This is a genomic window from Clostridium sp. AF27-2AA, from assembly GCF_003478505.1.
In the GTDB taxonomy this organism is placed as follows: Bacteria; Bacillota; Clostridia; order Lachnospirales; family Lachnospiraceae; genus Brotaphodocola.
This window is the reverse complement of record NZ_QUFI01000013.1, coordinates 3,191-60,861: the sequence shown is the minus strand read 5'-3', so window position 1 is coordinate 60,861 and position 57,671 is coordinate 3,191. Positions and strand designations below refer to the sequence as shown.

Genomic DNA, 57,671 nt, shown 5'->3' with positions numbered 1-57,671 from the left:
CGGAAGTGGAAACTCCGGCAGCACCAATGTCCTGCGTGTGATGGGCAAAAAGGCCGGACTGATCGTATTCCTGGGTGACGCAGGCAAGATGATCGCTGCATGCCTGATCACAAGAGTATTGTTTCGCAGCCAGCCCGAGCTTCTGTATGTATACCTGCTCTACACCGGCTTTGGCGTGATCCTGGGACATAATTTCCCGTTTTATATGGAATTTAAGGGTGGCAAGGGCATTGCGGCCTCCGCCGGGCTTCTGGCCTCTACAGACTGGCGTGTGATGCTGGTCTGTCTGGTGGTGTTTGTGGCTGCAGTAGCCATTACCCGCTATGTATCCCTGGGATCCATCCTGGTGATGATCTGCTTCTTTATCGGTATGGTGTTTTTCGGTGCCCGTGGGGATTTCGGCATTGGGGCGGCACATCTGACGGAATTCTATGTGCTGGCAGGCCTGATCTCCGCCATGGGGATCTGGCGCCATCACACCAACATCAAACGACTGTTAAGCGGCACGGAAAACAAGCTGGGTGCCAGAAAGGAATAGACCTATGGCAAATGTGAGTATAATCGGTGCAGGAAGCTGGGGCACCGCCCTTGCATTTCTGCTTCACGAGAACGGCCATCAGGTGACGGAATGGTCTGCCTTTGAAAAGGAGGCAGAGAGTCTGCGGACAGAGCACCGCTTAAAGACGCTTCCGGATCTGGTGCTTCCGGACGATATGGAATTTACCTCTGACCTGGAACGTGCCATGAAGGAGAAAGACCTTCTGGTGGTGGCGGTTCCTTCCATCTATGTGCGGGAGACTGCCCGGAAGATGAAGCCTTTCTTAAAAGAAGGACAGCTGGTGGTTAATGTGGCCAAGGGCATTGAGGAGGCAACCCTCATGACACTGACGGATATTCTGGAGGAGGAGCTTCCGGGTGCTGATGTTACTGTTCTTTCCGGACCGAGTCATGCGGAGGAAGTGAGCCGCGGCCTTCCGACTACCTGTGTCGCCGGAGCGAAGACACGGAAAACAGCAGAGAAGATCCAGAACATCTTCATGAGTCCGGTATTCCGCGTGTATATCAGCCCGGATATCCTGGGGATTGAGATTGGCGGGGCGCTGAAAAATGTCATCGCCCTGGCAGCGGGAATCGCAGACGGACTTGGGTATGGTGACAACACCAAGGCAGCCCTCATTACCCGGGGCGTGGCGGAGATCAGCCGGCTTGGCATGGCCATGGGCGGAAAGCTGGAAACCTTTGCCGGTCTTACCGGGATCGGAGACCTGATCGTAACCTGTGCTAGCATGCACAGCCGCAACCGCCGTGCCGGAATCCTGATCGGAAAAGGTTATTCCATGAAGGAGGCCATGGACGAGGTTCAGATGGTGGTAGAGGGCGTCTATTCTGCCAAGGCCGGTCTGGCTCTTGCCAAAAAGTATCAGGTGTCCATGCCGATCATCGAGGCAGTCAATGAAGTACTGTTCGACGGAAAGTCCGCGAAAGAGGCAGTTGCTGATCTGATGCTGCGGGACAAAACAGTAGAAAGCGCAAATTTACCGTGGTAGGAATTTTCAGAACTGAAAATTCCGTATGACTTTGCTTCAACTTCGCTTTAACGCAAGAAAGTTCTTGACAAGCGTTTTTTGGGCTACTATAATTAGTTCAGCTTTAAGGATACGGCTTCCTGAAGGTTCAGGAAGCCTGTTTTCATTTAAGAGGAGGAAACAATTATGAAGAAAAAACTGGTTAGTTTTGGTATGGCAGCTATGATGGCAGCATCCTTAGCAGCATGTGGCGGCAGCAAGCCGGCAGAGACTACCGCAGCAGCAGATAATGCTGAGACCACTGCAGCAGAGGGCGCAGAGACTGAGGCAGCAGCAGAAGGCGGCACATTAAAGGTAGGCATAATCGGACCGTTAACCGGTGCAGGCGCAGCTTATGGTAACGCAGTCGCAAACGGCGCAGAGCTGGCAGCAAAGGAGATCAACGAGGCTGGCGGTATCAACGGCATGATGATCGAGACCAAGGCTGAGGATGATGAGAATGATCCAGAGAAATCCATCAACGCATACAACACCTTAAAAGACTGGGGTATGCAGGTATTAGACGGTCCGACCACTTCCAAACCGTGTATCGCTGTAGGAGCAGAGGCTGAGTCTGATAACATGTTCCTGATCACTCCGTCCGGTTCCGCAGTTGAGTGCGTAGCAACTGACAACGCATTCCGCGTATGCTTCGCAGACCCGGATCAGGGTACCGCTTCCGCTAAGTATATTGGCGAGAACAAGCTGGCTACCAAGATCGCTATCATCTATGACAGCTCTACCGAGTATTCTTCTGGTATTCGTGAGGCATTTGTTGCTGAGGCAGCAAACCAGGGTCTGGAGATCGTAGCTGACGAGGCATTTACCGCAGACAGCAACACCGACTTCTCCGTACAGCTTGACAAGGCAAAAGACGCAGGCGCAGAGCTGGTATTCCTTCCGATCTACTATCAGGAGGCTTCCATCATCTTAAAGCAGGCAAGCGACAAAGAATTCGCACCGGTCTTCTTCGGCTGTGATGGTATGGATGGCATCCTTTCCGTAGAGAACTTTGATACTTCCCTGGCAGAGGGTCTGATGCTCTTAACTCCGTTCTCCACCACTGAGGAGAGCAGTAAGGCATTTACTGAGGCTTATGTAGCAGCTTACGGCATCGAGCCGAACCAGTTTGCTGCAGATTCCTACGATGCGATCTACGCAATCAAGGCAGCTGTTGAGAAGGCAGGCGTTACCGCTGATATGAGCGCTTCCGATATCTGTGACGCATTAAAGCCGGCTATGACCGAGATCTCTATTGATGGCCTGACTGGTTCTGACATGGTTTGGAACGCAAATGGTGAGCCGAACAAGGCACCGAAGGCTGTTAAGATCGTAAACGGCGCATACGAGATGCAGTAATTTTTCTGTGTACACAATGTGTGAACAGCAATGAAACATCCGAAAGGGGATCGTCCAATGGACGGTTCCCTTTTTTCCATGTATGAAGCAATTTTGCACAACGCTGTTCGGAAAAAAGCTTCCTCCGGAGGTGCAGGAGTGTGGCTCTGATTCATTTTGAAAGACATGTCCCCAGTGCACGGACAAATGGTGCGCATTCACGAACTTTTGCTTGAACTTCAAATATGTCTATGCTATAATTCCAGTTATGTTTTATTTCCTATAGAAAAAATAAAGAGGTGGTAGGTACATGAGTTTTCTGTCTTATTTGATTAACGGAATCAGCCTGGGCAGTGTATACGCGATCATTGCACTGGGCTACACCATGGTTTATGGCATCGCGAGAATGCTGAACTTTGCTCATGGTGATATCATTATGGTGGGTGGCTTCGTCATCTTTACCATGGTAAGTACCCTGGGACTCCCGCCAATGGTGGGCGTTCTGGTGGCAGTCATCGCCTGTACGGTGCTTGGTGTTGTGATCGAGCGTGTGGCTTATAAGCCGCTGCGTGGCGCGTCTTCTCTAGCCGTTCTGATCACGGCTATCGGTGTCAGCTATCTGCTGCAGAACGTAGCACTGCTGATCTTTGGCTCCAACGCACGTCAGTTCACATCTGTTGTGAACGTGCCGAGCTTAAAGCTGGCCGGCGGCGCGCTGTCCATTTCCGGTGTTACACTGGTTACGATCATTACCTGTATTGTGATCATGGTGGCCCTGACTACTTTCATCAACAAGACCAGGGTTGGTCAGGCTATGCTGGCTGTATCGGAAGATACCGGCGCGGCAACCCTGATGGGCATTAATGTTAACAGCACCATCGCTATTACCTTCGCGATCGGTTCTGCCCTGGCGGCAATTGCAGGCGCGCTGTTGTGTTCCGCTTATCCGTCCCTGACTCCGTATACCGGTTCCATGCCGGGTATCAAGGCTTTTGTGGCAGCCGTATTCGGCGGCATCGGCTCCATTCCGGGTGCCCTCATCGGCGGCGTACTCCTTGGAGTGATCGAGAACCTTTCCAAGGCATATATTTCTTCCCAGCTTTCTGACGCCATCGTATTCGCAGTGCTGATCGTCGTACTTCTGGTACGTCCGACCGGAATCCTGGGCAAAAAGATTACGGAGAAAGTGTAGGTGAATGGAATGAAGAAGAACAAAGTATTAGTCCAGAACAGCATCACTTACGCCATCGTAATTGCCTGCTGGATCCTGGTTCAGATTCTTGGAGCAACAGGACACATGACCAGCCTGTTAAAGGGACTTTTAGTTCCGCTGTGTATCTATGTGATCCTGGCTGTATCCTTAAACTTAACTGTTGGTATCCTGGGTGAGTTAAGCCTGGGCCATGCCGGTTTCATGTGTGTGGGCGCGTTTACCGGCGCGTTTTTCACCAAGTGCATGGAGAACGCGATCCCATCTGTCGGTATGCGTTTTTTCCTGGCTCTGATCATCGGAGCAGCAGTAGCAGGTGTGTTCGGCATCATCATCGGTATTCCGGTACTGCGCTTAAAAGGTGACTACCTAGCTATCGTTACCCTGGCCTTCGGTGAGATCATCAAGAACCTCATCAATGTTATGTATGTGGGCCTGGATTCCAACGGATTCCATTTTTCCATCAAGGATACCACATCCCTTGGCATGGGCGCGGACGGCGTTGTCATCATCAAGGGTGCACAGGGTATTACCGGTACTCCGAAGGCGGCAACCTTTACGGTGGGTATCATCCTGGTGCTGATCACCCTGTTTATCGTGTTAAACCTGATCAATTCCCGTACCGGACGCGCTATCATGTCCATCCGTGACAACCGCATTGCGGCAGAGTCTGTGGGAATTAATATTACCAAATACAAACTGATGGCATTTGCGATTTCCGCAGCCCTGGCAGGCGTTGCAGGTGTTCTGTATGCCCACAACTTATCCTCCCTGGCGGCAACCCCGAAGAACTTCGGCTATAATATGTCCATTATGATCCTGGTATTCGTGGTACTGGGCGGCCTGGGAAATATCCGCGGTTCCATGATCGCGGCCATCATCCTGACCATGCTTCCGGAGCTTTTACGCGGCCTGAACGATTACCGTATGCTGATCTACGCAGTGGTCCTGATCGTTATGATGATCTTCAATTCCAGCCCGAAGGCAATTGAGATGAGATCTGTCTTCATGGACCGCATCAAGAAGAATAAGAAATCTGCAAAGGAGGCTGCATAATATGGCTATGCTGGAAGTAAAAAATATCGGCATCTCATTCGGCGGCTTAAAGGCAGTTGACAACTTCAGCCTGACCATCGAAAAGGGACAGCTTTACGGCCTCATTGGACCAAACGGCGCAGGTAAGACTACCATTTTCAATCTGCTGACCGGTGTCTACAAGGCAGATCACGGCGCTATTTTCCTGGATGGCAAGGAACTGACCGGAAAGAGCACCATCGAGATCAACCAGGCAGGCATTGCAAGAACCTTTCAGAATATCCGTCTGTTCAAGGACTTAAGTGTTCTGGACAACGTGAAAGTAGGCCTGCATAACCATCATCCGTATTCCACCATTGAGGGTATTTTCCGCCTTCCGCGTTATTATAAAGTAGAGAAGGAAATGAACGCCCGCGCCATGGAGCTGTTAAAGGTCTTTGATCTGGATAAGGAGTGTGATTACAAGGCATCCAACCTGCCTTATGGCAAGCAGAGAAAGCTGGAAATCGCCCGCGCCCTTGCTACGGACCCGAAGCTTCTTCTCCTGGACGAGCCGGCAGCCGGCATGAACCCGAACGAGACCGCAGAGCTGATGGATACCATCCGCTTCGTGCGCGATCACTTCGATATGACTGTGCTTCTGATCGAGCATGATATGAAGCTGGTTTCCGGTATCTGTGAGAAATTGACTGTCTTAAACTTCGGTCAGGTACTGACCCAGGGTGAGACATCGGAAGTACTGAATGATAAGCGTGTTATTACGGCTTATCTTGGAGAGTAGGAGGTTAGAGCAATGGCAATACTTGAGGTAAAAGACCTGGAAGTCTGCTACGGTGTCATCCAGGCAATCAAGGGAATCTCATTTGAGGTAAACCAGGGTGAGATCATTGCCCTGATCGGAGCAAACGGCGCAGGGAAAACCACAACATTGCAGACCATTACCGGTCTGATCCCGTCCAAGGCGGGCACCATTACCTATGAGGGAAAAGATATCACAAAGATTCCGGGTTACAAGCTGGTCGGCATGGGAATTGCCCACGTGCCGGAGGGACGCCGCGTGTTCGCGGAGCTGTCCGTTCTGCAGAACTTAAAGCTGGGCGCTTACACCCGTAATGATAAAAATGAGATGGAAGAGACCCTGAAGGAAATTTATGAGCGTTTCCCACGTCTGGAAGAGCGTAAGAACCAGATGGCTGGTACACTTTCCGGCGGTGAGCAGCAGATGCTGGCTATGGGCCGTGCGCTGATGTCCCATCCGAAGCTGATCGTTATGGATGAGCCGTCCATGGGTCTGTCCCCGCTGTACGTAAACGAGATCTTTGACATCATTCAGAAGATTAATGCAGACGGAGTAACCGTGCTTCTGGTTGAGCAGAACGCAAAGAAAGCTCTTTCCATCGCGAACCGTGCTTATGTTCTGGAGACTGGTAAGATTGCCCTGAGCGGTGACGCAAAAAAACTCATGAACGATGATTCCGTCAAGAAAGCATACCTGAGTGAATAAACGAACAGGGTGTTGCTCACATTGTGCGAAACGCCGGGAAAAGCAAAACAGATGCCGTAATTTGACAAAAAGCGAGAATTTGTTTCAAAACTTTAAAGTGTCTGAAAATAATAGAAAAAGGAGCGAAAAGTCCTAGACTTTTCGCTCCTTTTTGTGGTATTATTTAGGCAAAGTAACCGGGTGTGGGGACCCGTTACGTTAAGACTATATGAAGGAGGGTTTACTATGAAGGGCAATGTAATCGTTGGACAATCCGGAGGGCCGACGGCCGTCATCAATTCCAGTCTTGCAGGTGTGTACCGTACGGCGGTTGACCGCGGAGCGAAAAAGGTATACGGCATGCTGTATGGAATTCAGGGACTTCTGGATGAACAGTATGTGGATCTTTCCAAGTACATCCGGAGTGATCTGGATGTGGAAATACTGAAACGCACACCGTCTGCATTCCTTGGCACCTGCCGCTACAAACTGCCGGACATCCATGAGAATCAGGAAATCTATGTGAAGATTTTTGAAATCTTAAATAAGCTGAATATTGAATGCTTTATTTACATCGGCGGAAATGATTCTATGGACACGATCAAAAAACTGTCCGATTACGCAATCCTGACAGGGCAGTCCCAGAAGTTTGTCGGCGTCCCGAAGACCATAGACAACGACCTGGCCCTGACTGATCATACACCGGGCTACGGCAGCGCTGCCAAATATATTGCGACCTCTACCAAGGAAGTAATCCGGGATGGCATCGGCTTCTCATATAAAAAGCAGCAGGTGATCATCATTGAGATCATGGGCCGCAATGCCGGATGGCTGACCGGCGCGGCTGCATTGTCCCGGGGCGAGGATTGTGACGGACCAGATCTGATCTATCTGCCGGAACTGACCTTTGACATCGAAAAGTTTACTGCGAAAGTACGGAAGCTTCTGGTCAAGAAGGATGTGGTCGTTGTCGCAGTTTCTGAGGGTATCCGCATTCAGGACGGCCGTTATGTCAGCGAGCTGGGAAGTGCTTCGGATTATGTAGACGCATTCGGTCACAAGCAGCTGACCGGAACCGCGAGCTATCTGGCCAACGTAATCCATCGTGATATCGGCTGCAAGACCCGTGCTGTTGAATTTTCCACTTTACAGCGAAGCGCAGCCCATCTGGCATCCCGTGTCGATGTGAATGAGGCCTTCATGGTAGGCGGTGCCGCTGTCAAGGCAGCGGATGAGGGCGATTCCGGCAAGATGGTGGTCATTGACCGTGTATCCGATGACCCGTACCAGTGCGCGACCGGCATTTACGATGTTCACAAGATCGCAAACGGAGAGAAGATGGTGCCGAGAGAGTGGATTACCAAGGACGGCACCTATGTGACCGAGGAGTTTATCGATTATGTGAGACCACTGATCCAGGGTGATTCTCCGTCTGTCATGGTAGACGGTATTCCGCGCCACCTTTATATGGGAAAAAAATAAAATAGAATGAAGCAGGGACACTCCCGCATATATTGTTAACAGCAGCAAGAAGCAAAGTCTGTTATTGGCAGGGGGAGTGTCCATATGGAGCAGTACAGCGTATACCGGGATATTCAGGCAAGGACCGGAGGCGAAATTTATCTGGGAGTGGTAGGGCCGGTGCGGACCGGAAAGTCCACATTTATCAAACGGTTTATGGAGCAGATGGTACTGCCCGGTATCACCGATGAGCATCAGAAGAACCGGACCCGGGATGAACTGCCACAGAGCGCGGCAGGAAAGACCATCATGACCACGGAGCCCAAATTTGTTCCCAAGGAAGCGGCCCGCATTGATCTGGGAGAAGATACCGCGGTGAAGGTGCGGCTGGTGGACTGTGTGGGATTTATGACCGAAGGGGCCAGCGGACACATGGAGAATGAGAAGGAACGCCTGGTGAAGACACCCTGGTTTGAAGAAAGCATTCCCTTTACCATGGCGGCGGAGATTGGTACCAGAAAGGTGATCCGTGACCATTCCACGATCGGCCTTGTAATCACCACGGATGGCTCCTTTGGGGAACTGGAACGGCAGGCCTACATAAAACCGGAGGAAACGGCAGTCCGGGAGCTTCAGGAGATTGGAAAACCGTTTCTGGTGCTTTTAAACTCCAGCCGCCCGTATTCAGAGGAGACCAGGAATCTGGCCCGGGAACTGGAAACGAAATATGGGGTTTGTGTCATGCCGGTGAATTGTGAACAGCTAAAAACCGGGGATATTTACCAGATTTTAAAGCAGGTGCTGTTCGAATTTCCGGTGACGGAAGTAGACTTTCAGATCCCGAAGTGGCTGGAGATTCTTCCGGCGTCCCACTGGCTCAAACAGCAGGCCGTAAAAGCGGCACGCAATGCCATGAGCCACATCCGCCGGATGAAGGATCTTAAAGATTCCTGGAAGGACGAGGAAGCAGAGGCGGTAAGCAGCATGGAAACTGGCCGGATGAACCTGTCAGATGGAAAAGTCATGGTACGCATGCTGTTTGAGGACGGCTATTATTACCAGATTTTAAGTGATTTTTCCGGGCTTTCCATTGCGGATGAATACCAGCTGATGCAGCAGTTGAAGGATCTGGCGGCAAAAAAGTCCGAGTATGACAAGATTCAGAACGCGGTAGAGCAGGTAAGGGCCAGAGGCTACGGCGTAGTGACACCGGAGCGGTCGGAGATTGTTTTGGATGAGCCGGTGGTGATCCGCCACGGAAACCGCTATGGGGTCAAGATGAAGGCGGAAGCGCCGTCTATCAACCTGATCCGGGCCCAGATCCAGACAGAAATCGCACCCATTGTGGGGAGCGAGCAGCAGGCCCAGGATTTGATCTCCTATATGAAGGACAACGCAAACCGGGAAGAAAATGGAATCTGGGAGACGAATATTTTCGGAAAATCCATAGAACAAATTGTGGAAGATGGGATTCAGGCCAAAGTAAACCAGATGACAGAGGAGTGCCAGGCAAAGCTTCAGGACGCGCTCCAGAAGATCATCAACGACAGCAATGGTGGCCTGATCTGCATCATTATTTAAAATGTGTACCCTCGGACCCCGAGAGCACATACCTACAAAAGGAGGGTGCCATATGAGATTGGTTTTCAGCGGAGCGGCTCATGAGGTAACAGGAAGCTGCCATTATCTGGAAGTCGGGACCAGCAAGTTTCTGGTAGACTGTGGCATGGAGCAGGGTGTCAACATTTACGAGAATGTGGATCCGCCGGTGCCGTGGTCAGACATTCAGTTTGTGCTTGTGACACATTCACACATTGATCATGTGGGCATGCTGCCCTACATTTACGCGAGAGGTTTTAAGGGGCGTGTGATTGCAACTAATGCTACCTGTGACCTCTGCAACATCATGTTAAAGGATTCCGCGCACATCCAGGAGATGGACGCGGAATGGAAAAACAGGAAAGCAAGGCGTGCCGGACGACCGGAAGTACCGCCGTTATACGAGATGAACGACGCGCTGGGCGTACTGGAGCATTTTGAAGGGTATAACTACGACGAGATCGTGGAAGTAAACGATGAGGTTTCCATCCGGTTTACGGATATCGGCCATCTGCTTGGATCAGCCTCCATCGAAATCTGGATGAAGGAAGATGGTGTGGAGAAGAAAATCGTCTTTTCCGGTGATATCGGTAACTTCAATAAGCCGCTGATCCGGGATCCGATCTACACCAAAGAGGCAGACTACGCAGTCATGGAGTCTACTTATGGAGACCGGTTCCATCAGAAGGGTAAGGATCATATTTCCGAGCTGGTCCGGATCGTGCAGGAAACTCTGGACCGGGGCGGCAATGTAGTCATTCCGGCCTTTGCGGTAGGACGTACCCAGGAGCTTCTTTACTACTTCCGCCAGATCAAATCCCAGCATCTGATTCACGGCCATGATAATTTTGAGGTTTATGTGGATAGTCCGCTGGCGGTAGAGGCCACACATGTCTTTAAGGAAAATCAGGCAGAATGCTATGATGAGGAAACCAGGGAACTAGTAGAGGAGGGAATCAACCCGATCTCCTTCCCGGGTCTGAGGCTTTCCGTAACCAGCGACGAATCCATCAATATCAACTTTGATACGAAGCCAAAGGTAATCATTTCCGCGTCCGGCATGTGTGACGCGGGTCGTATCCGCCACCATTTAAAGCATAATCTGTGGCGGAAGGAGTGTACGGTGATTTTTGCCGGATATCAGGCAGTTGGAACCATTGGCCGCGCGCTGGTTGATGGAGCAAAAGAAGTGAAGCTCTTTGGTGAGAGCATAGATGTAGAAGCCCATATTGAGGTGCTTCATGACATCAGCGGTCATGCAGACCAGAATGGTCTTCTGACTTGGGCACTGGCTTTTGAAAAGAAGCCGCAGCAGTTCTTCGTGGTACATGGCAACGATGATGTCTGCGACCGCTTTGCGGAACTTTTAACAGAAAAGACCGGTGTGGCGGCAAAAGCACCCTATTCCGGCGCGGAGTTTGATCTCATCAAGGGAGTCTGGGTACGCGAGACTGCAGGAATTCCGATTCCGGCAAAGAGTGCTCCGGCGAAGAAGGCCAGTGGTGTCTTTGCACGGCTTCTGGTAGCAGGCGAGCGCCTGATGGGTGTCATCCGCAGAAACGAGGGCGGAGCCAACAAGGATCTGGCGAAATTTGCCGATCAGATCAATGCATTATGCGATAAATGGGACAGATAGGAGAATAGCAGATTATGTCAAAAGTACAGATTTACACCGATGGTTCAGCAAGAGGCAATCCGGATGGACCGGGAGGATACGGCGCAGTCCTGCATTTTACGGACAGCAAGGGACAGCTTCACGAAAAGGAGCTGTCTGCCGGATACAAAAAAACCACCAATAACCGGATGGAGCTGATGGCGGCCATCGTAGCGTTAGAGGCTTTAAACCGCCCCTGCGAGGTAGATTTGTACTCGGATTCCAAATACTTGACCGATGCCTTCAACCAGCACTGGATCGACAACTGGGTGAAAAATAACTGGAAGCGCGGTAAGAGCGGTCCGGTGAAAAATATTGACCTGTGGGAGCGTCTTTTGAAAGCAAAGGCCGCCCACCGGGTGAATTTCATCTGGGTAAAGGGCCATGCCGGCCATCCGCAGAATGAGCGGTGCGACCAGCTGGCCACCACGGCGGCAGATGGAAACAACCTTCTTACAGATGACGGCGTGGATGCCTGACCCGCGAATCGAATCTTATTAGCTGCAGAAACTGTTAAGGCTTTCTTACGATTATTTACTTCTTTTGAACTTATATTTTCATTTAGTCCTGTTTATGTTATGGTATGTTCAGTGAATCGGAATACGATCGGAACAATATCAGAATAGGCAGGACTGATTGATTTATGAAGCTAAAAGGAATCTGGGTAGCCATTGCAGTGATCTGTGTGGCAGGAATCGGAATTACAGATTATTCCGCACGACATCTGGCGGCTGGTGAGACACAGTATGTTTCGGAAGAGACTGTGGAAAAAAATGTATCCGGACAGGCTGCCGTGGTATCTGCGGTGACGGAAGCCGGGATGGCAGAGGCAACGAAAGCTGACGAAGGAGCCGGATCAGAGCAAGCCGCCGGGGCCGCTGGGAGTGACGGGATAAAGGAAACCGCCGGAGATGCTGGGGCAGCCGGAGTGCTTCAGAAAGCAGCAGGCGGAGAAGAAGCGGCGGGAGCATATGCGCTTTCGGAGCAGAGAATAGCCGCCGATTCCGGAGCAGAGCCGTTATTGGACAGCTCTGGAATTTTGGTTCAGGACGATATGCCGGAGAATAATGCAGATGCGCCAGGCGGAGCCAGAATCACCGCGGAAAAAGAAGAGACGCAGTCTGGAACAAAGACAGGCATTCTGGCACAGCTTGCCGAACTGGACGCCCAGGCGGAGGAACGCCGGAGTGCATCCGTCGACAACAGTGCCAACGCCATGAAGGCTGTGGCGGAGTCAGAACGGAAAATCTGGGAAAACAAGCTGCAGAGCATTCTGGAGATTTTGGAGCAGCAGCTATCCGGAGATGAAAAGACCGCGTTTTTCACAGAGCAGCGCAGCTGGGTCCGTGACCGGGAGAGTACGGCAGTGGCCAATTCCAAAAAACAGAGCGGAAGCATGCTGGAGGAACTGGAATACATCCGTTCCCTGCGGGATCTCACAAGAGAGCGGGTTTACGCGCTGGCTGAGCAGTATGAAAGCATTTTGGATGAAACAGAATAGAAAACAAAAAATCGGAAGCAGGCGGAAACGAAAATTGGTTTTCTGCCTGCTTTTTCCATTGGCAGAGTCTGTTAAGAACCTGACGTAGGGACTTGATAATTATGGGTTCCTATGGTAAGATACAAAGATGAATTGATTTTATTTCTGAACATAAGGAGGAAGTTATTATGGCAGCAATCGCAACAAGTCTGATTGGATATACCGTAAAAGCCGTTATTTTTGCAGCACTCGCATACGCGGGAATTATCTGTGGCAAGAAGTTCAGAGACAAGAAAGACGCAGAGCGCGCATAAGACGCGGTTCTGCAAAATCCAGCCGCTGCCTGCATATTGTGTGGACAGCGGTGATAATACGGAGGAAGTAGTAAAGTGAAGAAGTATGGAGTAAACGAACTGAGAAGAATGTTCCTGGAATTCTTTGAGAGCAAGGGACATCTGGCAATGAAGAGCTTTTCCCTGGTGCCGCATAACGACAACAGCCTGCTCCTCATCAACTCCGGTATGGCACCGTTAAAGCCTTATTTCACCGGACAGGAGATCCCGCCGAGAAGACGTGTGACCACCTGCCAGAAGTGTATTCGTACCGGTGATATCGAGAACATCGGTAAGACCGCCCGTCACGGCACCTTCTTTGAGATGCTGGGCAACTTCTCATTCGGTGATTATTTTAAGGATGAGGCAATCCACTGGTCCTGGGAGTTCTTAACCGAGGTTGTAGGACTGGAGAAAGACCGTCTGTATCCATCTGTTTACTTAGATGATGATGAAGCATTCAACATCTGGAATAAGGAAATTGGTGTTCCAGCGGAGAAAATCTTCCGCTTCGGCAAAGAGGACAACTTCTGGGAGCATGGCGCAGGTCCGTGCGGTCCATGTTCCGAGATCTACTATGACCGCGGTGAGAAGTACGGCTGCGGCAAGCCGGGCTGTACCGTTGGCTGTGAATGCGACCGTTACATCGAGGTATGGAACAACGTATTCACCCAGTTCGAGAACGATGGCCATGGCAATTACACGGAGTTAAAACAGAAGAACATCGATACCGGTATGGGTCTGGAACGTTTAGCTGTTGTAGTCCAGGATGTGGATTCCCTGTTTACCGTAGATACCAACAAGGCACTTCTGGATGAGGTCTGTGCCATGGCACACACTGAGTACCAGGTGGATCACAAGAAGGATGTTTCCCTGCGTATCATTGCTGATCATGTAAAGTCCTGTACCTTCATGATCTCCGATGGCATCATGCCGTCCAACGAGGGCCGCGGTTATGTTTTGCGCCGTCTGATCCGCCGTGCCGCACGTCATGGACGTCTGCTTGGCATTGAGGGCAGATTCATGCCGGAGCTCTCCAAGACAGTTATCGAGCTTTCCAAGGACGGATATCCGGAGCTGGAAGAGAAGAAGGCTATGATCTTAAAGGTTCTTGCGGAAGAGGAAGAGAAGTTCAACAAGACCATCGACCAGGGTCTTGCGATTCTTGCAGACATGGAGAGCGAGATGTCCGCAAAGAACGAGACTGTACTTTCTGGCGAGAATGCCTTCAAGCTGTACGATACCTACGGATTCCCGTTAGATTTAACCATCGAGATCCTGGAAGAGAAGAACCTGACCGTAGACGAGGAAGGCTTTCAGGCAGCTATGAAAGAGCAGCGTGAGAAGGCAAGAAAAGCACGTAAGACAACCAACTACATGGGTGCGGATGTAACCGTATACCAGTCCATCCCGGCTGAGATTACTTCCAAATTCGTTGGTTATGACAGACTGGAGCATGAGTCAAAGATCACGGTTCTGACTACCGATACTGAGATTGTAGAAGCTCTGACTGACGGCCAGCGCGGAACCATCGTTGTAGAGGAGACCCCATTCTACGGAACCATGGGCGGCCAGTGCGGAGATACAGGTGTCATCACCGGCACAAACAACGGTGTCTTTGTTGTAGAGGATACCATTCACTTACAGGGCGGCAAGATTGGCCATGTAGGACATATGACCAGCGGCATGCTGGCAGCAGGCGAGACAGTTACCTTAAAGGTAGATGAGGCATCCCGCCGTTCCACTGAGAAGAACCACAGCGCAACCCATCTGCTTCAGAAGGCACTGCGCAGCGTCCTCGGTGACCATGTAGAGCAGGCTGGTTCCCTGGTAACTCCGGACAGACTCCGTTTCGACTTTACCCATTTCTCCGCTATGACTCCGGAGGAGATCAAAAAGGTTGAGGAGCTGGTAAACCAGAAGATTCAGGAGAATCTGGATGTTGTAACACAGGAGATGAGTCTGGATGAAGCGAAGAAGACCGGCGCTATGGCGCTGTTTGGCGAAAAGTATGGTGAGAAGGTCCGTGTGGTTAAGATGGGCGATTTCTCTACCGAGCTTTGCGGCGGTACTCATGTCGCTAACACTGGCGCGGTTCATGCATTCAAGATTCTTTCTGAGGCAGGCATCGCAGCAGGTGTCCGCAGAATCGAGGCACTGACCGGCGACGGCCTTATGCGTTACTATGAGAATCTGGAGCAGGAGCTGGAGGATGCAGCAAAAGCAGCAAAGACCACTCCGGCAGACTTAAAGACCAAGATTGAATCCATGCTGGAGGAAATCAAGGCTCTGCACGCTGAGAACGACAAGTTAAAGAGCAAGCTGGCAAACGAGTCCCTTGGAGACGTTATGGACCAGGTTCGTGACGTGAAGGGCGTGAAGGTTCTGGCTGCGAAAGTAGCAGACGTAGACATGAACGGCCTGAGAGGTCTGGGCGACCAGTTAAAGGATAAGCTTGGCGAAGGCGTGATCGTTCTGGCCTCCGTTCAGGGCGACAAGGTCAACCTGATGGTAACCGCAACCGATGAGGCTCAGAAGAAGGGCGCTCATGCGGGCAACCTGGTCAAAGCAATTGCCGGCCTGGTTGGCGGCGGCGGCGGCGGTCGTCCGAACATGGCACAGGCAGGCGGTAAGAACCCGGCCGGTGTCGATGCAGCTCTGGAGAAAGCATACGAGACTGCAGCAGAGCAGATTCAGTAAAAACAAAAAAATACGAAAATCCGCAAAAAATCTTAAAAAAACAGTTGACGAATAGAGATTTTATGCTATAATCATACCAGTGCTATAAAATACCCAAACAGTTGTATTATGCACAAGTACACAACTGGAGGGAGGTTAGGTGTGAGCTATGTCAAACGTTATCGTTAAAGAGAACGAAAGTCTGGACAGCGCATTACGCAGATTTAAAAGAAACTGCGCAAAGGCTGGTATTCAGCAGGAGATTCGTAAGAGAGAGCATTACGAGAAACCAAGCGTAAGACGCAAGAAAAAGTCTGAAGCTGCAAGAAAACGCAAATTTAATTAAGTATTTCTGCAATCCCTGGTCTATGACCAGGGATTTTTTCGTATATTTTTATGTAAAAGGAAACGGGAGCGGTGTCATGCTGGAACACGCGAAACAGTCCGCGACGGAACAGTTAAAGCTTCCGGGCGATGTGATGCTGGGGGAAATTCTGTTATCCTTTTCCGGGAGATACTGTGTGACGGTAGAAAATTACCGGGGAATCCTGCTGTTTGAGGAGAACTGCATCCGGCTTCAGGGGAAAAACTGCAGGCTGCAGATCTGCGGACGCAGACTAAACATCGTGTACTATGACCGCGATTCCATGAAAATCTACGGACAGATTCAGAGCATGGAGTTTTGCTGAGGATCGACGGACAGGAATTTCCTGAATTAAAAATTTGGTATGATGCAGTGGAAACAACGGCGAATTTCGGATGGGCGATGCGTGGAAGCATGAAAAAGAAAACTGAAAGGCGGGAGACAGAGCATGCGGTGGCTGAAACAGCGTTACGCCGGATATGTGAGAGTACGGCTGACCGGCCGCTCGCCGGAACGCTTTTTTAACCTGTGCCGGGGCAGTGGGATTATGTTGTGGAATCTGTCCTGTGGAAACAAGGAGTATTGGTTTTCTATGATGCTGCCTGATTTTTACCGGATCCGTCCCTTTGTGAGGAAAGCAGGAGTGAAGGTCCGTGTGCAAGAAAAGCTGGGGCTGCCCTTTTTTTTATACCGGAACCGGAAACGAAAGCTGTTTGCCGCGGGGATGGCATCTTTTTTTCTGCTTTTGTTTGTTCTTTCCCGGTTTATCTGGAATATCAGCTTCTGCGGGAATCTGTATTTTACGGATGATACGCTGATGAGACAGCTCCGGGAGATTGGAATCTTATATGGAATGCCGAAATCCGGTGTGGATTGTGACCGGATTGAGGAGGAACTCAGGAGCCGCTGCCCCCGGATTGTATGGGTGTCCGCCCATGTTTCCGGGACCCGGCTGCAGATCCGGGTGCGGGAAAATGAGACAGCGGGTGGCATTCCTCTTCGGGAGGAAACACCACGGAATCTGGTGGCGGAAACGGCTGGAACGGTGGTATCTATTCTGGTGCGGGCTGGAAAAGCGGCAGTACAGCCGGGAGATGAGGTGGAAAAGGGGCAGGTTCTGGTAGAAGGGATGGTGCCGGTCACCGATGATTCCGGGGAGGTGGTCCGGACACTGTTTGTGCGGGCAGATGCAGATATCCGTCTGCGGACAACAAAGACTTACCGGGAGCAGGTTTCGCGATTCCAGAGAGTGCGCAGCTATACCGGAAAGAAACGGCAGGGCGTTCGCCTGCGGATTGGAAGTATGGACATTCTGGCAATGCTTCCGTTAACCGGAAAACAAAACTGGGAACTGACTGGAGTTTCCAGGCAGACAGTGTTGTTTGAGGATTTCTTTCTTCCGGTCTGGACGGAAATGATTACGGCCAGGGAGTATGAGAATGTAGAACGGAAGCGCACGAAAACAGAGTTAAATACCCTGACAAAAGCGGTTCATGAAAGAAAATTGCAAAAATTAACCGAAAAAGGGGTACAAATAATCGAAAATGATGTTAAAATATTAGATAACAGTACCGGCTGGACGATTTGCGGAAGCATGATCGTGGAGGAGAGTGCCGGAATCGGCCAAAAGCTAGAATCGTTCACAGGTAGAAATTTTCTGAACTGAAAATTTCGTATGATATAGTAAGGAGTAAACAATATAGAATGAGTGTAATTGAGACAATAATTGATATCCCGGCAGAGCATGAGAAAAATGTATGCGGACAATTTGACAGCTACTTAAAGAAAATCGAGCGGACACTGCACGTGACCATCGTGGCAAGAGACGGTGCCATTAAGCTGATCGGGCCGGAACTGATGATCCGCCGTGCCAAGAGCGTGTTTAACAATCTGGTGGAGCTGTCAAAACGCGGCAACGCCATCACCGAGCAGAATGTGGACTATGCGCTGTCCTTATGCTTTACTGAGTCAGACGATGCGATCCTTGAGATTGACAAAGATATCATCTGCCGTACCATCAACGGAAAACCGGTGAAGCCGAAAACCGTAGGACAGAAGCAGTATGTAGATACCATCCGAAAGAAGATGATCGTCTTCGGCATCGGACCGGCCGGAACCGGCAAGACGTATCTGGCTATGGCCATGGCGATTTCCGCATTCAAGAACGGCGATGTGAACCGCATCATTTTAACCCGTCCGGCTATTGAGGCGGGAGAGAAACTGGGCTTTCTGCCGGGTGACCTGCAGAGCAAGATCGACCCGTACCTGCGTCCGCTCTATGACGCCCTGTATCAGATCATGGGGGCGGAAAGTTTCCTGCACAATCAGGAAAAGGGGCTGATTGAGGTGGCACCGCTTGCGTATATGCGCGGACGTACCCTGGATAACGCCTATATCATTCTGGATGAGGCACAGAATACCACGCCGGCTCAGATGAAGATGTTTCTGACCCGTATTGGATTTGGCTCCAAGGTCATCATCACCGGTGATAAGACCCAGAAGGACCTGCCGGGCGGTGCGGTATCCGGCCTGGATGTGGCTATGAGAGTGCTTGGAAAGATTGATGATATCGGCTTTTGCAACCTGACCAGCAATGATGTGGTACGTCATCCGCTGGTTCAGAAGATCGTGCAGGCGTATGATGACTACGAGAAAAAGAATCCGGCCAAACAGCCGGCGAAGGAAAAAACGCACAGATTAAAAGAGTTCAGATATCACAGATAACGGAAACGATAAGACCATAACGATGCCGGGCCGAAAAAATATTGTCTGGCAGAAAGGCGGAATACACTATGACGATTAACATTGAATATGAGACAGACAAGCCTTTGGATGTGGACTATGAAAAGGTCGCAAACGACATCATCCCGGCAGCGCTGGACTATGAGAAATGTCCTTATGAGGCAGAGGTGAACCTGATCCTCACCGACAATGACGCGATTCAGGAAATCAACCGGGATTACCGCCAGATCGACCGTCCGACGGATGTGCTTTCCTTCCCAATGATTGACTTTGAGAAGGAATCCGATTTCAGCCATGTGGAGGAAGCAGTAGAGGATTATTTCAATCCGGAGACCGGAGAACTGATTCTGGGAGATATCATTGTTTCTGTGGAGAAGGTCATTGAGCAGGCAGAAAAGTATGGCCATTCCAGGGAACGGGAGCTGGCCTTCCTGATTGCCCACAGCATGCTGCATCTGTGCGGCTATGACCATATGGAGGACGCGGAACGCGAGGTAATGGAAACCCGACAGAGAGAGATACTGGCAGGAGAGGGCTATCATAGATGAGAAAAAACAAGGGGAAGAAATATGCGTTTGGGATAATGGCAGCATGGTGTCTTGCAGTGGGGGCTGCGGCACTGACCGGCTGCGGAGCAAAAGAAGCAGACAATAAGATTACGGTAGAATCGGCATCGGAAGCGCCGGAGACAAAGCCGATTGAGATTGAAACCGAGGCGCCGGAGACTGAAGCACCGGAGACAGAGGCTGCAGACCCGGATGAGCAGGAGCCAAGAGTGGAGAAAGACGGCATGATCCGCAGCTATCTCACGGGAGAGATGGTGCCGGTCTCCCAGGGCAACCGCCGTCCGTTGGCCATTATGATGAGCAACGACAAGGCTGCTCTGCCGCAGTACGGCATCAACCGGGCCGGAGTGGTTTATGAGGCACCGGTTGAGGCTACCATGAACCGCTATCTGGCGGTCATGGAGGATTACGATGACTTAACCCGCATTGGCTCCGTGCGCAGCTGCCGTACTTACTATGTGTATTTTGCCCGGGAGTTTGACGCCATCTATGCGCATTTCGGACAGAGTACATTTGCAAAGCCATATCTGAAGTTTGTTGATAACATCAACGGTATTGAGGGAGAGGGAAGCACCGCCTATTTCCGCTCCAAGGATAAAAAATCTCCGCACAACGCCTATGCAAGCTTTGGGGGCATTCAGCGCGCGATTGAGAAACTTGGCTACAGCCAGGAGTATGACGCGGACTATGACGGGCATTTCAAGTTTGCGAAGGAAGGCACCCAGGCGGTTATGCACGGGGCGGATGTGCGTGAGGCTTACAAGGTAACACCAGGTTACAAACTGAACAATCCGTGGTTTGAGTATCATGAGGATGATGGACTGTATTACCGTTTCCAGTACGGCGGACCGCATATGGGAAACGAGGGACAGATTGCGGTGAAGAACATCATCATTCAGTACTGTCCGGCGGCTTACTATGCGTCCACAGAGTACCGGAACATTAACGTACAGGCAGACACCTGGGGCTATTACATTTCCAATGGCCAGGTGGAGGATATCACCTGTGAGAAGGACGGAGAATTTGGCGTAACGCACTACTACGATGCGTCCGGTAACGAAATCACCTTAAATCCGGGGAAGACCTGGATCTGCATCTGCACCACCAACGATATGCAGCCGGCGAAAATTGAAGGAAAGTAAATAGCAGGCCCTGCTATGCGGCTGTGAAGACGGCAGTGATATCAAAACTGGATAAATTAAAAAAATAAGCAGATACTATACCTGGAGGGACTTTCCATGAAAAAGTATAGGATCTGTTTATTTTTGTTTCTGGGAGTCAGCCTGGTCTGTTTTCTGATCGGCTTTTTTGTGCAGCGGAGCAGGGAAAACAGCGGAGCCATGGGAACATCGGAAACCGCAATCGAGAGTGAGGCGGCACCGGAGACAGTGACAGAAGACCAGATGGCATCGAACAAGGATCATGTGCAGGCTGTAACAGAAGGGGGAGAAACGTATTATCTGGTAGCAGAAGATGGTGTACTTCTGGTGTTTTTAAAGGACCGGAAAACCATCTGCCTGTATACTCATGTGCCTCTGATGGATTTTCCACTGGCCGAGCGGACAAAACTGCGGGAAGGAATCTGGTTTTCTTCCATGGCGGAGGTGTTTAATTACCTGGAATCCTACACAAGCTGATCAGGCAGGAAATACAGGACTTATACAGGTTTTGTGCAGGATGTAAATTGTGCTTGAAAAGAAAAGGTAAACTGGATAAAATAGAATCCAAATGACTGAGGAAAATTACGGAGGAGAAACGTGAAGAAAAAAGTACTGATCATCGGAGGCGGGGCTTCCGGCCTGATGGCAGCCATCATGGCGGCCCGGGAAGGCGCAGAGGTGACTATTTTAGAGCATATGGACCGGGTGGGAAAGAAGATTTTATCCACGGGAAACGGACGGTGCAATATGACCAATCTGTCTTTGCGGCCAGAGCATTACCGGAGCAGCCAGAAGCTGTTTCCTATGAAGGTGCTGGACCGTTTTTCTGTCTGGGATACGCTGAACTTTTTTGACAGTATCGGCATTGTGACCAAGAACCGGAATGGCTATATTTACCCGAATTCGGACCAGGCGGCTTCCGTGCTGGACGCTCTGCGCTTTGAGACAGAGCATCTGGGTGTTCAGACGGTGCTTTCCTGCCACATCAAAAAGGCATGGAAGATGAAAAATGGCATGTTTACTGTAGAGAGTGACCAGGGCACGTTTAAAGTGGACAGCCTCATTCTGGCGGCTGGTTCCAAGGCAGCTCCGGTGTCCGGTTCCGACGGCAGCGGCTATGACCTGGCAAAATCCTTCGGGCATACCATCATCAAGCCGCTTCCGGCATTAGTACAGTTAAAATGCAAGGGGACGTTCTTTAAACAGCTGGCCGGCGTGCGCTGTGAGGCAGTGGTGCGGCTGATGAGTGACGGAAAAACTCTGGCAGCCGATGAAGGAGAGGTACAGTTGACGGATTATGGCATCTCTGGAATCCCCACCTTTCAGGTGAGCCGTTATGCGGCCTGTGCCCTGGATGAGGGAAGGCAGGTCAGCGCAGTGCTGGATTTCTTCCCCTCCAAAAGCATGGAGGATACCAGAAGCATGTTAAAACAGAGAAAGGCGGCACTGGGTTACCGGCCGTCCGGAGAGTTTTTAAATGGAGTTTTGAATAAGAAGCTGGCTGCGGTATTGTTAAAACAGGCGGGAATTCCAATGAACCTGACCTGTGACCGGTTAAAGGACGCTCAGCTGGATACATTGACCATGCAGCTGAAAAAATTTGAAGTGCCGGTCACTTCTACAAACAGCTTTGAGCAGGCCCAGGTCTGCTGTGGCGGAGTAGATACCAGGGATATTCGCCCGGATACTCTGGAATCCAAACTGGTGAAGGGGTTGTTCCTGGTGGGAGAGCTGACGGATGTAGATGGCATCTGCGGCGGCTATAACCTTCAGTGGGCCTGGAGTACTGGAGCTGTGGCTGGAAGAACGGCAGGGAGAAACTAAATTATGATACGATTAACACAGATCAAGCTTCCGGCAGATCACACGCCGGAGGCACTTACGAAAAAGGCGGCAAAGCTTTTGCGGGTTTCGCCGGAAGAAATAAAAGAGCTTTACATTCGGAAACGTTCTCTGGATGCAAGAAAGAAACCGGAGCTTTTTTACAGCTATACCATTGATGTTTCGGTGAAAAAAGAAGCTGAAATTTTACATAAAGTGAAAAGTCCCCAGGTAAATCTCTGTAAGGAAACGCGCTATCAGTTCCCGGAAGCGGGAGAGGAGCGTATGGGGGAACGCCCGGTCATCATTGGAACCGGCCCGGCGGGACTGTTTTGCGGACTGATGCTGGCGCGGCACGGCTATCGGCCCATTCTTTTAGAGCGGGGAAGTTCTGTGGAGGAACGTCAGAAAAAGGTAAATGCCTTCTGGCAGGGCGGTCCGCTGGATGTCCAGACCAATGTACAGTTTGGCGAGGGCGGAGCGGGCACATTTTCTGATGGAAAGCTGAATACCCTGGTGAAGGACCCCGTGGGGCGCGGAAAGCTGGTCCTGGAGCTTTTTATGGAGTTTGGCGCGGATCCTTCTATCTTATATGATCACAAACCTCATATCGGCACGGATGTACTGGCTGAGGTGGTAAAACATATGCGGGAGGAAATCAATCGTCTTGGCGGAAACGTGCGGTTTGATACTCAGGTGACAGATCTTCTGACAGAGGGCAGCCGGGTATGCGGTGTAAAAGTTTCGTTTGCAGACCCGCAGACAGGCAATCCGTTGGAAGAAGAAATCAAAAGCAGTGTGGTGGTGCTGGCCATTGGACACAGTGCGAGAGATACCTTTTCCATGCTGTTAGATCGTCAGATACCTATGGAACAGAAGGCGTTTGCGGTGGGACTGCGTATCCAGCATCCACAGAAGATGATCAATCTTTCCCAGTATGGACGGGAGGATGCCGGCACTCTTGGCGCAGCAAACTACAAGCTGACCAGACAGACAAAAAGCGGACGCGGCGTGTATAGCTTCTGTATGTGCCCGGGCGGCTATGTGGTGAACGCTTCTTCAGAAGAGGGGCGTCTGGCTGTAAATGGCATGAGTTATCATGACCGGGCCGGAGAGAACGCCAACAGCGCTCTGATCGTTACGGTCACGCCGGAGGATTTCCCGGAGAGCGGGCCTTTAAGCGGTGTGGCCTTCCAGCGAAAACTGGAGGAAGCAGCGTACCGGGCTGCGGGCGGAAAGATTCCAGTACAGCTTTACGGAGATTTTTGCAAGAATGCCATTAGTACAAAGCTGGGGGATGTGGTACCGCAGATGCGGGGCGGGTGGGCCTTTGGCGATGTCCGTTCCATTATGCCGGAGCCGCTGAATCTGGCACTGATTGAGGCCATGGAAGGATTCGGACACATGATTCACGGCTTTGACCGTCCGGATGCCGTCTTTGCAGGCATTGAGAGCCGGACATCTTCTCCGGTGCGTATCTGGCGAGATGAGCAGTTTGAGAGCGAGGTGCGGGGACTTTACCCTTGCGGAGAGGGCGCCGGCTATGCGGGAGGCATTACTTCCGCGGCCATGGATGGCGTGAAGGTGGCCGAGGCCATCGCAAGGCGTTACAGCCCGTGCAGGAATGATAAATAAAAGTACGCGGATGCAGCTTCGTGTGGCGGCATTCCGATAAGGAGCAGAATATGAACAGTTTCAGAGATAAACTGAAAGACAAAAAGCGGATCGTCATCAAGATCGGTTCTTCCTCCCTGACCCATGAAAAGACCGGAGAACTGAACCTTTTTAAGATTGAAAAACTGATTCGCGTGATCTGTGATCTGAAGGGAGAAGGAAAGGACGTAGTTCTGGTTTCTTCCGGTGCGATCGCAGCAGGAAGGCAGGCTCTGGGCGGCCAGAAACGTCCTCAGACCATTTCAGAAAAACAGGCTTACGCGGCGGTTGGTCAGGCACGCCTGATGATGGTGTACCAGCGTATCTTTTCTGAGTACAACCATATTGCGGCGCAGGTACTTCTGACGAAGGATACCATGACCAACGAAAATTCCAGGATGAATGCCCAGAATACCTTTGAGGAGCTTTTGCAGCTTGGGGCAGTACCGGTTGTCAATGAGAACGATACGGTTTCCACCCATGAGATCCAGTTCGGTGATAACGACCGGCTTTCTGCCATTGTGGCGGCCCTCATCGGCGCGGATCTTCTGATCCTCATGTCTGATATTGACGGGCTGTATTCCAAGGATCCACATAAGAATCCGGACGCGAGGTTTATCGGTCTGGTGGAAGAAATCACACCGGAGCTTATCGGTATGGGCGGCGGCTCCGGCAGTGATGTGGGGACCGGAGGCATGGCGGCCAAGCTGGCAGCAGCCCGGATTGCCACCGACAGCGGATCCGACATGATCATCTGTAACGCGGATGATGTGAATGTGATTCACGAACTGGTAAACGGGGAAGAGAAGGGAACCCTGTTTCTGGCGCATCCCAACCGGGATTTTGATTTGATGGATTACATTAATACGAAATATGAAATCTAAAAAGAGCAAAGGAGAATGAATATGGATCAGAGCAGTATCGACCGGATTAACACCCTCTATCACAAATCTCAGTCCGTTGGACTGACAGAAGAGGAGAAAGCAGAGCAGGCAAGACTCCGCAAAGAATATGTGGCAGCTATTAAAAATAATATGAGGGCACACTTAAACAACATTTCCATTAAGGAGAAAGACGGCAGTATTACCGATCTGGGCAAAAAATATGGCGGAATCAAAGACACTCAGTCTTAAAAAAGAAATCCGCAGACAGATCCGTACACTGCGGGCAGAACTTTTAAAGCCGGAATCCATTGGCAGGAAAGACATTATGGACCGGAAAATCCGGGAACAGGTGTTAACACTGCTTAACAGGCTGCGGATGGAAGAAAACATCCCGGACACGGTGTATCTTTACGCATCCTTTGGCGGCGAGGCAGATACCTTTGGGCTTATGGATGCGCTGTGGCAGCAGGGCTTATCGGTGGCTCTGCCGCGGGTAGCCGGGGACCGGATGGATTTTTATCTGGTACGTGGCCGGGAAGATTTGATTCCGGGCTTTCAGGATATTCAGGAACCGGCAGGATACTGCGCGAAAGCAGACTGCCCGCAGGCCGTGGTGATCACGCCGGGAACGGCCTTTACCCGGGAAGGCAAACGCATGGGATACGGCGGCGGCTTTTACGACCGTTTTTTCTCGGAGGAGCCGGAGCATAAGCGGGTCGCGGTCTGTTATCCGTTTCAGATATTCCCGGAGCTGCCAACGGAGGAACACGACAGGTGGATGGATGTTGTTCTGACCGGAGAGTGAGATAACAGAACAGTAGAAAATACAGTGAATGCCTGGTTATGGCATAGAAGGAAAGAAAAAAGACGATTCAGGAGGATAACGGCATGGATTTAAGAGTGATCGGTGCCCGCGCGAAGGAAGCGGCATCCTATTTAAACAGTCTTGGCATTACAGAGAAAAATGAAGGCCTGCGGCAGGCGGCCCAGGCGCTTTTGGACGGCGAAGAAGACATTCTGACGGCCAATCAGGAGGATGTGATCCGGGCAGCGGAAAACGGCATGAGCCAGGGGATGATTGACCGTCTGGAGCTGACACCGGACCGGCTGCAGGCCATGGCGAATGGACTTTTGCGGGTTGCAGAGCTTCCGGACCCGGTAGGAGAAGTGACTTCCATGAAGCCGCGTCCCAATGGTCTTCTGATCGGGGAAAAACGCGTGCCCCTTGGCGTGGTGGGCATGATCTATGAAGCACGTCCCAATGTGACTTCTGATGCTTTCGGACTCTGCTTTAAAACCGGAAATGCCGTGATCCTAAAGGGCGGCAGCGATGCCATTGAGTCCAATAAGGAGATTGTAAAGTGGCTGCAGACCGGGCTTTCCCGCGCAGGACTGCCGGAAGCATCCCTGCAGCTGATCACCGATACTGACCGGGCAGTAACCACAGAATTTATGCGTCTGAATGAGTTTGTGGATGTGCTGATCCCGCGGGGCGGTGCCGGGCTCATCCGCAGCGTGGTACAAAACAGTACGGTGCCGGTGATTGAGACGGGGACAGGAAACTGTCATATTTATGTGGATGAAACAGCAGATTTTGAGATGGCGCTGAACATCATTGAAAATGCCAAAACCCAGCGAATTGGCGTATGCAATGCCTGTGAGTCCCTGGTGGTACATAGAAGCATTGCGGAGGAATTCCTTCCGCTGCTGGCAGCCCGCCTGGCAAAAAAGTCCGTGGAGGTGCGGGCAGATGAAGCCGCAAGAGGCATTGTGCCAGAGTTTACCGAGGCCACAGAAGAAGACTGGGGTACGGAATATCTGGATTACATTCTGTCCTTAAAACTGGTGGATTCCCTGGATGAGGCCATCCGTCATATCAATCGCTATAATACCGGTCATTCTGAGGCCATCATTACCCGTGATTACGATCATGCCCAGGAGTTTTTAAACCGGATTGACGCGGCAGCTGTCTATGTGAATGCTTCCACCCGTTTTACCGATGGCGGGGAATTTGGTTTTGGAGCCGAGATCGGCATCAGCACCCAGAAGCTTCACGCAAGAGGACCAATGGGCTTAAAAGCACTGACCACGACCAAATACATCATCTATGGAAACGGGCAGGTGAGACCATAATGAAGCTTTATATCATTCGTCATGGGGAAACGCCCTGGAATGCGGAGGGACGTCTTCAGGGGCAGACGGATATCCCGTTAAATGAAAATGGAATCCGCCTGGCAAAGATTACCGGAGAGGCGTTAAAGGACGTTCCCTTTGATTTTGCTATTTCCAGCCCGTTGAAGCGGGCCAGACAGACCGCGGAGCTGGTACTGGCGGGACGGCAGATTCCGGTTCTGGAGGATGCCAGAATTGAGGAACTGAGCTTTGGCTCCTGGGAAGGACTGGGCTGTCGCAAGGCAAACTTTGAAATTCCATCGGAGCATTTTCAGGATTTCTACAAAGACCCGTTTCATTTCCAGACGGCGGCGGACGGAGAGACCATTGAACAGCTCTGTGTCCGCACCAAAGCGTTCTGGGATGATCTGGTGAACAATCCTGACTGGCAGGACAAGACTATTCTGATTGCCAGCCATGGCTGTGCCTGCCGGGGAATCCTGCATAATGTGTATGAGGATAAAACCGATTTCTGGCACGGGAAGGTGCCGCCAAACTGTGCGGTAAACATTGTATCTGCAGAGGATGGAAAAGCAGTCCTGGAGGCGGAAGACAAGATTTACTATGATCCGGCCGAATGTGTGGATTTCCGCACGGGAAAGAAAGCGTCCCAGACAGGAAAAGCCGCACAGACCAGATGAGAAAAGAAAACTCAAAAACTGAGGTAAAAGACTGGAATTCGGGGCGTTTTGCTCTTTGCATTCCAGTTTTTTTATGCTATAATTTTTAATTTGTAACGGCATAACGTGAATAATGAGGTAAAGAATGAAAACATACAAACAGAACGAAACACCGGAATTTGAGATGATCCGTGCTGCAGCGCCGGAAGAGGAAGGCGCGCGTCAGTACTATTTTATAGAAGAGGCTAAGATTTTATGGAAACAGCAGTTTGAGAGCATGGTAGACAGCGGGGAGGCCGCAGAGCGCTACGAAGGTTCTCTGTTATCCGAACTTCAGGCAGAGGGCAGATACGGCACGTTCCATATCTCGACATTTGGATGTCAGATGAACGCTCGCGACTCCGAGAAGCTTTGCGGAATCCTGGAGCAGATTGGCTTAAAAGAAGTAGAGTCCGAGAATGCAGACCTGGTGCTTTACAACACCTGTACCGTGCGTGACAATGCTAACCAGAAGGTATATGGCCGTCTTGGCTATCTGCAGACCTTAAAGAAAAAACGCCCGGGCATGATGATTTCCCTGTGCGGCTGCATGATGCAGGAGCCGTCTGTGATCGAGAAGATCCAGAAAAGTTATTCTTACGTAGACCTGATCTTCGGAACCCACAATATCTTTAAACTGGCAGAGCTTTTATGCTGCCGCATGATGAGCGGGAACCGCATGGTCGTAGATATCTGGAAAGATACCGACAAGATTGTGGAGGAACTCCCGGTGGACCGGAAGTATTCCTTCAAGTCCGGTGTCAACATCATGTTTGGCTGCAACAACTTCTGCAGTTACTGCATCGTGCCCTACGTGCGCGGCCGTGAGCGCAGCAGAAAGCCGGAGGATATTGTTGCTGAGATCAAAAAGCTGGTGGCAGACGGCGTGGCAGAGGTCATGCTGCTGGGACAGAATGTAAACTCCTATGGAAAGAATCTGGAGCATCCGATGACCTTTGCAGAGCTTCTGCGTGAGATCAACAAGATTGAGGGACTGGAACGCATCCGCTTTATGACATCCCACCCGAAGGATCTCTCGGATGATCTGATTGAGGCCATGCGGGACTGTGAGAAGGTATGCAATCATCTGCATCTTCCGCTGCAGTCCGGCAGCAGCCGTATCTTAAAGCTGATGAACCGTCATTACGATAAAGAAGGGTACCTGGCTCTGGTGGACAAGCTGCGCGCGGCCATTCCGGATATCGCTCTGACTACGGATATCATTGTGGGCTTCCCGGGGGAGACTGAGGAGGACTTTGAGGAGACCATGGATGTGGTGCGCCGTGTCCGCTACGACAGCGCCTTCACTTTTATCTACTCCAAGCGTACCGGAACCCCGGCAGCTGCCATGGAGCAGGTACCGGAAGAGGTTGTAAAAGAGCGTTTTGACCGCCTGCTAAAGGAAGTTCAGAAGATTTCCTCTGAGGTCTGCGGACGTGACCTTCATACTACTCAGAAAGTCCTGGTGGAGACTCTGGACGATCACAAGGAAGGCTATGTGACGGGACGCTTAAGCAACAACACTGTGGTACATTTCCCGGGAGACGAGAGCCTCATTGGAAAGATCGTGGATGTATGGCTGGAGGAGTCCAAAGGATTTTACTACATGGGAAAGCAAGTGGAAGGACAGGAGAATTAAATCGTGGCTGGATTATCACCAATGATGGCCCAATACATGGAGACCAAAAAACAATATAGTGACTGTATTTTATTTTATCGACTGGGTGACTTTTATGAGATGTTCTTTGACGACGCGCTGACTGCGTCTAAGGAGCTGGAAATCACCCTGACGGGAAAGGAATGCGGACTGGAGGAACGCGCACCCATGTGTGGCGTTCCTTATCATGCTGTGGACAGCTATTTAAGCCGTCTGGTGCAGAAGGGATACAAGGTTGCCATCGCAGAGCAGATGGAGGATCCGAAGCTGGCAAAGGGGCTGGTAAAGCGTGAAGTCATCCGTGTGGTAACCCCGGGTACCATCACCAGCGCCCAGGCCCTGGATGAGACCAAGAACAACTATCTGATGGGCATTGTCTATCTGGCGGACCGGATGGGCGTTTCCGTGGCAGATATCACCACCGGAGATTTCCTGGTAACGGAGATCTCCACGGACCGTGCCCTGTTTGACGAGATTAATAAATTTTCTCCGGCGGAGGTCATCTGCAACGATGCCTTTTCCATGTCCGGAATTAGCCTGGAGGACTTAAAAGACCGGTATCATTTTACAGTGTCTACCCTGGATTCCCGCTTCTTCCAGGATGAGAGCTGCCGTAAGGTGCTGCGGGAGCATTTTAAGGTGGGAAGCCTCGAGGGACTGGGGCTTGGCGATTATGACTGCGGCGTGATCGCGGCAGGCGCCGTGCTGCAGTATCTGTATGAGACCCAGAAGAGGACCCTGGATCATTTAACGACCATTGTGCCTTACGCTACCGGCAACTACATGATACTGGATTCCTCTACCAGAAGAAACCTGGAACTTTTAGAGACCATGCGGGAGAAGCAGAAGCGCGGAAGCCTCTTGTGGGTGCTGGATAAAACCCGCACGGCCATGGGTGCCAGACTCCTTCGTACCTGGATTGAGCAGCCGCTGATTTCCAAAGAAGCAATCTTAAAGCGCCAGAATGCGATTGAAGAACTGAATTTAAATTACATAAGCCGGGAAGAACTGGGTGAGTATCTGAATCCGGTTTACGACCTGGAACGTCTGATCGGCCGTATCAGCTACAAGACGGCAAATCCGAGGGATCTGCTGGCATTCCGCAATTCCATTGCCATGGTGCCGCATATCAAACGGCTTTTAGGAGAGTTTACGTCTGACGCTTTAAAAGAACTGGCGGAGGATCTGGATCCATTAGAAGACCTGAATGACCTGATTACCCGTGCCATTGTCGAGGAACCGCCCATCACCGTCCGGGAAGGCGGCATGATCAAAGACGGTTACAACGAGGAAGCAGACCGTCTGCGTCATGCAAAGACGGAAGGAAAGACCTGGCTGGCTGAGCTGGAGGCGAGAGAGCGCGACAGCACTGGCATCAAGAACCTGAAAGTCAAATACAACAAGGTGTTTGGCTATTACTTTGAGGTGACGAACTCCTTTAAGGATCTGGTTCCGGAGTATTTTATCCGCAAACAGACCTTAACCAACGCAGAGCGCTACACCACCGATGACCTGAAAAACCTGGAGGATGTGATTCTTGGAGCAGAAGACAAGCTCTTTTCCCTGGAGTATGACCTGTTCTGTGAGGTGCGCGATGCTATTGCGGCAGAGGTCGTGCGGATTCAGAAGACGGCCCGCGCCATTGCGGCTATCGATGTGTTTGCATCCCTGTCTACTGTGGCCACCCGCAACAATTATGTGAAGCCGCAGATCAATGAGAAGGGCACCATCCAGATCAAGGGCGGCCGTCACCCGGTGGTTGAGAAAATGATGCGGGATGATATGTTCGTGGCTAACGATACGATTCTGGACAATTCCAAGAACCGCATTTCCATCATCACCGGACCGAACATGGCCGGTAAATCCACCTACATGCGCCAGACGGCTCTAATCGTGTTGATGGCGCAGATTGGAAGTTTTGTCCCGGCGGACCAGGCCAACATCGGCATCTGCGACCGCATCTTTACCCGTGTGGGTGCATCCGATGACCTGGCGAGCGGTCAGAGTACCTTTATGGTGGAGATGACGGAGGTAGCCAATATCCTCAGAAATGCCACCAGAAACAGTCTGCTGATCCTCGATGAGATCGGCCGCGGCACCAGCACCTTTGACGGACTGAGCATTGCCTGGGCAGTGGTGGAGCATATCAGCAACACCCGCCTTCTGGGCGCAAAGACACTGTTTGCTACTCACTATCACGAGCTGACGGAATTAGAGGGACTGATGAACGGTGTCACAAACTACTGCATTGCCGTGAAGGAGCAGGGGGATGATATCGTTTTCTTAAGAAAGATCGTAAAAGGCGGCGCGGATAAAAGCTACGGTATCCAGGTAGCAAAGCTGGCCGGAGTGCCGGATTCTGTCATCAACCGCGCGAAAGAACTGGTGGAGCAGCTGGTGGATTCTGACCTGACAGCAAGAACCCGCGAGATCGCGGAGGGCATCGCGCCTGCAGGCCACAAGCCGGTGCCAAAGCCGGACGATGTGGAGATGAGCCAGCTCACCCTGTTCGACACGGTGCGCGAGGATGACATTATTGAAGAATTGAAGAATCTGGAGCTGGGCAACATGACGCCGATCGACGCGTTAAATACCCTGTACCGGATGCAGATGAAGCTAAAGAACCGCTGGAGCGGGGACGAAAAATAAAGATTAAAGTGGGAGGTGCAGCATGCCGAACATTCATGTACTGGATCAGAATACCATCAACAAGATCGCGGCCGGCGAGGTCATTGAGCGGCCGGCCTCGGTGGTGAAGGAGCTTCTGGAAAATGCCATCGACGCGAAAGCCACTGCGGTCACGGTGGAAATCCGGGAGGGAGGAATTTCTTTTATCCGGGTGACAGACAACGGCTGCGGAATTGAAAAAGAAGAGATTCCACTGGCATTTCTGCGCCATTCCACCAGTAAGATTCAGTCCGTAGAGGATTTATTTACAGTATCTTCTCTGGGCTTTCGCGGTGAGGCACTTTCCAGTATTGCCGCAGTGGGACAGGTGGAGCTGATCACCAAGACAAGCCGTTCCTTAACCGGAAACCGCTATCAGATCGAGGGCGGTCAGGAGCGGGGCATGGAAGAAATCGGTGCGCCGGATGGAACTACCTTTATTGTGCGGAATCTTTTTTACAACACGCCGGTGCGCCGGAAGTTTTTAAAGACTCCCATGACGGAAGGGGCCCATGTGGCAGATCTGGTGGAGAAGATTGCCCTGTCCCATCCGGAAATTTCCATCCGGTTTATCCAGAACAATCAGAATAAGCTGCACACTTCCGGCAACCATAATTTAAAAGATATCATTTATACGGTTTACGGGCGGGAGATTACGGCCAACCTGATCCCAGTGTCTGTTACCGGAGAAGCCTTCAGAGTAGAAGGCTTTATTGGGAAGCCGGTTATCGCCCGGAGTAACCGGAATTTTGAAAATTACTATATTAATGGAAGATATATCAAGAGCAACATCATCAACAAGGCCATTGAGGAGGCGTACAAGCCCTTCATGATGCAGCACAAGTATCCGTTTACGATGCTGCATTTTAAGATTGAGCCGGAGTTTCTGGATGTGAATGTCCATCCAACGAAGATGGAGCTGCGTTTCCAGAATGGCGAGAATGTGTTCCGCATGGTGCGGGATACGGTAGCCGAGGCACTGCGCCACAAAGAACTGATTCCCAAGGTTGAGCTGGTGGAGGAGGAACGGGCACGAAAATCCGTGCCGGAAAAGCGGATCCCGATCCCAGAACCATTCGAACAAAACCGCATGATGCAGAATCGTGCGGAGCAGTCCGAACAGAAGCGGCAGCAGGATAGCGCCGGTTTGTTTGACCCGAAGCGGTTAGCAGCAGGCGGCGCAGATGATTTTGTGCTGCGGGAGATGCCAGAAGAATACCGGATGAAAACCCGGCCGGGGGAGCAGCCTGCATTAAAGGCCACCTCCCAGATCCGCAGTGAACGAACGGGACTTTTGCGCACCGAGCAGCGTGTTGAGGCATTGCAGCGGGAAGAAGAGCTGAAAAACAGCCAGGAGGTAGAACGAGCAGCCGATGGAAACGGTTATCGTGTCAACGAGGCGCTGACAGCGCTGTTAAAGCAGGAACCGGGAGTAGAAGCGGCAGGAATCCAGTCAGAAGTGGAAACACAGGCAGGAACAGGAATCACGCCTGAGGCAGAAGCGCCGCTAGCTGAGATGTCAGAACTGCCAGAAGCAGAAGGGCAGATGGACCTCTTCGAGGAAAAACTCTTAGAGCCCCAGTCCCGCAGCCGCCACAAACTGATCGGCCAGCTCTTTGCCACCTACTGGCTGGTGGAATTCAAAGACCAGCTTTACATCATTGACCAGCATGCGGCCCATGAGAAGGTGCTGTATGAGAAGACGATGAACTCCCTAAAAACCAGGGAGTACACCTGCCAGCAGATTCATCCGCCCATTATACTGACACTGGGAAGCCGGGAGGCACTGATGCTGGAGAAAAATATGAAGATCTTTACCGACATCGGATTTGAGATCGAGCCATTTGGCGGAAAGGAATACGCGGTGCGGGGTGTACCGGATAACCTGTTTTCCATTGCCAGGAAGGAGCTTCTGATGGAGATGTTAGACAGTCTTTCGGAGGATGCCCAGGCGCGGAACGCGGACATGATCTACGAAAAGGTAGCATCCATGTCCTGCAAGGCGGCGGTAAAGGGGCACGATGTGTTGAGCGCAGCGGAGGCAGATGCCCTGATTGACCAGCTTCTTGGGCTGGAAAATCCTTATGCCTGCCCGCATGGAAGGCCGACCATCATTTCCATGAGTAAATACGAACTGGAGAAGAAGTTTAAACGAATTGTCTGACGAGGGGAGAAGCTATGAAACAGCCGCTGATCATTCTCACCGGGCCGACCGCGGTGGGAAAAACAGCTTTGTCCATTGAACTTGCCAAGGCGCTGAATGGAGAAATCATCAGTGCCGATTCTATGCAGGTGTACCGCCATATGGACATTGGGTCGGCCAAGATCATGCCGGAAGAGATGGAGGGAGTGCCTCATCATCTCATTGATGTGCTGGAGCCATGGGAGGAGTTTAATGTGACCCGCTTCCAGGCTATGGCGAAGGAAGCCATGGCGGGAATCTACAGCCGCGGCCATGTACCGATCGTGACCGGAGGCACCGGATTTTATATTCAGGCACTGGCTTACGATATAGATTTTACTGAAAACGAAGATCACAGCGGCATCCGGGAAGAACTGGAGCAGCTTGCCGCAGAAAAGGGCGAGGAGTATTTACACCAGATACTGGCTCAGATTGATCTGGAATCTGCCGAAGCGATTCACGCGAATAATGTAAAAAGAGTGATTCGCGCGATTGAATATTACCGGCTGACTGGAGAAAAGATTTCCGAGCACAATAAGCGGGAACGGGAGAAACAGTCCCCTTACGACCTGTATTACTATGTGCTGACCCGCAATCGCGCTGCTCTTTATGAGCGGATTGACCAACGGGTGGACATCATGATGGAGCAGGGCCTGGTGGACGAGGTGAAGCGTTTGAAAGAAATGGGCTGCACCCGTGACATGGTGGCCATGCAGGGGCTTGGCTACAAGGAAATCCTGGATTACCTGGATGGAAAGATCAGCCTGGAGGAGGCGGTTTATATCATCAAGCGGGATACGAGACATTTCGCGAAGCGTCAGCTCACCTGGTTTAAGCGGGAACGGGATGTGCGTTTTATTGCTGTAGATGATAAACATGCCCTGTGGAGACATCAAAACGGTGGCCTGGACACCAAGGAAGATGACCAGAAGAAAATTTTAGAATATATTTGTAAGGATTACTTTGGAGGAAGAAACGAACATGGAACTGAATGAGATGTATCAGGAACTGGGCATCAGCCCGGAGGTCCTGAAATTTGGAACAGAGATTGAAGAACACTTAAAGGAACGGTTTAAAGCCATCGACGAAAACGCTGAGTTCAACCAGATGAAGGTGTTGAAGGCAATGCAGGAGGCCCGCGTCAGCGATATCCACTTTGCGGCAACCACCGGTTACGGTTACAACGACCTGGGCCGTGATACCCTGGAAGAGGTGTATGCAAAGGCTTTCCACGGTGAGGATGCCCTGGTGCGCCCACAGCTGATTTCCGGCACCCATGCTCTGCATGTGGCACTGTCTGGCAATCTGCGTCCGGGCGATGAGCTCCTTTCCCCGGTGGGAAAACCCTACGATACCCTGGAAGAGGTTATTGGTATCCGTGAATCTGCCGGCTCTTTAAAAGAGTACGGCGTGATCTACCGCCAGGTTGACCTTCTGGAGGATGGCACTTTCGATTATGAGAACATCCGCAAGGCCATCAATGAGAAGACCAGGCTTATCACCATTCAGCGCTCCAAGGGTTATCAGACCCGCCCGACCTTTTCCGTAACCCAGATCGGTGAGCTGATCGCGTTCTGCAAGAGCGTAAAGCCGGATGTGCTCTGCATGGTAGATAACTGCTACGGTGAGTTTGTAGAACGCATTGAGCCGACGGACGTTGGTGCTGACATGATCGTTGGTTCCTTAATTAAAAACCCGGGCGGCGGCCTGGCACCGATCGGCGGCTATATCGTTGGTAAAAAATCCTGCGTAGAGCAGGCATCCTACCGCTTAAGCGCACCGGGACTTGGAAAAGAGGTAGGCGCAAGCCTGGGCCTGAACCAGTCCTTCTATCAGGGCCTGTTCATGTCCCCGACCACTGTGGCAGGGGCGTTAAAGGGCGCGATCTTTGCAGCCAATGTGTATGAAAAACTGGGTTTTGCCGTTGTTCCGAACAGCACCGAGTCCCGTCACGACATCATCCAGGCCGTGACGTTGGGAACTCCGGAAGGCATGGTAGCATTCTGCAGGGGCATCCAGGCAGCAGCGCCGGTGGACAGCTTTGTATCCCCGGAACCGTGGGATATGCCGGGTTACGACGCACCGGTCATCATGGCAGCAGGTGCCTTTGTACAGGGCTCCTCCATTGAGCTGAGTGCCGATGGCCCGATCAAGCCGCCGTATGCGGTTTATTTCCAGGGCGGCCTGACCTGGTATCACGCAAAGCTGGGCATCTTAATGTCCCTGCAGAAGATGGTAGAAGCAGGCATTGTGACGCTGTAATTTTTTGTGGTAGAAAATATTAACCATTTCTAAAGTTTTCCATTTTTTGTATACACGATATTTGATTTGTGGTAAACTAAAAATTGTTCCCTTCCGCTTCGTACTTGGAGAGAGAATGGAGGGTGAACGATGAAACACACGACAATGAAAGAGCTGCCCCATGATGAGCGGCCATATGAACGCTGCGTAAAATCCGGGCCGGAGCATTTGAGTGACGCACAGCTTCTGGCTGTGATCCTCCGGACCGGAAGCACGCAGGAGAGCGTACTGGAGCTGGCTGCCCGGATTCTGGAGCTTGGAGGTCCCGGAGAAGGAATTCTGGGACTTTTGCATTTGTCCCTGCCGGAGCTGATGAGCGTCAAGGGCATTGGGCAGGTGAAAGCCATCCAGCTCCAGTGTATTGGAGAACTGTCCAGACGCATCTGGAAACGCAAAGCCATAAAGAGTCCGGTTCGTTTCAACGATCCGGCCCAGGTGGCGGAATACTATCAGGAAGACCTGCGTCATAAGGAACAGGAAGAGTTTCACATGATGCTTTTTAATACGAAACAAAACATGATTGGAGACGTAGCGCTGTCTAAGGGGACGGTGAATGCGTCTCTTGCCACACCGAGGGAAATCTTTATCCAGGCATTGAAATTTCAGGCGGTAAGCCTGATCCTGGTGCACAATCACCCCAGCGGCGATCCGGAACCCAGCAGGGAAGATGTCCTTCTTACCCGGCGGGTGGAGGAGGCCGGACGGGTGATCGGCATTCCGGTGTTAGATCATATCATCATAGGTGATGGCACTTATGTCAGCATGAAAGAACGGGGATTATAACAGATGGAATCAAAACGCAGCAAATACATTCTGATCGGACTGTCGGTTTTCTGCATTCTGCTGATCGGCATTACATCGTTTAAGGATGGATTCTTAAATCCGCTGAGAAGCGGCGTGGGCTATGTCTTAAGCCCGATCCAGTCGGGAGTGAACCGGGTGGGTACCTCACTTTACAACGGAATCAGCAACTACAGCACGTTGCGCAGCGCCATGGCGGAAAAGCAGGCTCTGCAGGAACGCATCGACGCGCTGGTGGAGGAGAACAGCCGCCTGCAGTCGGAACAGTTTGAACTGCAGCGTCTGCGGGAGCTTTATGATCTGGATCAGGACTATATGCAGTATCAGAAGATTGGAGCCAGGGTCATTGCGAAGGACTCTGGTGACTGGTTTCAGGTATTCCGGATCAACAAAGGTTCTGCGGACGGTGTTCAGGTAGATGCCAACGTCATGGCCGGAGGCGGCCTGGTGGGCATTGTTACGGATGTGGGAGCTCATTATGCCACAGTCCGCTCCATCATTGATGATGTGAGCCGTGTCAGCGGCATGGCCCAGCAGTCCGGAGATACCTGCATTGTATCCGGTGACCTGACTTTGTTCGGAGAGGGGAGGCTGCGTTTGAGCAACATTGCGGAGAACGGCGATCTGAAAGACGGAGACCGCATTGTGACCTCCAACATCAGTTCTAAATTTCTTCCAGGAATCCTGATCGGCTACGCGGCCGATATCACCACAGACCAGAGCCGTCTGACCAAGTCCGGTTACCTGATTCCGGCAGCACACTTTGACAGCCTGCAGGAGGTGCTGGTCATCACGACCCTGAAAGAGGAAGAGGCACCGCAGGAGAGTACAGAAAATACAGAGGGGGCACAGACAGGCGCATGAAACGGTTCTTATTGAATGTGGTACTGATGATCCTGGCTTTTACGGTCCAGAACTGTGTGTTTCCGCTGATTCCGTTTCTCACGGCAACTCCGAACTTGCTTCTGATCCTGACCTTTTCCTTTGGATTTATTTACGGAAAGGAAGCGGGACTGTTATACGGTCTGTTTGCCGGAATTTTACTGGATCTGTTTTACAGCGGCCCCTTCGGTTTTTATACACTGCTGTTCATCAACATCGGCTATTTCAACGGCATCTGCACCCAGTATTACTATGAGGACTATATCAATCTGCCGCTGGTCATGAGTCTGGTCAATGAACTGATCTACAACCTGTATATTTACGTGTTCCGTTTTCTGATCCGCAACCGGCTGGATTTTCTTTATTACGCAAAGGAAATCATCATTCCGGAGCTGATCTTCACAGTTGTAACAACGCTACTTATTTATCGCTTTTTCCTGTCTGCAAACCGGAGACTGGATGAGCTGGACAATCGGCGGGAACGGGAATATTAAATACCGAAACATGAGACACAAATAGGAGTGACATAAGCGTGCTGAAAGATTTCTTCCATAAATTATATGATTTTTTAAAACGGGTCTTAAGCTCCCGTATCTTTGCGCTGGCGCTGGTATTTACCGGCATGTTTTTGATTCTGGCGGTCAAGCTGTTCGATCTGCAGATTGTAAACGGAGAATCCTATCTGGAAGATTATGTCCAGATGATCGAAAAAACAGTGACAACGCCGGGCACCCGCGGCAATATCTATGACCGCAACGGGAATCTTCTGGCCTACAATGAGCTGGCTTACGCAGTGACGGTACAGGATACGGGCGATTATCCAAAAAGTGCCGGCATGAATTCCATGATCCTGAAACTGATCCGGATTTTGAACAAACATGGTTATCAGGCGCAGGGTAAGCTGGAAATTGCGATCAATGACGATGGGGAAATCGTCTATACCTCATCATCGGAGGCTGCAAGAAAACGGTTCCTGCGGGATTTTTATGGACGCAAATCCGTAGATGAGCTGGATGATGACAAGGGAAAATACCCGACAGCAGTGACAGCAAGAGAACTGATCGAAAAGAAAAAAACAGCATACGGGATTGACAAGATGAAAGATGATAAGGGCAATCCCCTGATTCTTTCTGACGCGGAACTGGTGCAGCTTGTCAATATCCGGTATACGATGTCACTTGTCGCATATAAAAAATATGAGGCGATTACCATCTGTGACCGGGTGGATGATGAGACCGTAGCAGATCTGATGGAACATACTGCGGAGCTGAAGGGTGTGGAGGTGGCAGAGACGACTATCCGCCGCTATAATGACGCAGAGTATTTTGCGCCGATCATCGGCTACACCGGTAAGGTACAGGAGGACCAGCTGGAGGAGCTCAAAAAGACAAATCCGGAGTATGAACTCAGCGATATTGTCGGCCGTACCGGCATTGAGGCATCCATGGAACTGGAACTCCAGGGACACAAGGGTTACAAGAATCTGGTGGTCAACAACGTGGGAAATGTCATGAAGGTGATTTCTGAGACCCAGGCATCCACCGGAAACGACATTTACCTGACCATTGACCGCGATCTTCAGATGGGAATCTATCATCTGATTGAACAGCAGCTGGCCGGTATTGTAGCCAAAGCCCTGGTCAACCAGGATGTAGATACCTCTGCCATCACGGACTCATCTAAGATCAGTATTCCGGTCAAGGATGCGTATTACCAGCTCATCAACAATAATGTGCTTTCCCTGAGCCACATGGCTTCGGAGGATGCCACAGATATTGAACGCCAGATCCAGTCTGTTTATACTTCGTCCAGAGAGCAGATTTTAGACCGGCTGCGTTATGAGCTTATGAGCGACCATCCAACCATGATGAAAGACCTGCCGCAGGATATGATGGCTTACATGGCCTACATCTACAACTGGCTTTCTGACAGTACGGTGGGAATTGTCCAGAAAGACCGCATTGACCAGAACAGTGAAAGCTATCTGGCCTGGAAAAATGATGAGATCAGTCTTCGGGATTACATTTATGCCGGTATTTCGGAAAACTGGATCGATACCACGAAGCTGAATGTCACCAGCAAATATTCCAGTGCGGATGATATTTACCAGGTGCTGGTGGACTATACCCTGGATCAGTTAAAAGATGACGCGAAGTTTACCAAACGCATTTACCGCTATCTGATCAACGACCAGGTCATCACCGGACGCCAGCTTTGCCTGGCCCTGTATGCACAGGGAGCGCTCCCATATGACGCAAACGAGGTACAGCTTTTAACAGCCAATGGTGAGGAATACGCATTCCAGTTTATACGGCGCAAAATTCAGAACATCGAACTGACACCGGCGCAGCTGGCACTGGATCCGTGTACGGGCGGCGTGGTCATTACAGATGTCAATACCGGAGAGGTGCGGGCGCTGGTTACCTACCCAAGCTATGACAACAACCGTCTGTCCGGAAGTGCTGATCCGGCATATATGAAACAGCTTCAGGAAGACTTGTCCCTGCCGCTTTACAACAACGCGACCCAGGCCAAGAAAGCGCCGGGTTCCACATTTAAGCCGATCACCGCCATTGCGGGACTGGAAGAGAAGGTCATCGGCCTTTACGAAACCATTGACTGTACCGGTGAATACAAAGAAGTAGATCCGCCGATCAAGTGCTGGATCTATCCGGGACATCATGGACCGCTGACCGTTGTTGGCGGCATCCAGAACTCCTGCAACTACTTTTTTGCGGAGGTAGCGCACCGCCTGGCAACAAACCGTGACACTCTGGTTTACTCCACGGATATGGGTGTGGACACCATCCGCCGTTATGCTTCCATGTTCGGTTTAAACCGTCCCTCCGGCATTGAAATTCCGGAGACGACACCGGAGCTGACCACAGAAGACCCAGAGCGTTCTGCTATGGGACAGGGTACCAACTCTTATTCCAATGTACAGCTTTCCCGTTACGTGGCGGCCATTGCCAACAGTGGAACCGTCTATGACTTGAGCCTGTTGGACAAGATGACGGACTCGGAAGGAAATCTCATCAAAGATTTCACACCGGAAGTAACGGGACATGTGGACATTGCGGATTCTACCTGGGATGCGGTGCATCAGGGTATGCGTGCCGTGGTGACCGATGGTTCCGTTAACAAGATCTTTAAAGATCTGGAGGTGGAAATTGCCGGTAAGACCGGTACGGCACAGGAGTCCAGAACCCGTGGCAACCATGCGTTCTTTATTTCCTATGGCCCGTATACAAATCCGGAAATCTGCGTTACTGTCAATATCCCTTATGGATATTCCTCCTCTAACGCGGCAATGGTGGCAAAAAATGTCTACCGCTTTTACTACGGATATACCGATCTGGATTCCATCCTGGGTAATGGAGCCCTGGAGGTTTCCAATGTCAGGGTCGGAGACTGATAAAAACTAAGGGGAGCGGGTGAAACCATGAAAAACAGGATTGTGATCAAAAGCAGCAAAGCCGGCATGACGGTGATTCTGGATCCGGAGTGCGCCTTTGAAGAGCTGATCGCGGAACTTGCCACAAAATTTAAGGAGTCAGCCCGGTTCTGGGGGAATGCCCAGATGGCGCTGCTTTTACAGGGGCGTACGCTTACGGCCGCCCAGGAAATGCAGATTGTCAACACCATCACGGAAAACTCCGGTATCGAAGTGCTCTGCCTGTTAGATCAGGATTTAGAGCGGGTGGAACGGTGTGAGAAAGCGCTGAACCAGAAGCTGATGGAGTTTTCTGAGCGGACTGGCCAGTTTTACCGGGGAGATCTGCACCGGGGAGAATCCATAGAATCAGAGGCCAGCATCGTCATCATTGGAGACGTGCGTCACGGTGCCCGTGTGGCGGCCAAAGGAAATATCATTGTGCTGGGGGAACTGCGCGGCTCTGTTCACGCGGGCGTCTCCGGGAACAGGGAAGCTGTGGTGGCCGCCATGGAAATGGTGCCTCTTCAAATCCGGATTGCCGATATTTCCTGTCATTATGGTGACAAAGGAAAGAAACTGGGCAAGGGACCCATGATTGCTTCTGTAGAAAATTGTAGTATTTGTACGAAAGTAATAAAAAAATCTTTCTTAAATATGTTAAATTTCAATTAATACTGGAAATATTTAAGAATATAGGGTAAAATAGATTCGGTAGAATTTTTCAGGAGGCGTTTCTATGAGTGAAGTCATGGTAATTACTTCTGGAAAAGGCGGGGTCGGCAAAACCACCACCACCGCAAACATCGGGACAGGCCTGGCACTTTTAGGCTACAGCGTTGTGCTGATCGACACAGACATCGGCCTGCGCAATCTTGATGTTGTGATGGGACTGGAAAACCGCATCATCTACAATCTCGTAGATGTGGTGGAAGGCAACTGCCGCATGAAGCAGGCCCTGATAAGAGACAAAAGATACCCGAACCTTTATTTGCTGCCATCTGCCCAGACCCGGGACAAGTCCTCTGTGAACCCCGGTCAGATGAAAAAGCTGGTAGATGATCTGCGGGAAGAGTTCGATTATATACTACTTGACTGTCCTGCAGGAATTGAGCAGGGCTTCCAGAATGCCATTGCCGGTGCGGACCGGGCCATTGTAGTTACTACTCCGGAGGTATCCGCTATCCGGGATGCCGACCGTATCATCGGTCTTCTGGAGGCGGCACGCATGGAAGACATCCGTCTGATCGTGAACCGGATCCGTATGGATATGGTGCGGCGGGGAGATATGATGTCGGTAGATGACGTGGCAGATATTCTGGCAGTCCCGGTCATTGGCGCAGTTCCCGATGACGAAGACATCGTCATATCCGCCAACCAGGGGGAACCGCTGGCAGATACAAACTCTCTGGCGGGGGAGGCTTATTTCAACATCTGCAGGAGAATTTCCGGGGAATCTGTTCCGCTTATGGATTTGGATCCCCATAAAGGAATTCTGGTCCGCATTTCCGGCTTTTTGAAGAGGGCATAGGAGGTGGAGCGGATGAGAATGCCTGGAAGATCCGCAAAGAATAATTCCGGTGAGATTGCCCGGACCAGACTGAAACTTCTTCTGGTTTCGGACCAGTCGGGAGTAAATCCCGGAATCATCGGAATGATCCGCGATGATCTGGTGCGTGTCCTGTCAAGGTATGCCCAGATCGATGCCGGAGCCATGGAACTTCGGCTGATCCGTCCAGATGAGGGCGGTCAGCAGGCCTTTCTGATCACAGCGGCCTTTCCGGTCCGGCAAATTACGTTAACGAGGAATGAAGAATGTTCTTAGACTATAACTTCAGAAATTACAATTACCGTTTATTCCTTTATGTGCTGCTGCTGAATATTACGGGCGTTCTTATTATCCGGAGCGCCTCCAATCAGGATGCGTCCATGGTCATGAAACAGATCGTGGGCATTCTGGTTGGCCTTACGGCAGTCGTTATCTTATCCCTTGTAGATTACCACAGAGTGGTTTCTTTTGCGCCGGTTATTTATGGTGCCAGCCTGGCTTTTCTTCTGGCTGTGCTGGTATTCGGCGTAAGCAGAGGCGTGGCAAGGCGCTGGCTGGTACTTCCGGTCATCGGACAGATCCAGCCATCCGAGTTTGTAAAGATCGGCCTGATTGTCTTCTTTGCCTGGTATTTTTCCAGATACCAGGAGCGAGTAAACCAGTTTAAGATCCTGTTTTTCGCGGGACTTTTATTTCTGGCTGCGTTCGGCCTGATCTTTTTACAGCCAAACCTGTCCACCAGTCTGGTGACCATGGTAATCTTTCTCTGCATGCTGTTTGCGGCAGGTTTGAGTTACCGATGGATCCTGGGAGCTCTGGCAGTGGTGGTTCCCTGTGGAGCACTGTTTATCTATCTGCTCCAGTACAACATGGTACCGTTCCTGAAAGACTATCAGGTGCGCCGTATCATGGCATTCATTGATCCCGCAAACTATGCGGAAGCCAATCTTCAGCAGAATAACTCCATCATGGCAATCGGCTCCGGCATGCTGCAGGGAAAAGGACTCAATAACAATACTCTGGCATCTGTAAAAAACGGAAACTTCCTGTCCGAGGAACAGACAGACTTTATCTTTGCTGTCATCGGAGAAGAGTTAGGGTTTATCGGATGCATAGCCGTGATCTTTCTGATTGCGCTGACAGTCTATGAGTGTCTCATCATAGCGGCCAGGGCAAAAGATCTGATGGGAAGCCTGCTCTGCGTGGGGCTTGCGTCCCTTCTGGCATTTCAGAGTTTTGCTAATATAGCTGTAGCTACAGGCATCCTGCCAAATACAGGACTTCCGCTTCCATTTATCAGCTATGGAGTAAGTTCACTCCTGAGCGTTTACCTGGGAGTCGGTGTGGTGATGAATGTAGGACTTCAGAGAAAAGTAAGCAACTAATAAAGGAGGGTTCTGTTATGAACATCGGTTTAATCGCACATGATTCCAAAAAGAAGCTGATGCAGAATTTCTGCATTGCATACAGAGGAATTTTAAATAAACATGAGCTGTATGCAACCGGCACTACCGGACGCCTCATTGAAGAGGTGACTAACTTAAACGTACACAAATATCTGGCCGGCCATCTGGGCGGACAGCAGCAGCTGGCATCCCAGATTGAACACAATGACATGGATATGGTCATTTATCTGCGTGATCCGCTTCATCCGAAAAAGCACGAGCCGGACGTAAACGACGTTGTCCGTCTGTGTGATATTTACAATATTCCGTTTGCGACAAACCTGGCTACCGCGGAGCTTCTGATCAAGGCTCTGGACCGCGGCGATCTGGAATGGCGCGAAGCGTATCGTTAGAGGTGCGCGCCTTGAGAAAGATAAGAACAATCACGACAGTCTGTCTGCTAACCGGCCTGGCGCTTTCCGGCTGCGGCAGACAGTCGCAGATTACCTATGAAAGCACTCGCTTGGAAGCCATGGCAGAAGATCTGCAGGAAAATGCCCAGGCAGATTCCTTTGCGAAGGAGCTGTGCGTGGTGACCGGAACAGAAGGAGAGGCGGACGCGTTTGTGACGGCAGAAGCGGCGGCCGTTTTTGGGGTGGACACAAAAGAGGTGATTTTCCAGAAAAATCCTTTTGAGCGCCTTTATCCGGCCAGCATTACCAAGATCATGACGGCCCTCATCGTAATCCGGGATGGTAACTTAAGTGATATGGTAACGGTAGGACCAGAAACGGTCATCACGGAGACGGGTGCATCCCTGGCACATATCAACCCGGGAGATACCCTGACCATGGAACAGCTTCTGTATGGCCTTATGCTTCCTTCCGGAAACGATGCCGGAGCGGCAATTGCGGTTCATATGGCTGGAAGCACCGATGCCTTTGCGGAAAAGATGAACGAGACGGCCCATGCGCTTGGCGCAACCGATACGCATTTTGTCAATCCCCATGGGCTAAGCAATGAAGATCATTATACCACAGCATACGATCTGTATCTGATTTTTAATGAGGCCATGAAGTACCCGGAATTTCAGAAAATTATTGGTACTGTATCCTATCGGGCTGAGTATACAGATGGCACCGGACAGACAAAAATACAGGAATGGAAAAACAGCAACCAGTATTTAAATGGCAAGTCAAAGGCACCGGATGGCATCACCATTCTGGGAGGAAAGACTGGCACCACAAGAGCGGCGGGTTCCTGCCTGATTCTGGGAAGTCAGGATGAAAGCGGCAATGATTATATCTCAGTAGTCCTGAAAGCTGAGAGCAGAGATGTCCTCTACGATAATATGACAAAGATTATTGGTAAAATTGTCAATTAGTGATTGCACATTCCATGTATTTGTACTATAATTACTTTAATAATAAAAGAATTTTTATACAGATTCAATAAACCCAAGGAGGACACGACTATGGTTCAGATCATTGCAGGCAGAAAAGGCAAAGGAAAAACAAAACATCTGTTGGATATGGCAAACAACGGTATCAAGGCAGCTACCGGATCTATCGTTTATCTTGATAAGAGTTCCAAACATATGTATGAACTCAACAACCGGATTCGCCTGATCAACGTAAACGAGTACCCGGTTGCAACCAGCCAGGGATTCATCGGTTTCATCTGCGGTATCATTTCCCAGGATCACGATATCGAGACTATGTTTTTAGACAGCTTTTTGAAGCTTGCAGGTTTAGAGGGAGAAGACATCAGCGAGACCATTACTACCTTAGAGGGTATCAGCGAGAAGTACAATGTAAACTTCGTATTAAGCATTTCCATGGATGCAGCAGAAATGCCGGAGAACGCACAGAAAGATGTAGTGGTTTCTCTGTAATACATAATTCGTATTCTTTACAGCCGGGGCGGCAGGTTCTCCCCGGCTGTTTGTGTGACGGTAACTGTGTGGGCTTTCGCCGGGCACATAATTCCGTGCGCAACAGATACCAGATACTGCCGGGAGGAACAGGGCATTGGCAAAAAAGAAAAAATCAAAGATTATAAGATATCGCCATCCGCTCAATATAAACGTAGGAATGATCATCTTCGCGATCATCTTCGTATATTTGGTTTTCAGCGTTTATACTTACATGAAAAAAGAAAAGGTTCAGTTTTATGAGATTGTGGAGGGTAACATTGTAAACGACCGCCAGTACACTGGCATTATCCTGCGGGATGAGCGGGTGGAGAGCACGGACCGGGCCGGATATATCAACTATTATATCCGGGAAGGAAAACGCGCGGCCATTGGAACCCGGATCTATTCCATAGATGAGACCGGAAACATGGCGGAGCTGATGCAGGAAAATCCGGATGCGAATGTGGGACTGACAGACGCAAACTTAAGTGATGTCAAGCGTCAGCTTTCTTCCTTTTCCATGAGTTACAGCGATCAGAAATTTGAAAATACCTATGATCTGCAGTATTCCCTGGAGGCGACGGTTCTGGAGTATGCGAATTTTAATGCGCTGGGTAATCTGGACAGTATCATGCAGCAGGCAGGCGCTTCTTTTGTGCAGGTGACAGCCCCGGTGTCCGGAGTAGTGTCCTATGCGGTGGACGGGTTTGAAAATCTGACCGCTGATGAGATTACGGAGAGTACCTTTGACCGTTCCGGTTATTCCAAGGCAATTACCAAGGCCGGGCAGCTCATAGAACAGTCGGCACCGGTTTATAAGCTGATCACCTCCGACAACTGGAGTATCGTATTTCCGCTCACGGAGAATGAGGCTGAGGAATACAAAGATCAGACACAGCTTCATGTGACATTCTCCGTCAATGATCTGGATGCCACAGGAGATTTCTCCATCATTAGCGGTGGAGACGGAGGCTCTTACGGAAAACTGGATTTTAGCCAGTATATGGTACAGTTTGCTTCAGACCGCTATGTAACCTTTGAGATAGACACAGAAAAGGCAGATGGACTGAAAATTCCGGTTACCGCAGTGACGGAAAAAGAATTTTATCTGATTCCGCTGGAATATATGGTACAGGGCGGCGACAGCAGTAATACCGGCTTCATGAAGGAAGTATATTCGGAGAGCGGCACTGCGGCAGAGTTTGTACCGGTCACCATTTATTATGCGAATGATGAGTACTATTATATAGAAAAGAATGATGACGCTCCGCTGCAATCCGGAGATTATGTGGTGAAACCGGATTCCCAGGACCGCTATCAGATTGGACAGAGCGCATCCCTGCAGGGCGTTTACAATATTAACAAAGGGTATGCCGTATTTAAGCAGATCGAGATTATCAAGTCCAATGATGAATATTATTCCATCAAAAAGGGCACCAACTACGGACTTTCCGTATACGATCACATTGTGTTGGATGCAGACACCGTATATGAGGGTCAGCTGATCTACCAGTAAACCGGTCCGGTCAGACAGGGTGCCGGCACTATCAGACATTAGGGAGGCAGGATGATGAATACCATAAAAGATCATTTAAATGAAGTGAGAGAGAATATCCGGAAAGCCTGTGAGAAGTCCGGCCGTTCTCCAAAGGAGGTTACGCTTATCGCAGTCAGCAAGACCAAACCGCTGTTCATGCTGGAGGAGGCCTATGAGGCAGGGGCACGTGATTTTGGTGAAAATAAAGTTCAGGAGATCCTGGAAAAGTGCCCGCGGATGCCGGAGGATGCAAGGTTCCATATGATCGGACATCTGCAGCGAAATAAAGTAAAACAGGTTCTGCCCCATGCGGTGCTGATTCATTCCGTGGATTCCCTGCGCCTGGCAGAGCAGATCGATCAGGAAGCGGAAAAGCTTGGAATCACGGCAAAGATCCTTCTGGAAGTCAATGTGGCAAAAGAAGAGAGCAAGTTTGGCATGATGCCGGAAGAGGTACCGGAAATGGTAGAGCAAATTTCGCTGCTTCCGCATCTTCAGATTGAAGGACTCATGACCATTGCTCCTTTCGTAGATGATCCGGAAAAAAATCGTCCGGTTTTTCAAAAATTATATCAATTATCTGTTGACATCAAAAAGAAAAACATCGATAATGTTAACATGAGTGTCCTGTCCATGGGTATGACCGGAGATTATCAGGTGGCCGTGGAAGAGGGCGCGACTATGATTAGAGTCGGCACCGGAATATTTGGTGCCAGATAAGGATTGGAGAGAATATAGGTTATGAGCATTTTGAGCAAACTGATGGATACCATGCGTTTTAGTCCGGATGAGGACGAAGACTACTTTGGTCCGGATGAAGATTATGAGGCAGAAAAGCCAGCCAAAAGAGGACGTTTCCCGGCACGTGAGGAGTCTGAGAACTACGATGACGGGGGCGAGGAAAAGCCAAGATTCTTCTCTCGTTCTTCTAAAGTTGTCCCGCTGAAGCGTAGCATGGAGGTTTCCATGGTAAAGCCTACTTCGATCGAGGACGCAAGAGAAATTTGCGATTATCTGCTGGCCGGTAAGGCAGTAGTTCTGAATATGGAGGGGATTCACACGGAGATTGCGCAGCGTATCATCGACTTTACTTCTGGTGCTACCTACTCCATGAACGGAAACCTCCAGAAGATTTCCAGCTACATCTTTATTGCCACACCGGAAACTGTGGAGCTCTCCGGTGATTTCCAGGAAATGCTCGGGAATGGCGCGCTGGATGTATCCGGACTGAACATCCGCTTATAAAGTACAGATCAGAATAGGTTATATACCTTTTGCGAAGAAGGAACAGGGGTACAGACAATTTTCCGACGGACTGGAAGGAAAGTTGTCTGTATTTCTTTTATCCAGATTTTAAAAATACAAAAAAGGAGTAGAGACATCATGAGTGATCGCATGACAGTACATCGGGATGGAAAACCCATTTATGATATTGTAATGGAAGAAAATTATGACAGACTGGGACAGGAAGTGGCTTCTCTTTCCGTGCGGGAGCGGAGACTTTGTGTGGTGACGGACAGCACAGTTGCAGAGCTTTACAGTGATATAGTGATCCGTCAGCTGGAGCCGCTCTGCAAAGAGGTGAATCTTTTTGTGTTCCCGGCGGGAGAAGAAAATAAAAACCTGGACACCGTCCGGAATTTGTACGAATTCCTGATTCAGAACCATTATGACCGGAATGATATGCTGGTTGCTCTGGGTGGCGGTGTGGTCGGAGATCTCTGTGGATTTACCGCGGCAACCTACCTGCGCGGCATTCGTTTTATTCAGGTACCTACCACTCTGCTTTCCCAGGTGGATTCCAGCATTGGCGGTAAGACCGGCGTAGATTTTGATGCCTATAAGAACATGGTTGGCGCTTTCCATATGCCGCAGCTGGTTTACACGGCTGCCACCAGTTTGCTGACTCTGACAGAGGAACAGTTTGCCTGTGGTATGGGCGAAGTGATCAAGCATGGCCTGATCATGGACGCGGACTATTATGAATGGCTGCAGGCTCATCGGAAGGAGATTCTTGCGCGGGACCTTTCTGCCTGTGAACAGATGATTCTGATCAGCTGCCGCGTCAAGCGGGATGTGGTAGAACAGGATCCAACCGAACAGGGAATCCGCGGTATCTTAAACTTTGGACATACGCTGGGTCATGCCATTGAGAAGCTGATGCATTTTCAGCTGCTTCACGGTCAGTGCGTGGCCCTTGGCTGTGTAGCCGCGGCAGGACTTTCCGCAAAGCGCGGGGAGATTACCATGGAGGAGGCGCTGCATATCCGGGAAGTATTTGCAGATTTCGGCCTTCCAACTGCCATTGCGGATTTTGGACTTTCCAGAGAAGAGATCATTGCCGCCACAAAGAATGACAAGAAGATGGATTCCGGCAGAATCAAATTTATTCTGCTCCACCGTGTGGGAGAAGCGTTTATTGACCGTACGGTAACGGATGAGGAAATGAATACATGCCTGGACTGGCTGATGGGAGGCTCTGATGAAGACGAGAGGATTTAATCTGCTTTCCTGGGCGGCTCTAAGCCTGGCACTGGTGCTTTTTGACCAGTATACAAAACTTCTTGCGGTTGCGCATTTAAAGGGGAAGACTCCCTTTGTGATTCTGGATGGTGTGTTTGAACTGCTGTACTCGGAAAATCGTGGCGCGGCTTTTGGCATGCTGCAGGGGAAACAGGGCTTTTTCTTTGTAATCGGAACGGTGGTGGTAGCTGCAGCCATTTATGTGATGTGGCGCATGCCTGGCTGGAGCAGCCTGCGTTATCTGGGCCTGCGCATGTGCACCATTCTGATTACCGCAGGTGCGCTGGGCAATATGGTGGACCGTACCACTCAGGGCTATGTGGTGGATTTCCTTTACTTTAAGCTGATTGATTTTCCAATCTTTAATGTGGCTGATATTTATGTGACTACGGCCACAGCGGCTCTGCTTCTGCTCCTCTGCTTTTTCTATAAGGAAGAAGATCTCGCGATTTTTGAATGGAAGAAGGGGGACCGCCGGTGATTTACGAATTGACTGCGGAGTCTGCTGCAGGGCAGCGAATTGATAAATACTTAAGTGAACAGCTGGCAGATCTTTCCCGTTCTTATCTTCAGAAGCTGTTAAAGGACGGCGGTGTAGAGGTAAATGGGAAAACAGTAAAGAGCAATTACAAACTGGCAGACAAAGATCAGATCTGCCTGGAGGTACCGGAGGCAGTAGAACCGGAGATTGCGGCAGAACCCATGGATCTGGATATTCTCTATGAGGATAAAGACATCATCCTCATCAACAAGCCGAAGGGCATGGTGGTGCACCCGGCTGCCGGTCACTATACAGGAACCCTTGTGAATGGCCTGATGTACCACTGCAAAGATGAACTTTCCGGCATCAATGGCGTCATGCGCCCGGGCATTGTGCACCGCATTGACATGGATACCACCGGGGTCCTGATCGTATGCAAGAATGACAAAGCTCACAATGCCATTGCGGAACAGTTGAAAGTGCATTCCATCACACGCAAGTATTACGCGATTGTTCATGGTGTCATCAAAGAGGATGATGGTACCGTAAATGCGCCCATTGGACGCCATCCGGTGGACCGCAAAAAAATGAGCATCAATGAGAAAAACGGAAAGGAAGCAGTGACGCATTATCATGTGCTGAAGCGGTTTCGGCGTTTTACTTATGTGGAATGTCAGCTGGAAACCGGACGGACGCATCAGATCCGCGTGCATATGGCAAGTATCGGTCATCCGCTTCTTGGAGATCAGGTTTATGGACCGGCAAAGGTACCGTTTTCCGGCCTTCAGGGTCAGACCCTCCATGCGGGGGTGCTGGGGATTATTCATCCTGCTACGGGAGAGTACATGGAGTTTCGCGCACCGCTTCCGGAGTATTTTGAAAAGCTGCTGCGAAAGCTGGAACAGGATTAAGGCCGGAGTATATGGATTTTGCAAAAATTATCTGAAAATAAACAAAATGCACCACTGTGTTCCTATACATTTGAAAAGTTTTGTGCTATAATCTAATTAATAAAAGAATTACATCATGTGTATGCTGAAAGGAGAAGATAGTATGAGAGGAAATCTTGTTATTACAATCGGACGTCAGTGCGGAAGCGGCGGTAAGATGATCGGTCAGAAGATCGCAGAAAAACTGGGCGTGAAGTGCTACGATAAAGAACTTCTTACCAGAGCAGCCAAGGAAAGCGGATTATGCGAAGAATTGTTTGAGACCCATGATGAAAAGCCTACCAGCAGTTTTTTATACTCCCTGGTTATGGACACCTATTCTCTTGGATATACCACATCGGCTTATATGGATATGCCGATCAATCATAAGATTTTCCTGGCACAGTTTGATACGATCAAGAAACTGGCCAATGAGGAATCCTGTGTGATTGTAGGCCGCTGCGCGGATTATGCGCTGGCAGATTATCCGAATACGGTTTCCGTGTTTGTTACCGGAAATGATGAGGATAAATTAAAGAGCATCAAGAATCTTTACAATGTCGATGATGCCAAGGCCAAAGATATCATGGTAAAAACCGATAAGAAACGTTCCAGCTACTACAATTATTATTCCAGTAAGAAGTGGGGCGATTCCAGAAGCTACGACATGTGCATCAACAGTTCTGTACTGGGACCGGATGGCACCGCCGATATGATTATTGCCTTTGCCAAAGCAAAAGAAGCGCAGAACAAAGAAAAAGTGTAATATTTGTTAAAAAAATTAATACTTTTTTCACATCTATTGCTTAAAATATCAGACAAGGTATGATATACTGAACAATGGCATAAATGGTTGCTGGTTGCGCAACGTGTGAACAGTAACCTATCAATGAGGAGAATACCATGTCTGAAGAAAAGAAAGACTATACCCAGATTTTAAAGAGAGCCAGAAGGCGCAGAAAACGAGCACGGTATCTGCATTATGCGGGAATCGGAACGGTTCTGCTCCTTCTGGTTTTGTGCGTTTTTTTTGTGTGGGAAAAAGGTGGATTTCCGGCCCTGTCCGGAAACTCTGGAAGCGTAGAGATTGCAACCGGTTCCAATGCGGAGACAGGAAATCCGGATTCAGAGGAAAATGCGGAAGCTGCGGCTCTCTCCGCCGATGCCGAAGCGCAGGATGTTCATGTGGAGGAGGCAGAAAAACAGGCTGTGGTGGATTCCTATCAGAATCTTGGTCTGGTGCAGGTTTCCGGTTACTTAAATGTCCGGGAGACGCCGGGCTCCGACGGAAAGATCATCGGAAAGCTGGAGCAGAACAGTGCATGCGAGATTCTGGGAACAGAAGGAGACTGGGATCACATTTCTTCTGGCGGTATTGAGGGATATATCCATAATCAGTATGTGATCAGCGGAGATGAGGCCCGCAAAAAAGCCCTGGATTATGTCACAAAGATGGCCATTGTTGAGACAGAAAAGCTGAATATCCGCCAGGATCCGGTTCTGGATCCGACGAATGTGGTAGGACAGGCACTGGCCAATGAGCGTTATGTGGTAGAGGAAGAACTGGAGGGCTGGGTGAAGATTCCGGACGGCTATATTTCCGCCGATTATGTTACGGTGGGACTGGCCTTAAATGAAGCCCGGAAGCTGGACTTAAAGGCTATGGCTTTAAACCAGTATGATAACCTGCTGATCTCTAAGGTAGATAACTACTTAAATATTCGCAAGGAGCCAAGTACAGATTCTTCCGCAAACATCATCGGCAAGTTGCCGAGTAAGGCGGCCGGAGAGATTCTGGAGACACTGGATGGCTGGTACAAGATCAAATCCGGTTCCATTACGGGTTATGTGACAGCAGATCCCCAGTATGTGGCAGTGGGACAGGAAGCGAAAGACCTTGCGGTGAATGCTGCTTCCCTGATGGCAATTGTAACCACGGATCGTTTAAATGTCCGGGCGGAGCCGAACACGGATGCCAAGATCTGGACCCAGATTTCCAAAGAAGAACGCTACTCTGTTGTTTCCCAGCTGGATGGCTGGGTTGAGATTGAGCTGGATACCGGTGACGGGGACAGCGGGGAGAATGCAGATAATGCCTATATTTCCACTCGCGACAACAACGTGGAAGTGCGTTATGCCTTAAATGAAGCAATCAAATTCTCGCCGTTGGAAGAAAAGTCGAATCAGGCGGCTTCCCTGCGCAGTCAGGTGGTCAATTACGCGCTGCAGTTCGTGGGCGGCCGTTATGTCTGGGGCGGCAATGATCCGCATACTGGTGCGGACTGTTCCGGTTTTGTGAAATATGTTCTGAGCCATGTGGCAGGTGTCGGTCTTCCGAGAACCTCCAGGGAACAGGCGAAGACTGGCCGGTCAGTCAAATCCAGTGAGATGCGCCCGGGTGACCTCATTTTTTATACCAACAGCAAGGGCACGGTCAATCACGTGGCCATGTACATTGGCAATGGCCAGATCGTCCATGCGGCGAGCCGGAGAAGCGGAATCAAGATCTCTACCTGGAATTACCGTACTCCAAAGACCATCCGGTCCTTCCTGGACTGATGGTTTCTCTGAGAACAGAATAAACGAAAATGGATTTCCCACTTGATCTTCAGTGATCGGTGGGAAATCCTTTTTGTATGATGGGATTGTGTCATTTTTCGCTTGCTGCGTCAGAAAATACGGTTCCATGTAGGAATGGCTTTTCTACTTCAGTCAGAATGTGGATGAAATCCCTCATATATTTTGTAAGATACAGGTCTTTCCGGTGACAGAGGTAGAAGCTTCTCTGATTTTCAATACCCGTGATTGGGTAAACCGCGCAGTACGGATACAGTTCCGGAGACATCTCCACATAGTTGATCGGGCAGATCATGACGGCATCGCAGGAAATAGCAGTGCGCTTGCCGACCTCAATGCTGGAAGTCTGCAGCAGAATATCCGGCTGGATATCGTAGGTGGCAAAAAGCTGTTTCTGTACAGTATTCACGTTGTGGCCAGGGCGGCTGGAGATGAACTTCTCATTTTTAGCCTCACTAATTTCAATCGGGGTTCCGGATGGAATCCGCCTGGCCAGATCGGTGTTGCGGCTGGTTAAAAGAACCAGATCTTCATCCTCAATGAGAATGTAATTGAGTTCCTCCTGCTTAGGGTAGGTGGTCAGACAGGCCAGATCAATGGATCCCTCTAACAGCATGGACTCCGTGATGGCGGAACCGTGCTCCTGTAAGTCAATGTCAACGTAAGGATACTGTTTCATAAAACGGGGCAGCACATACGGAAGTACCTGCATGGCACGCTGAACCGGAATTCCCAGTTTTAAGCAGCCGTGGTCCTCATGGTTAATTTCATCAATCTCTTTTTGCAGATTGTTATTGATAGTCAGGATTTGTTTTGCAGCCTCAATATATTTTTCGCCAGCGTAAGTCAGGGTGATGGGGTCAGTAGAACGGTTGAAAATGGCGGTGCCGAGATTGGTTTCTACCAGCTTGATCATCTGGCTTAAGGAGGGCTGGGAAATATATAGTTTCTTTGCAGCTGGTGTGATGCTTCCTTCCTGCATGACGGTCAGCATATATTGTGCATGTTTAATATTCATGAAACACCTCTTTTATAATGAAAATATTATAAAACCCATAACAAAAAAACTAGTTGTGTACGAACTAGGGTTATGATACCATAAAAATAGTGAATATTCAACGAGAAATCATAGAAAAGAAAATCATGTTTCGGTTGAACTGCACAATGAAAGGAGAAACGCGTATGGAAAATGCGGTGGGACGGGAAATACCAGATGAGATTTTACAGCGTTACGGAAAGGAAGGATATAAAGGGGCATATGCCCGGGATGGCGTACGATATCGCAAAACAGCCCCCAGGGTGAAGGGATATGTGGACCCAAAACAGAGCAAGCTGGTGCCTTCCATCCGGGAAGCATTATTAAAATGCGGTATCCGGGACGGCATGGTGCTGTCATTTCATCATCATTTTCGTGACGGTGATTATGTAGTCAATATGGTCATGAAGGAGGTAGCGGCCCTTGGCATAAAAGATATCACCATCTGTGCCAGCTCCCTTGGAGCGGCCCATGATCCGGTGGCAGATCTGATTGAGGAGGGTGTGGTGACCGGCATTCAGTCTTCCGGCGTGCGCGGCCGCATTGGAGAGGCAATTTCCCACGGAAAATTGAAAAATCCGGCCATTATCCGTTCTCATGGCGGAAGAGTGAGGGCCATTGAGGAGGGAGATGTTCACATCGATATCGCCTTTATCGGTGCGCCAACTTCCGATGAGTATGGTAACGCAAGAGCGGTCGGCGGCAAGAGTGATTGCGGAGTTCTTTCGTATTCTATGGTGGATGCAAAATATGCAGACAATGTAGTCGTCATCACAGACTGCCTGGTTCCCGCACCAAACTATCCGCCGAGCATTTCCATGGTAGATGTAGACTATGTCTGCGTGGTGGATGAGATTGGCAATCCGGGCAAGATTGTCAGCAACGTAGTCCGCATGACGAAAGATGTCCGGGAACTGATGATGGCGCGGTACTGTACTCAGATCATTGCAAAATCTCCGTATTTTAAGGATGGCTTTTCCTTCCAGACCGGTGGCGGCGGCGCTTCCCTGGCGGTCAATACCATGCTGCGCCCGATCATGATGGAAAAAGGCATTCACATGGGATTTGCTATCGGCGGCATTACGAAGCCAATCTGTGATTTGCTGGAAGAAGGCCTGGTGCGAAACATTGTAGACGCCCAGGATTTTGATCTTGGTGCCATCGAGTCCATCAAAAAGAATCCGAATCATTACGAGATTTCCACCTCTGAGTACGCGAACCCCATGAATAAGGGTGCGTTTGTCAATCAACTGGATTTTGTGATTCTCGGTGCGCTGGAAGTAGATGTGGACTTTAACGTGAATGTTGTGACCGGTTCTGATGGCATTGTGAGAGGAGCGCCAGGTGGACACCCGGATACCGCAGCAGGTTCGAATTGTTCGATTATTGTGGCTCCGCTGGTACGAAACCGTATCCCGACCATCTGCGACAGGGTTGTAACTGTAGTTACGCCGGGCGAGACAGTGGATGTGGTGGTGACCGACTATGGAATTGCCATCAATCCGCGCCGCCAGGATCTGATCGAGGTTTACAGGGATTCTGGCCTGCCAATTAAGACGATTGAGGAACTTCGTGATATGGCCTGTTCTATTGTGGGCACGCCGGAGGAAATCCAGTTTGAGGATCAGGTGGTTGGCATCATTGAGAGCCGGGACGGTACCATTATGGATGTGGTGCGTAAGAGCAAACCATATACCTTTGATGAGTAAAAGTTACCCACAGGAAAAATACAACACATGTATAGGATAAAAACTATCAAATACTGGAAACACATAAGAAAAAACCTATGTACATTATAAGAATTTAAGTATTTGAATCGTACGTCCACCAGTGATAAACTGAGGACGATGCAAATAGCAGGGGCTGCGCGTTGATTGCATCCCCTGTTTTTTTAATAAGAGGAGGAGAAAAATGGAAGTTAAGAAAGCTGCCATGGCAGGAACCCTGGAATCCAGCGAT

The 57,671-nt window shown here is 50.3% G+C and carries 53 protein-coding genes and 1 pseudogene (1 of these 54 cut by a window edge); 53 read left to right on the top strand and 1 reads right to left on the bottom strand.

What is annotated here, in order from left to right; genetic code table 11:
* The 52 genes and pseudogenes from plsY to DWY84_RS08895 all read left to right on the top strand — a co-directional run.
* Positions 1 to 538, top strand: partial view of a glycerol-3-phosphate 1-O-acyltransferase PlsY gene (gene plsY / locus DWY84_RS09145; protein WP_118532580.1) — the 3' portion only. The gene continues 98 nt to the left of window position 1, outside the view; only the last 538 of its 636 coding nucleotides appear in the window; its start codon lies beyond the left edge, outside the window; it ends in the stop codon at positions 536 to 538.
* A gap of 4 nt (positions 539 to 542) precedes the next feature.
* On the top strand, positions 543 to 1,547 hold the full coding sequence (locus DWY84_RS09140; RefSeq protein ID WP_118532578.1) for an NAD(P)H-dependent glycerol-3-phosphate dehydrogenase: 1,005 nt from the start codon (positions 543 to 545) through the stop codon (positions 1,545 to 1,547).
* Positions 1,548 to 1,712: 165 nt separating this feature from the next.
* Entirely contained in the window at positions 1,713 to 2,924 is a 1,212-nt protein-coding gene (locus DWY84_RS09135) for an ABC transporter substrate-binding protein (protein WP_118532576.1), read from the top strand.
* A gap of 289 nt (positions 2,925 to 3,213) precedes the next feature.
* Complete coding sequence (locus DWY84_RS09130; protein WP_118532574.1) at positions 3,214 to 4,095, top strand: branched-chain amino acid ABC transporter permease; 882 nt, start codon at positions 3,214 to 3,216, stop codon at positions 4,093 to 4,095.
* A 9-nt stretch (positions 4,096 to 4,104) separates the two neighbouring features.
* Entirely contained in the window at positions 4,105 to 5,169 is a 1,065-nt protein-coding gene (locus tag DWY84_RS09125; protein WP_118532668.1) for a branched-chain amino acid ABC transporter permease, read from the top strand.
* Position 5,170: 1 nt separating this feature from the next.
* On the top strand, positions 5,171 to 5,929 hold the full coding sequence (locus tag DWY84_RS09120; RefSeq protein ID WP_118532572.1) for an ABC transporter ATP-binding protein: 759 nt from the start codon (positions 5,171 to 5,173) through the stop codon (positions 5,927 to 5,929).
* A 12-nt stretch (positions 5,930 to 5,941) separates the two neighbouring features.
* Complete coding sequence (locus tag DWY84_RS09115) at positions 5,942 to 6,652, top strand: ABC transporter ATP-binding protein (protein WP_118532570.1); 711 nt, start codon at positions 5,942 to 5,944, stop codon at positions 6,650 to 6,652.
* Positions 6,653 to 6,877: 225 nt separating this feature from the next.
* Entirely contained in the window at positions 6,878 to 8,113 is a 1,236-nt protein-coding gene (locus DWY84_RS09110; RefSeq protein ID WP_118532568.1) for a 6-phosphofructokinase, read from the top strand.
* Between the two features lie 84 nt (positions 8,114 to 8,197).
* Positions 8,198 to 9,673: a stage IV sporulation protein A gene (gene spoIVA, locus DWY84_RS09105; RefSeq protein ID WP_118532566.1), complete on the top strand. Its 1,476-nt coding sequence runs from the start codon at positions 8,198 to 8,200 to the stop codon at positions 9,671 to 9,673.
* Positions 9,674 to 9,725: 52 nt separating this feature from the next.
* The gene (locus tag DWY84_RS09100; protein WP_118532564.1) at positions 9,726 to 11,327 is read left to right on the top strand and encodes an MBL fold metallo-hydrolase; all 1,602 of its coding nucleotides are present in this window, start codon (positions 9,726 to 9,728) and stop codon (positions 11,325 to 11,327) included.
* A 14-nt stretch (positions 11,328 to 11,341) separates the two neighbouring features.
* Positions 11,342 to 11,824 carry a ribonuclease HI gene (rnhA, locus tag DWY84_RS09095; RefSeq protein ID WP_118532562.1) on the top strand — a complete coding sequence of 161 codons (483 nt, stop codon included), beginning with the start codon at positions 11,342 to 11,344 and terminating at the stop codon, positions 11,822 to 11,824.
* Positions 11,825 to 11,988: 164 nt separating this feature from the next.
* A complete protein-coding gene (locus DWY84_RS09090; RefSeq protein WP_118532560.1) occupies positions 11,989 to 12,846 on the top strand; it encodes a lysozyme inhibitor LprI family protein in 858 nt (285 codons plus the stop codon).
* A gap of 167 nt (positions 12,847 to 13,013) precedes the next feature.
* The gene (locus DWY84_RS17960; protein WP_279220325.1) at positions 13,014 to 13,139 is read left to right on the top strand and encodes a hypothetical protein; all 126 of its coding nucleotides are present in this window, start codon (positions 13,014 to 13,016) and stop codon (positions 13,137 to 13,139) included.
* A gap of 108 nt (positions 13,140 to 13,247) precedes the next feature.
* A complete protein-coding gene (alaS, locus tag DWY84_RS09085) occupies positions 13,248 to 15,857 on the top strand; it encodes an alanine--tRNA ligase (protein WP_243024812.1) in 2,610 nt (869 codons plus the stop codon).
* Positions 15,858 to 16,005: 148 nt separating this feature from the next.
* A complete protein-coding gene (rpsU, locus tag DWY84_RS09080) occupies positions 16,006 to 16,182 on the top strand; it encodes a 30S ribosomal protein S21 (protein WP_005539624.1) in 177 nt (58 codons plus the stop codon).
* 76 nt (positions 16,183 to 16,258) lie between these two features.
* The gene (locus tag DWY84_RS09075) at positions 16,259 to 16,525 is read left to right on the top strand and encodes a YabP/YqfC family sporulation protein (RefSeq protein ID WP_118532666.1); all 267 of its coding nucleotides are present in this window, start codon (positions 16,259 to 16,261) and stop codon (positions 16,523 to 16,525) included.
* A 123-nt stretch (positions 16,526 to 16,648) separates the two neighbouring features.
* Complete coding sequence (locus tag DWY84_RS09070) at positions 16,649 to 17,866, top strand: sporulation protein YqfD (protein WP_118532556.1); 1,218 nt, start codon at positions 16,649 to 16,651, stop codon at positions 17,864 to 17,866.
* 38 nt (positions 17,867 to 17,904) lie between these two features.
* The gene (locus DWY84_RS09065) at positions 17,905 to 18,924 is read left to right on the top strand and encodes a PhoH family protein (protein WP_118532554.1); all 1,020 of its coding nucleotides are present in this window, start codon (positions 17,905 to 17,907) and stop codon (positions 18,922 to 18,924) included.
* A gap of 68 nt (positions 18,925 to 18,992) precedes the next feature.
* The gene (gene ybeY, locus DWY84_RS09060) at positions 18,993 to 19,490 is read left to right on the top strand and encodes an rRNA maturation RNase YbeY (protein WP_118532552.1); all 498 of its coding nucleotides are present in this window, start codon (positions 18,993 to 18,995) and stop codon (positions 19,488 to 19,490) included.
* The gene (locus tag DWY84_RS09055; RefSeq protein WP_243024809.1) at positions 19,487 to 20,650 is read left to right on the top strand and encodes a DUF3048 domain-containing protein; all 1,164 of its coding nucleotides are present in this window, start codon (positions 19,487 to 19,489) and stop codon (positions 20,648 to 20,650) included. The genes ybeY and DWY84_RS09055 overlap by 4 nt, the downstream gene beginning before the upstream one ends.
* 96 nt (positions 20,651 to 20,746) lie before the next feature.
* Positions 20,747 to 21,145: a hypothetical protein gene (locus tag DWY84_RS09050; protein ID WP_118532550.1), complete on the top strand. Its 399-nt coding sequence runs from the start codon at positions 20,747 to 20,749 to the stop codon at positions 21,143 to 21,145.
* A gap of 114 nt (positions 21,146 to 21,259) precedes the next feature.
* Positions 21,260 to 22,492: pseudogene (locus tag DWY84_RS09045) on the top strand (NAD(P)/FAD-dependent oxidoreductase); the annotation flags it as partial.
* Between the two features lie 3 nt (positions 22,493 to 22,495).
* The gene (locus tag DWY84_RS09040) at positions 22,496 to 24,124 is read left to right on the top strand and encodes an FAD-dependent protein (RefSeq protein ID WP_118532546.1); all 1,629 of its coding nucleotides are present in this window, start codon (positions 22,496 to 22,498) and stop codon (positions 24,122 to 24,124) included.
* A gap of 50 nt (positions 24,125 to 24,174) precedes the next feature.
* The gene (gene proB, locus DWY84_RS09035; RefSeq protein ID WP_118532544.1) at positions 24,175 to 25,026 is read left to right on the top strand and encodes a glutamate 5-kinase; all 852 of its coding nucleotides are present in this window, start codon (positions 24,175 to 24,177) and stop codon (positions 25,024 to 25,026) included.
* Positions 25,027 to 25,047: 21 nt separating this feature from the next.
* Positions 25,048 to 25,275: a DUF896 domain-containing protein gene (locus tag DWY84_RS09030; protein ID WP_118532542.1), complete on the top strand. Its 228-nt coding sequence runs from the start codon at positions 25,048 to 25,050 to the stop codon at positions 25,273 to 25,275.
* Positions 25,247 to 25,831 carry a 5-formyltetrahydrofolate cyclo-ligase gene (locus DWY84_RS09025; RefSeq protein WP_118532540.1) on the top strand — a complete coding sequence of 195 codons (585 nt, stop codon included), beginning with the start codon at positions 25,247 to 25,249 and terminating at the stop codon, positions 25,829 to 25,831. The genes DWY84_RS09030 and DWY84_RS09025 overlap by 29 nt, the downstream gene beginning before the upstream one ends.
* 65 nt (positions 25,832 to 25,896) lie before the next feature.
* Positions 25,897 to 27,159: a glutamate-5-semialdehyde dehydrogenase gene (locus DWY84_RS09020; RefSeq protein WP_279220327.1), complete on the top strand. Its 1,263-nt coding sequence runs from the start codon at positions 25,897 to 25,899 to the stop codon at positions 27,157 to 27,159.
* Positions 27,159 to 27,839, top strand: a complete 681-nt coding sequence (locus DWY84_RS09015) for a histidine phosphatase family protein (protein ID WP_178716826.1) — start codon at positions 27,159 to 27,161, stop codon at positions 27,837 to 27,839. Before DWY84_RS09020 ends, DWY84_RS09015 begins: the two co-directional genes overlap by 1 nt.
* Positions 27,840 to 27,963: 124 nt before the next feature.
* A complete protein-coding gene (miaB, locus tag DWY84_RS09010) occupies positions 27,964 to 29,496 on the top strand; it encodes a tRNA (N6-isopentenyl adenosine(37)-C2)-methylthiotransferase MiaB (RefSeq protein WP_243024808.1) in 1,533 nt (510 codons plus the stop codon).
* A 21-nt stretch (positions 29,497 to 29,517) separates the two neighbouring features.
* Positions 29,518 to 32,163 (top strand): DNA mismatch repair protein MutS, encoded by a 2,646-nt coding sequence (mutS, locus tag DWY84_RS09005; RefSeq protein ID WP_118532534.1) that lies wholly within the window; start codon positions 29,518 to 29,520, stop codon positions 32,161 to 32,163.
* Between the two features lie 22 nt (positions 32,164 to 32,185).
* The gene (gene mutL / locus DWY84_RS09000) at positions 32,186 to 34,345 is read left to right on the top strand and encodes a DNA mismatch repair endonuclease MutL (protein ID WP_118532532.1); all 2,160 of its coding nucleotides are present in this window, start codon (positions 32,186 to 32,188) and stop codon (positions 34,343 to 34,345) included.
* A 14-nt stretch (positions 34,346 to 34,359) separates the two neighbouring features.
* A complete protein-coding gene (gene miaA / locus DWY84_RS08995; protein WP_118532530.1) occupies positions 34,360 to 35,358 on the top strand; it encodes a tRNA (adenosine(37)-N6)-dimethylallyltransferase MiaA in 999 nt (332 codons plus the stop codon).
* Complete coding sequence (locus tag DWY84_RS08990; protein ID WP_118532528.1) at positions 35,345 to 36,625, top strand: methionine gamma-lyase family protein; 1,281 nt, start codon at positions 35,345 to 35,347, stop codon at positions 36,623 to 36,625. The genes miaA and DWY84_RS08990 overlap by 14 nt, the downstream gene beginning before the upstream one ends.
* A gap of 129 nt (positions 36,626 to 36,754) precedes the next feature.
* Positions 36,755 to 37,447 carry a DNA repair protein RadC gene (gene radC, locus DWY84_RS08985; RefSeq protein ID WP_118532526.1) on the top strand — a complete coding sequence of 231 codons (693 nt, stop codon included), beginning with the start codon at positions 36,755 to 36,757 and terminating at the stop codon, positions 37,445 to 37,447.
* A 3-nt stretch (positions 37,448 to 37,450) separates the two neighbouring features.
* Positions 37,451 to 38,329 carry a rod shape-determining protein MreC gene (mreC, locus tag DWY84_RS08980; protein ID WP_118532524.1) on the top strand — a complete coding sequence of 293 codons (879 nt, stop codon included), beginning with the start codon at positions 37,451 to 37,453 and terminating at the stop codon, positions 38,327 to 38,329.
* Positions 38,326 to 38,841, top strand: coding sequence for a rod shape-determining protein MreD (gene mreD, locus DWY84_RS08975; RefSeq protein ID WP_118532522.1), 516 nt, complete (start codon positions 38,326 to 38,328; stop codon positions 38,839 to 38,841). The genes mreC and mreD overlap by 4 nt, the downstream gene beginning before the upstream one ends.
* Positions 38,842 to 38,879: 38 nt before the next feature.
* Positions 38,880 to 41,762: a penicillin-binding transpeptidase domain-containing protein gene (locus DWY84_RS08970; protein ID WP_243024807.1), complete on the top strand. Its 2,883-nt coding sequence runs from the start codon at positions 38,880 to 38,882 to the stop codon at positions 41,760 to 41,762.
* Between the two features lie 27 nt (positions 41,763 to 41,789).
* Positions 41,790 to 42,455 carry a septum site-determining protein MinC gene (locus DWY84_RS08965; protein ID WP_118532520.1) on the top strand — a complete coding sequence of 222 codons (666 nt, stop codon included), beginning with the start codon at positions 41,790 to 41,792 and terminating at the stop codon, positions 42,453 to 42,455.
* A 64-nt stretch (positions 42,456 to 42,519) separates the two neighbouring features.
* On the top strand, positions 42,520 to 43,311 hold the full coding sequence (minD, locus tag DWY84_RS08960; protein ID WP_118532518.1) for a septum site-determining protein MinD: 792 nt from the start codon (positions 42,520 to 42,522) through the stop codon (positions 43,309 to 43,311).
* A 12-nt stretch (positions 43,312 to 43,323) separates the two neighbouring features.
* On the top strand, positions 43,324 to 43,605 hold the full coding sequence (locus DWY84_RS08955) for a cell division topological specificity factor MinE (protein WP_118532516.1): 282 nt from the start codon (positions 43,324 to 43,326) through the stop codon (positions 43,603 to 43,605).
* Positions 43,596 to 44,714, top strand: coding sequence for an FtsW/RodA/SpoVE family cell cycle protein (locus DWY84_RS08950; protein WP_118532514.1), 1,119 nt, complete (start codon positions 43,596 to 43,598; stop codon positions 44,712 to 44,714). Before DWY84_RS08955 ends, DWY84_RS08950 begins: the two co-directional genes overlap by 10 nt.
* Positions 44,715 to 44,731: 17 nt before the next feature.
* The gene (mgsA, locus tag DWY84_RS08945; RefSeq protein WP_118532512.1) at positions 44,732 to 45,127 is read left to right on the top strand and encodes a methylglyoxal synthase; all 396 of its coding nucleotides are present in this window, start codon (positions 44,732 to 44,734) and stop codon (positions 45,125 to 45,127) included.
* A gap of 11 nt (positions 45,128 to 45,138) precedes the next feature.
* Entirely contained in the window at positions 45,139 to 46,098 is a 960-nt protein-coding gene (locus DWY84_RS08940; protein ID WP_118532510.1) for a D-alanyl-D-alanine carboxypeptidase family protein, read from the top strand.
* Positions 46,099 to 46,188: 90 nt separating this feature from the next.
* The gene (locus tag DWY84_RS08935; protein ID WP_118532508.1) at positions 46,189 to 46,608 is read left to right on the top strand and encodes a twitching motility protein PilT; all 420 of its coding nucleotides are present in this window, start codon (positions 46,189 to 46,191) and stop codon (positions 46,606 to 46,608) included.
* A 136-nt stretch (positions 46,609 to 46,744) separates the two neighbouring features.
* Positions 46,745 to 48,145 (top strand): HlyD family efflux transporter periplasmic adaptor subunit, encoded by a 1,401-nt coding sequence (locus tag DWY84_RS08930; protein ID WP_118532506.1) that lies wholly within the window; start codon positions 46,745 to 46,747, stop codon positions 48,143 to 48,145.
* 54 nt (positions 48,146 to 48,199) lie between these two features.
* Positions 48,200 to 48,886 (top strand): YggS family pyridoxal phosphate-dependent enzyme, encoded by a 687-nt coding sequence (locus DWY84_RS08925; RefSeq protein WP_347560782.1) that lies wholly within the window; start codon positions 48,200 to 48,202, stop codon positions 48,884 to 48,886.
* Positions 48,887 to 48,907: 21 nt separating this feature from the next.
* Positions 48,908 to 49,411, top strand: a complete 504-nt coding sequence (sepF, locus tag DWY84_RS08920; protein WP_118532502.1) for a cell division protein SepF — start codon at positions 48,908 to 48,910, stop codon at positions 49,409 to 49,411.
* A 138-nt stretch (positions 49,412 to 49,549) separates the two neighbouring features.
* Positions 49,550 to 50,668, top strand: a complete 1,119-nt coding sequence (aroB, locus tag DWY84_RS08915; RefSeq protein WP_118532500.1) for a 3-dehydroquinate synthase — start codon at positions 49,550 to 49,552, stop codon at positions 50,666 to 50,668.
* Positions 50,649 to 51,170 (top strand): signal peptidase II, encoded by a 522-nt coding sequence (gene lspA / locus DWY84_RS08910; protein ID WP_118532498.1) that lies wholly within the window; start codon positions 50,649 to 50,651, stop codon positions 51,168 to 51,170. Before aroB ends, lspA begins: the two co-directional genes overlap by 20 nt.
* Positions 51,167 to 52,081: an RluA family pseudouridine synthase gene (locus tag DWY84_RS08905; protein WP_243024806.1), complete on the top strand. Its 915-nt coding sequence runs from the start codon at positions 51,167 to 51,169 to the stop codon at positions 52,079 to 52,081. The genes lspA and DWY84_RS08905 overlap by 4 nt, the downstream gene beginning before the upstream one ends.
* A gap of 121 nt (positions 52,082 to 52,202) precedes the next feature.
* Positions 52,203 to 52,865, top strand: a complete 663-nt coding sequence (locus DWY84_RS08900) for a cytidylate kinase-like family protein (protein WP_178716834.1) — start codon at positions 52,203 to 52,205, stop codon at positions 52,863 to 52,865.
* 137 nt (positions 52,866 to 53,002) lie between these two features.
* A complete protein-coding gene (locus DWY84_RS08895; RefSeq protein WP_118532492.1) occupies positions 53,003 to 54,658 on the top strand; it encodes a C40 family peptidase in 1,656 nt (551 codons plus the stop codon).
* A 91-nt stretch (positions 54,659 to 54,749) separates the two neighbouring features.
* Here the strand turns inward: DWY84_RS08895 and DWY84_RS08890 are convergent, their stop codons facing one another.
* Positions 54,750 to 55,694: a LysR family transcriptional regulator gene (locus DWY84_RS08890; protein ID WP_118532490.1), complete on the bottom strand. Its 945-nt coding sequence runs from the start codon at positions 55,692 to 55,694 to the stop codon at positions 54,750 to 54,752.
* A gap of 164 nt (positions 55,695 to 55,858) precedes the next feature.
* Here DWY84_RS08890 and citF point away from each other — a divergent pair, with 164 nt between their 5' ends.
* Positions 55,859 to 57,421, top strand: a complete 1,563-nt coding sequence (gene citF, locus DWY84_RS08885) for a citrate lyase subunit alpha (protein WP_118532488.1) — start codon at positions 55,859 to 55,861, stop codon at positions 57,419 to 57,421.
* The last annotated feature ends 250 nt before the right edge of the window (positions 57,422 to 57,671 follow it).

What these genes read in the sequence shown, in the direction of transcription:
- DWY84_RS09140 (WP_118532578.1), top strand. Translation starts at nt 543, where the DNA reads ATGGCAAATGTGAGTATAATCGGTGCAGGAAGCTGGGGCACCGCCCTT.
- DWY84_RS09135 (WP_118532576.1), top strand. Translation starts at nt 1,713, where the DNA reads ATGAAGAAAAAACTGGTTAGTTTTGGTATGGCAGCTATGATGGCAGCA.
- DWY84_RS09130 (WP_118532574.1), top strand. Translation starts at nt 3,214, where the DNA reads ATGAGTTTTCTGTCTTATTTGATTAACGGAATCAGCCTGGGCAGTGTA.
- DWY84_RS09125 (WP_118532668.1), top strand. Translation starts at nt 4,105, where the DNA reads ATGAAGAAGAACAAAGTATTAGTCCAGAACAGCATCACTTACGCCATC.
- DWY84_RS09120 (WP_118532572.1), top strand. Translation starts at nt 5,171, where the DNA reads ATGGCTATGCTGGAAGTAAAAAATATCGGCATCTCATTCGGCGGCTTA.
- DWY84_RS09115 (WP_118532570.1), top strand. Translation starts at nt 5,942, where the DNA reads ATGGCAATACTTGAGGTAAAAGACCTGGAAGTCTGCTACGGTGTCATC.
- DWY84_RS09110 (WP_118532568.1), top strand. Translation starts at nt 6,878, where the DNA reads ATGAAGGGCAATGTAATCGTTGGACAATCCGGAGGGCCGACGGCCGTC.
- spoIVA (WP_118532566.1), top strand. Translation starts at nt 8,198, where the DNA reads ATGGAGCAGTACAGCGTATACCGGGATATTCAGGCAAGGACCGGAGGC.
- DWY84_RS09100 (WP_118532564.1), top strand. Translation starts at nt 9,726, where the DNA reads ATGAGATTGGTTTTCAGCGGAGCGGCTCATGAGGTAACAGGAAGCTGC.
- rnhA (WP_118532562.1), top strand. Translation starts at nt 11,342, where the DNA reads ATGTCAAAAGTACAGATTTACACCGATGGTTCAGCAAGAGGCAATCCG.
- DWY84_RS09090 (WP_118532560.1), top strand. Translation starts at nt 11,989, where the DNA reads ATGAAGCTAAAAGGAATCTGGGTAGCCATTGCAGTGATCTGTGTGGCA.
- DWY84_RS17960 (WP_279220325.1), top strand. Translation starts at nt 13,014, where the DNA reads ATGGCAGCAATCGCAACAAGTCTGATTGGATATACCGTAAAAGCCGTT.
- alaS (WP_243024812.1), top strand. Translation starts at nt 13,248, where the DNA reads ATGTTCCTGGAATTCTTTGAGAGCAAGGGACATCTGGCAATGAAGAGC.
- rpsU (WP_005539624.1), top strand. Translation starts at nt 16,006, where the DNA reads ATGTCAAACGTTATCGTTAAAGAGAACGAAAGTCTGGACAGCGCATTA.
- DWY84_RS09075 (WP_118532666.1), top strand. Translation starts at nt 16,259, where the DNA reads ATGCTGGAACACGCGAAACAGTCCGCGACGGAACAGTTAAAGCTTCCG.
- DWY84_RS09070 (WP_118532556.1), top strand. Translation starts at nt 16,649, where the DNA reads ATGCGGTGGCTGAAACAGCGTTACGCCGGATATGTGAGAGTACGGCTG.
- DWY84_RS09065 (WP_118532554.1), top strand. Translation starts at nt 17,905, where the DNA reads ATGAGTGTAATTGAGACAATAATTGATATCCCGGCAGAGCATGAGAAA.
- ybeY (WP_118532552.1), top strand. Translation starts at nt 18,993, where the DNA reads ATGACGATTAACATTGAATATGAGACAGACAAGCCTTTGGATGTGGAC.
- DWY84_RS09055 (WP_243024809.1), top strand. Translation starts at nt 19,487, where the DNA reads ATGAGAAAAAACAAGGGGAAGAAATATGCGTTTGGGATAATGGCAGCA.
- DWY84_RS09050 (WP_118532550.1), top strand. Translation starts at nt 20,747, where the DNA reads ATGAAAAAGTATAGGATCTGTTTATTTTTGTTTCTGGGAGTCAGCCTG.
- DWY84_RS09040 (WP_118532546.1), top strand. Translation starts at nt 22,496, where the DNA reads ATGATACGATTAACACAGATCAAGCTTCCGGCAGATCACACGCCGGAG.
- proB (WP_118532544.1), top strand. Translation starts at nt 24,175, where the DNA reads ATGAACAGTTTCAGAGATAAACTGAAAGACAAAAAGCGGATCGTCATC.
- DWY84_RS09030 (WP_118532542.1), top strand. Translation starts at nt 25,048, where the DNA reads ATGGATCAGAGCAGTATCGACCGGATTAACACCCTCTATCACAAATCT.
- DWY84_RS09025 (WP_118532540.1), top strand. Translation starts at nt 25,247, where the DNA reads ATGGCGGAATCAAAGACACTCAGTCTTAAAAAAGAAATCCGCAGACAG.
- DWY84_RS09015 (WP_178716826.1), top strand. Translation starts at nt 27,159, where the DNA reads ATGAAGCTTTATATCATTCGTCATGGGGAAACGCCCTGGAATGCGGAG.
- miaB (WP_243024808.1), top strand. Translation starts at nt 27,964, where the DNA reads ATGAAAACATACAAACAGAACGAAACACCGGAATTTGAGATGATCCGT.
- mutS (WP_118532534.1), top strand. Translation starts at nt 29,518, where the DNA reads ATGATGGCCCAATACATGGAGACCAAAAAACAATATAGTGACTGTATT.
- mutL (WP_118532532.1), top strand. Translation starts at nt 32,186, where the DNA reads ATGCCGAACATTCATGTACTGGATCAGAATACCATCAACAAGATCGCG.
- miaA (WP_118532530.1), top strand. Translation starts at nt 34,360, where the DNA reads ATGAAACAGCCGCTGATCATTCTCACCGGGCCGACCGCGGTGGGAAAA.
- DWY84_RS08990 (WP_118532528.1), top strand. Translation starts at nt 35,345, where the DNA reads ATGGAACTGAATGAGATGTATCAGGAACTGGGCATCAGCCCGGAGGTC.
- radC (WP_118532526.1), top strand. Translation starts at nt 36,755, where the DNA reads ATGAAACACACGACAATGAAAGAGCTGCCCCATGATGAGCGGCCATAT.
- mreC (WP_118532524.1), top strand. Translation starts at nt 37,451, where the DNA reads ATGGAATCAAAACGCAGCAAATACATTCTGATCGGACTGTCGGTTTTC.
- mreD (WP_118532522.1), top strand. Translation starts at nt 38,326, where the DNA reads ATGAAACGGTTCTTATTGAATGTGGTACTGATGATCCTGGCTTTTACG.
- DWY84_RS08965 (WP_118532520.1), top strand. Translation starts at nt 41,790, where the DNA reads ATGAAAAACAGGATTGTGATCAAAAGCAGCAAAGCCGGCATGACGGTG.
- minD (WP_118532518.1), top strand. Translation starts at nt 42,520, where the DNA reads ATGAGTGAAGTCATGGTAATTACTTCTGGAAAAGGCGGGGTCGGCAAA.
- DWY84_RS08955 (WP_118532516.1), top strand. Translation starts at nt 43,324, where the DNA reads ATGAGAATGCCTGGAAGATCCGCAAAGAATAATTCCGGTGAGATTGCC.
- DWY84_RS08950 (WP_118532514.1), top strand. Translation starts at nt 43,596, where the DNA reads ATGTTCTTAGACTATAACTTCAGAAATTACAATTACCGTTTATTCCTT.
- mgsA (WP_118532512.1), top strand. Translation starts at nt 44,732, where the DNA reads ATGAACATCGGTTTAATCGCACATGATTCCAAAAAGAAGCTGATGCAG.
- DWY84_RS08935 (WP_118532508.1), top strand. Translation starts at nt 46,189, where the DNA reads ATGGTTCAGATCATTGCAGGCAGAAAAGGCAAAGGAAAAACAAAACAT.
- DWY84_RS08925 (WP_347560782.1), top strand. Translation starts at nt 48,200, where the DNA reads ATGAATACCATAAAAGATCATTTAAATGAAGTGAGAGAGAATATCCGG.
- sepF (WP_118532502.1), top strand. Translation starts at nt 48,908, where the DNA reads ATGAGCATTTTGAGCAAACTGATGGATACCATGCGTTTTAGTCCGGAT.
- aroB (WP_118532500.1), top strand. Translation starts at nt 49,550, where the DNA reads ATGAGTGATCGCATGACAGTACATCGGGATGGAAAACCCATTTATGAT.
- lspA (WP_118532498.1), top strand. Translation starts at nt 50,649, where the DNA reads ATGAAGACGAGAGGATTTAATCTGCTTTCCTGGGCGGCTCTAAGCCTG.
- DWY84_RS08900 (WP_178716834.1), top strand. Translation starts at nt 52,203, where the DNA reads ATGCTGAAAGGAGAAGATAGTATGAGAGGAAATCTTGTTATTACAATC.
- DWY84_RS08895 (WP_118532492.1), top strand. Translation starts at nt 53,003, where the DNA reads ATGTCTGAAGAAAAGAAAGACTATACCCAGATTTTAAAGAGAGCCAGA.
- DWY84_RS08890 (WP_118532490.1), bottom strand. Translation starts at nt 55,694, where the DNA reads ATGAATATTAAACATGCACAATATATGCTGACCGTCATGCAGGAAGGA.
- citF (WP_118532488.1), top strand. Translation starts at nt 55,859, where the DNA reads ATGGAAAATGCGGTGGGACGGGAAATACCAGATGAGATTTTACAGCGT.